The organism is Janibacter cremeus, assembly GCF_029395675.1.
GTDB lineage: Bacteria > Actinomycetota > Actinomycetes > Actinomycetales > Dermatophilaceae > Janibacter > Janibacter cremeus_A.
On the sequence record NZ_CP115184.1, the window covers coordinates 970,641 to 1,026,851 of the forward strand.

Genomic DNA, 56,211 nt, shown 5'->3' on the forward strand with positions numbered 1-56,211 from the left:
CCTGGAGCTTCCAGGGTCAGGACGTGTCCAAGCTGCCCGCGCACCGGGTGGCCCGACGGGGGATGGTCCGCACCTTCCAGCTGACCAAGGCGCTGACCCGGCTGACGGCACGCGAGAACCTCATGCTCGGCGCGACCCACCAGGTGGGGGAGCGATTCGTCCCCGCACTGCTGCGGTTCCCGTGGAGATCGCAGGAAGCCGAGATCGGGACGCGGGCGGACGAGCTCCTGGAGCGTTTCAACCTGGCCCACATGCGGGACGAGTTCGCCGGCACGATGTCCGGCGGCCAGCGAAAGCTGCTGGAGATGGCGCGCGCCCTGATGGTCGAGCCGACGATGATCATGCTCGACGAACCGATGGCCGGCGTGAACCCGGCCCTCACCCAGTCCCTGCTCGGGCACATCCAGACGCTGCGCGACGAGGGGATGACCATCGTCCTCGTCGAGCACGACATGGACGTCGTGATGGGGATCAGCGACTGGGTGACGACGTTCGCCCAGGGACGGCTGATCGCCGAAGGTCGCCCGGACGACATCCGCCGGGACAAGGCCGTCATCGACGCCTACCTCGGGACGCGGCGCAGCCTGCCCCAGCAGGAGAAGGAGACCGGCGATGAATGACAGCGAACCGACCCGCGAGACGGTACTCACCGCGGTCGACCTGGTGGCCGGGTACATCCCGGGGGTCGACATCCTGCGTGGGTGCAACGCCCGGGTGGACAAGGGCGAGCTCGTCGGGATCATCGGCCCCAACGGCGCCGGGAAGTCGACGTTGATCAAGGCCATGTTCGGTCTGGTACCCGTGACCGGTGGCCAGGTCCTGCTGGCCGAGAAGGACATCACGTCCCTGCCGGCGCACGCCATGGTCTCCGAGGGAGTCGGCTACGTCCCGCAGAACAACAACGTCTTCCCGTCGCTGACCGTCGAGGAGAACCTCGAGATGGGGATGTACCTGCGGCCCAAGGAGTTCGGCACCCGCTTCGCCGTGGTCAGCGAGATCTTCCCCCTGCTCTCCGAGCGACGCGGCCAGAAGTGCGGGTCCCTCTCCGGTGGCGAACGTCAGGTGGTGGCGATGGGGCGTGCCCTGATGACCGACCCGGCCGTCCTCCTCCTCGACGAGCCGTCCGCAGGACTCTCGCCGATGATGCAGGACGCCGTCTTCGAGTCGGTCCTGAAGATCAACCGGGCCGGCGTCTCCATCCTCATGGTCGAGCAGAACGCCACCAACTGCCTGGAGATCTCCGACCGCGCCTACGTCCTCGACCAGGGCCAGAATGCCTACACCGGGACGGGCAAGGAGCTCCTGCACGACCCGAAGGTCATCGAGCTCTACCTGGGGACCCTCGCGCGCATCTGACCCCTCACCTGCCACCTCCGACGACGAAGGGCCCGACCGCGCGATGCGGCCGGGCCCTTCGTCGTGGAGCATCTGCCCCGATCACTCCTCTGCGGTGACGTCCTGCACCCGGACGGTCTCGAGGTCGCCCTCGTCGTTGAAGGTGTACACCTCGATCGAGGCCGCGCCCGGCTCACCGTCGTCGGTGAAGTCCAACGGACCGCTGGCACCCTGGTAGTTGATGTCGGTGCCCTCCTCGATCATGCCCTTGCACTCCTCGAAGGTGGAGCACTCCTCACCGTCCTTGGTCACCCCGCCGACCTCCTCCTTGAAGTCGATTGGGTCGGTGCTCTCCGCCTGCTCGGCAGCCAGGGCGATGATGTTGACGCAGTCGAAGACCTGCGGGGCGAACTGCGTCTCCTTCAGGTCGGGCGCGAACTCCTGGAGATCCTTCAGGAAGGCATCGTTGGCCGACGACGCCGGGGCCGTGCCCTTCATGCCCGACAGGACGCTGGGGTCGTTCTCGTTCACCAGCTCCGGCAGCTCCTCGCTGCGCAGACCGTCCGCGCCGTAGAGGCCGACCTCGTCGGTGGTCATGCCCGACTCCACCAGGCCCGAGAGGATCTGCTTGCCCTCCTCGAAGGCGATCAATACGACTGCGTCGGGCTTCGCGCCCGAGGCCTTCTGGACGACGGCGTCGAAGTTGGTCGCCTTCGGGTCGTACATCTCCTTGGTGGCGACCGTCGCGCCCGAGCTCTCGAGCGCCTCCGCAGTGGCATCCACCAGGCCCTTGCCGTAGTCGTCGGCGCGCCCGATCAGGGCGACGTTGCTGTACCCGTCACCGATGATCGTCTCAGCGAGGACCGGGCCCTGCATGGCATCCGACGGAGCGGTGCGGAAGTAGAAACCGTCGTCCTCGTACCCGGTGAACGTCGGTGCGGTGTTGGAGCCGGAGCACTGCACGACCTGGGACCCGGTGATCTTGTCGATGATCGCCAGGGACATGCCCGAGGCCGCGGCTCCGATGATGGCATCGACGTCGGCGTTGAGCACCCGCTCGGCCGACTGGGAGGCGATGGCCGCGGTGTCGGCCTCGTCACCGCTGACGAGGTCGCCGATGTCCTGCCCGAGGACCCCGCCGGCAGCGTTGATCTCGCTGATCGCGTACTTGGTGGCCTCGATCTGGGGCGGTCCCAGGAAGGCGAGCTGCCCGGTCTCGGGGAGCACGTAGCCCAGCTGCAGGGGCTCGCTCGAACCACCGCCACCGCCGCCCGCGTCGTCGCCGCCATCGCCCCCGTCGCCCCCTCCGCCGCAGGCGGAAAGCACCATCAGCGCCGCCGCTGTGACACTGAGCGTCTTCGTGCGCATGCTCACACGCATACGTTCTCCTTAGACAAACTGCCGAGGGTCCGACCGGCATCGTTGTCGGCGTGACCCTTCCCCGGCCATGTGGATGCGGGAACGCTAGCACCGGGCACGGGACAAGTCGGCCCTTCTGAATCACCTGTGACCCGCTCGAGACCTGCGGTGCCGGTCCACGACCTCCGGCCACCGGGCAAGGGACCGGTTTGCCTTCCGGGTGGAGGGGTAGTCGGAGGGGAGACGTCCTGGCAGACGACGAAGGAGGACAACCCATGAACGAGTCCGAGATCAGCACGAGGGCGGCAGCGATGACGACCGGCGAGGACGGCGGATTCCCTGCGCAGCAGCAGGAGCTGCCGGGGTCGAGCGCCCGGATGGAACCGGTCCCGGACCACGGCGAGGAGACGTGGGTCGGCTCCGGTCGCCTGCAGGGGATGCGGGCGCTGATCACCGGCGGGGACTCGGGGATCGGTCGAGCCGTGGCCATCGCCTTCGCCCGGGAGGGCGCTGACGTGGCGCTGTCCTACCTGCCCGAGGAGCAGGAGGACGCGGAGGCCACCGCGGACTGGGTCCGTGATGCCGGGCGGGAGGTCGTCCTGTGCCCGGGTGACCTGCAGTCCCAGCAGGTGTGCGCCGACGTCGTCGCGAGCACCGTGTCGGGGTTGGGCGGGATCGACGTCCTCGTCAACAACGCAGGGGTGCAGATGGCCCGGGACCAGGGGATCGAGGACATCTCCGACGAGCGTCTCGACCGGGTCTTCAAGACCAACCTCTACGCACTCTTCTGGATGACGCGGGCGGCCCTGCCGCACCTCGGTCGAGGGTCGAGCATCATCAACGTCAGCTCCATCCAGGCCTTCGAGCCCTCGCCGTCGTTGTTGGACTACGCATCGACCAAGGCGGCGATCAACAACTTCACCGTCAACCTCGCGGCCGAGGTGGGCGAGCGCGGCATCCGGGTCAACGCCGTCGCTCCCGGGCCCATCTGGACCCCGCTCCAGCCGGCCACCCAGCCCGAGAAGAAGATCAAGGCATTCGGAGCCGACACGCCCCTCGGGCGAGCGGGGCAGCCGGGCGAGCTGGCCGGGGCCTTCGTCTACCTGGCCTCACCGGCGGAGGCGAGCTATGTCTCCGGCACGGTCCTGGGCGTCACCGGCGGCAAGCCCGTCTTCTGAGGCGCTCAGGAGGCGGCGACTGCGTCGCCGGTCGACCGGCGCGCGCGGACGCCCAGGATGGCCGCGCCGCAGACGGCTGCGGTGAAGGAGCCCAGGAGGACCCCGATCTTCACGTGCTCGTCGGCGACGCTGGAGCTGCCGAAGGCGAGCTCACCCACGAGCAGCGAGACGGTGAACCCGACACCGGCGACGAACCCCATCCCGACCATGTCGGGCCAGCTCAGGTCCGAGTCCAGCTGGAAGGCGGGGAGCCGGCTGAGCAGGAAGGTGGTCCCGACGATGCCGATCGGCTTGCCCACGACGAGACCGAGGATGATGCCGATGGTGATCGGGTCCTGCAGCGCCTTGGTCATCCCCGCGATCCCGCCGACCGTGACGCCGGCGGAGAAGAAGGCGAAGACCGGCACGGCCACGAGGGTGGAGAAGATGCCCCACTGGTCCGCCAGGTAGGCAGTGAGCCCGTTGTAGACCGGCTCGCCCTCCTCGGTCGTGTAGCTGAGCACCCGGGCTCGGGCCGTGGCCACGACCGGCACGGTGAAGCCGAGAAGGACTCCCGCCACGGTGGCGTGGATCCCCGAGAGGTGCACCAGGGCCCAGGTGGCGAAGCCCAGGGGCACCAGGAGCCACCAGGCGAGCACCCCGCGCTGGACGAGAACCGTGAAGAGTGCCAGCGGGACGAGTGCGAGCAACAGCCACTGCAGCTGCAGTCCCTGGGCGTAGAAGACGGCGATGATCGTGATCGCGATGAGGTCGTCGACGATCGCCAGGGTGAGCAGGAAGACCCGCAGCGCCGACGGGAGGCCGCGAGCCACCACGGCCAGGACCGCCACGGCGAAGGCGATGTCGGTGGCGGTCGGGATCGCCCAGCCCTGCAGCGCCTCGCCCCCGGCGGACATGGTGATGGCGAAGTAGATCGCTGCCGGGACGATGACGCCACCAGCCGCCGCAGCGATCGGCAGGGCGGCCGTCTTCGGGTCGCGCAGCTTGCCCGCGACGAACTCCTCCTTCAGCTCCAGACCGACGACGAAGAAGAAGATCGCCAGCAGGCCGTCAGCGGCCCACTCCCCGACGGACAGGTCGAGGTGGAGCGCCGACGGGCCGAGGTGGGTGTCCCTCAGGGACTCGTACATCTCGACGGCAGGAGTGTTGGCACACACCAGGGCGAACACCGTCGCCACGAGAAGGAGGCCGCCGCCGAAGGCGTCGCTGCGGGCGTTCTCGCGGACACCGCGCCACAGCTCGTGGGGCGCGAGCCTGCTCGTGGAGGTCGTCTCGGGATCGGTCATGGGGACCCGGCTTTCACGAGGTGCGGACGAGGACGGCGGGCTGCTCCCCGGAGCATGGGGGAGGGCGCTTGGTACACGTCGTCGTGGGGGCGATCACAGGCCGAGTGTACGGGGTGGCCTCCGGCGTGCCCGGGAGCGACGTCGGCTCGGTGCCGGACCGTGTCAGCGGACGGGGACCCGCCGTAGCTGCTCTGCATCCAGCACCGGCAACCGGTACTCGTCACGCAGCATGTCGAGGGCGAGCTCGTGCAGCTCCGGTCGGTGCGATCCGATCGCATCGCGCACCAGGACCACCTCGAGCTGGACGGCGAAGGCGTGGGCGGCCGTCGCCGCGACGCACGTGTGGGTCGACACCCCGACGACCACGAGTGCGTCGAGGCCCAGCCCGGCGACGATCTCGTGCAGATCGGTGCCGATGAAGGCGTCATCGCGGGTCTTGACCACCGTCGTGGCGTCGCCGAGGTCGAGCTCGTGGAGGGTGGCGGTGTGCGCGTCGCCCTCGAAGAGGTAACCCTGCTCGTCCTCGAGCATGTTCAGTGTCCAGGTCGAGCGGTCCCTCCGGTGCTGCGTGACCACGTTGATCACCGGCAGCCCCAGATCACGCGCCCACGCGAGGACGGTCTCGCAGTGGGCGACGATCTGTTGCCGGCGCTCCTTGAGCGCGGCCGCCTCGAAGTAGGCCTCTTGCATGTCGATGACGACGACGCCGGTGCGGTCGGGGCGCCCGCGCCAGGGCGCGGCCCCCCGGGCGTTGTCGTCGTGGGTCGATGTCTGTTGGTCGTTCACGGGGGAGAAGGTACCCAGTGGAGCCCCGCTCATGTGTACCGGCACATCGGTCGGACCGCGGGGACGGGATGACGAAGGGGGCGGGCCGCGCGGCCCCGCCCCCTTCGTCATGTCGTCGTGATCAGTCCTCGGTGAGGGAGAGGGCCGGGTACACGCCGTTCTCGTCGTGGACCTCGCGACCCGTGACCGGTGGGTTGAAGACGCACGCGCAGTGGATCTCCTCCTCGACGGTCACGGTGTGCTTGTCCGCGTCGTCGAGCATGTACATCACGCCCGGCTCGAGGGGGTACGTCTCGCCGGTGTCGCGGTCGGTCAGCGTCCCCTTGCCCTGGTAGACGTACACGGCCTCGACGTGGTTGGCGTACCAGAAGTCGGACGACGTCCCCGCCTTCAGGATCGTGATGTGGAAGCTGAAGCCGACCTTGTCCTTGGCCAGGACCATGCGGCGACTCTGCCAGTTGCCGTGGACGATGTCGTACTCGGTGCCGTCGAGGTCGTTGACGTTGACAACCTTCATCGGGATCTCCTTGTCTCGTAAGTGTGGTGGTGGGAAGGCTCAGGCCGTGGTGCGCTCGGGTGCACCCAGGACCTCGCGGGTCGCGTCCTCGAGCTGGTCCAGGCCTGCGGCCAGCTCGTCCTCGGTGATCGTCAGCGGAGGCATGATCTTGACGACCTCGCTGGACGGGCCGGAGGTCTCGACCAGGAGCTTGCGCGTGAACGCGGCCTTCGCGATCTTCTCCGCGACCTCGACGTCGCGGAAGGCGACGCCGGAGAGCAGGCCGCGGCCACGCAGCTCGCTGCCCTCGGCCAGACCGGCGAGGACCTCGAGACGCGAGCGCAGCTGCTCGCTCCGCGCGGCGATGTTGCGCTCCAGGGTGTCGTCGGCCCAGTAGGTGCGCAGCGCCTTGGCACCGGTGACGAAGGCGGGGTTGTGACCGCGGAAGGTGCCGTTGTGCTCGCCCGGCTCCCAGTCGTCGATCTCCGGCTTCATCAGGGTCAGCGCCATGGGCAGTCCGTACCCGGAGATGGACTTGCTCAGGGTGATGATGTCCGGGTCGAGGCCGAACTCCTCGAAGGAGAAGAACGTGCCGGTGCGGCCGCAGCCGGCCTGGACGTCGTCGACGATCAGCAGGACCTTGTACTCGCGGCACAGCTCCTGCAGCTCCTTGAGCCACTGGCCGCGGGCGGCCTTGAGGCCACCCTCGCCCTGGACGGACTCCACGATGACCGCGGCGGGCAGGTTGGTGCCCGAGCCGCTGTCGGCCCAGATGCGCTTGAGCCAGGCGAAGTCCGAGGTCTCCCCGAGGAGGTAGTCGTCGTAGGGGGCCGACGTCGCGTGGTAGAGGGGGGTCCCCGCGCCGGCGCGCTTGAAGGCGTTCCCGGTCACGGCCAGGGAGCCGAGCGTCATGCCGTGGAAGGCGTTGGTGAAGTGGACGACGTCCTCACGCCCGGTCGCCTTGCGAGCGGTCTTGAGCGCGGTCTCGACGGCATTGGTGCCGGTGGGGCCGGGGAACTGGATCTTGTGCGTCATCCCGCGCGGCGCGAGGATGATCTCGGTGAACGCCTCGAGGAACTCGCGCTTGGCCCGGGTGTACATGTCCATGGAGTGGGTGACCCCGTCCGAGGAGATGTACTCGAGCAGCGCCTCCTTGAGCACGTCGTTGTTGTGCCCGTAGTTGAGGGCGCCCGCACCGGAGAAGAAGTCGGTGTAGCGCTCACCGTCCTCGGTGTACTGGTACGGACCCTTGGCCGTGTCGAACACCACGGGCCAGTTGCGGCAGTAGCTGCGCACCTCCGACTCGCGCGTGGTGAAGATGTCCGTGTTGGCAGCGTTCATGGTTGTCCTTCCGGTGGACGGGTCAGTGGAGAGGTCTGTCGTGGGCTGAGCCGGGTTCAGAACGGTCCGATGCGGTGCAGCACCTCCGGCTCGTGCCCCTCGTCGGGGAAGTGCTCCCGCTCGAACAGGGCGATCTCCTCGTGCTCGGCCCCACGCTTGCGCGCGAACGCACCGAACAGCGCGCGGGAGGCGGCGTTGTCGTCGGTGATCGTCGTCTCGAGCGAGGTCACGCCCGGCACGGTGTCGGCGAGGTGGTCGAGCATCCGTCCGGCCAGGCCGTGGCCACGCTGGTCGGAGTCGACGGCCACCTGCCACACCATGAGGGTGTGGGGGGCGTCGGGACGGATGTAGCCGCTGACGAATCCGACGACCTCCCCATCGCGCTCGGTCACGACGCTCGTCGCGGCGAAGTCCCGCGCCCACAGCAGGTAGGCGTAGGAGGTGTTGAGGTCGAGCGTGCGGGAGTCCTTGGCCACGCGCCACATGGCGCCACCGTCCGCGATGGTCGGTGTGCGCAGGACGAAGGGGGACTCGTCCGGGGGCTGTTGGTCTTGAGCTGCGTCGATGGTCACCTGTTTCAACCTAACGTGACCAGCGCACAGATCAAGTCAGGGTTTCGGTCAGGTAACGAAATGACTTGCGGCTCAACGGAACTCGATAAATCGTGAAAAAGGCCACCTGACCGTGTCCGGGTGCGCCTCATCGGTCCGCGGGCTGCTCGAGTGCCTTCGCCATCCGGCGCACCGCCTCGTCGAGGACCTCCGGCGAGGCGGCGAAGTTCAGGCGGACGTGGCCGCGTCCGGCACCGAAGGGCAGGCCCGAGTTGAACGCGACCCGTCCGTGTCGGAGGAAGTGGGCGGCGGGGTCGTCCCCGAGGTCGAGTGCGCGGCAGTCCAGCCACGCGAGGTAGGTCGCCTCGCCGGGTCGCCACCTGATCTCGGGCAGGTGTTCGGCGAGCAGGTCACCGAGCAGGGACCTGTTCGCGGTGAGGTCGGAGACCAGCTCGGCAAGCCATTCCTGGCCCTCGTCCATGGCCGCGATGTGCGCTCGGACACCGGCATGGCTGGCGGTGTGGGCCAGGTACCGGGGCACACCGCGGACCGCTGCGGAGGCATCCGGCCCGCCGACGACCGCCGCCGCCTTCAGACCGGCGAGGTTCCACCCCTTCGCCGGTGAGATCACGCTGAGCGCCCCGGCTGCCTCCGGGATCGACACGACGGGGGTGAACTGCGCCCCCGGGAGCACCAGCGGCGCATGGACCTCGTCGCTGATGACGGCCACCCCGTGCCGCTCCGCGGCCGTGGCCAGGTCGGTGAGCTCGGCCGCGGTCGGCACGGTGCCGGTGGGGTTGTGCGGGTTCGACAGCAGGACGGCGCCGCGCCCGGGGGAGGAGGCGAATGCCGCCTCCAGCGCCGGTACGTCGTAGCGACCCGCCGCGGTCAGCTCGACCTCGACCTTCCGCCGGCCGGTCGCCGCCACCACCGAGTGGAACGGCGGGTAGACGGGCACCGTGATGTACACGGGGTCGTCGGGGTCGGTGAGGGAGAGGATCGCCGCCCTGACCCCGCTCATGGCATCGGTGACCAGCGCCATCCGGGAGGGATCGACCGGTGCGGACCACCGGGCGTACCAGCGGGCCACCGCTTCGAGGTAGGGGGCCGTGACGGGGTACCCGAGGTCTCCGTCGGTGACGAGCCGCCGGATCTCCGCAGCCACGGGTGGTGCCGGCATGACGTCCATCTCGGCGACCCACAGCGGGAGCACGTCGGGGTCGTGGTGCCGCCACTTGATGCTCGTGCGCCGTCGACAGGTGGTCTCGTCGTGGATCAGGAGATGACGCTGCATGCACCCACTCTTGCACCGTGGGGACCGCCTAGTCTGGGGAGGTGCGCACGACCGGTGCACTCGCGCCCATGACCGTCCAGCAGGGAGAGGAGCCTCTCGTGCGACCCGACGAGCCGCGCCCTCCCGTCGACGAGTCCGAGCTGGACTACGTCGAGACGAAGGGTGCCCACCCCCTCGCCCGCCGCCCCGACGCCTCCATGACCCTGCTGACCTCGATGCTCGAACGGCCGTTGGACCCCGGCTACGCGGCCGCGGCGGAGCGGCGCGAGGCGGCCGGCCTGCCGCGCTCCAGCGGTACCCGCCGCCCGATGCTGATCGCGTGGCTGCTGCTCATCGGCCTGATGATCGGGGTGAGCACGGCCGACCTGCGCGGCGACGACGGTGCACGCGCCGACGCCCGCGCCCGGCTGATCAGCCAGATCGAGGACCGTCAGGAGGCGGTCGAGGAGCGCGACGGCCGGATCCGGGAGCTGCGCGCGGAGATCGCCACCGCCACCGCACTGCTGGACCCCGACCTCGTGGGCGCCCAGCAGGAGGGGGTCAGCGTCGCCAGCGGACTCGTCCCCGTGGCCGGTCCCGGCCTGCGCGTCACGCTCGATGATTCCCCCGACAGCCGCACGAGCGCCGACGGCGACCCGAGGACCGGGATCAACGACGAGGGGCGAGTGCGCTCCAAGGACCTGCAGCTGATCACCAACGGACTGTGGAGCGCGGGTGCGGAGGCGATCGCCGTCAACGGGCAGCGACTGACGTCCAGGACCGCCATCCGCTTCGCCGGCGAGGCCATCCTCGTCAACTTCCGCCCGCTGACCCGTCCGTACACGATCGAGGCCATCGGTGACCCGGAGCAGATGCAGACGAACTTCGCCGAGAGCTCGGCCGGCTCCTACATGACGGGGCTCCGCAGCAACTACGGCATCGAGACCACACTGACCACGCAGGACGAGCTCGAGCTGCCCAGCGCCACCAACGTCCGCACCCGCGCGGCGACGGCCATCCCCTCGGGGGCGACGCCTCCGGTGACCCCCCTGAAGAAGGAGACCCCATGATCCCCGCGTTCGGCCTGCTGGTCGGGATCATCCTCGGCCTCGTCCTGCAGCCCGATGTCCCCGTGTGGATGCAGCCGTACCTGCCCATCGCGGTCATCGCCGCCCTGGACGCGGTCTTCGGCGCCGTCCGTGCCACGCTGGACGGCATCTTCAACGACAAGGTCTTCGTCGTCAGCTTCCTGTCGAACGTCCTGGTGGCCGCCTTCATCGTCTTCTTGGGCGACCAGCTCGGCGTCGGCTCCCAGATGTCGACGGGGGTCGTGGTCATCCTCGGTGTGCGGATCTTCTCCAACGTGGCCTCCATCCGGCGGCACCTCTTCAAGGCATGAGCGACGACATGGACGACAGCAGCGCCCAGGGCCCCGGTGCGACGGGGGAGGAGCCCGGCACGAAGCCCGCCGCAGGCTCCACGCGCAGCAGCAGGGCCTCCTGGCGCCGGATCTACCTGATGGCGCGCCCGCGACTGACGCGAGCCAATGTCTTCGCCCTCCTGCTCGCGTCGCTGCTCGGATTCGCCCTCGCCACCCAGGTGCGACAGACCCAGGCGGAGGGGCTGGAGGACCTGCGTCAGGACGAGCTGGTGCGCATCCTCGACGACGTCACCCAGAACGGCAGTCGCCTGGACGAGGAGATCGCCGAGCTGGAGGAGGCGCGTGACCGGCTCGCCAACAGCGAGGGCAACTCGCCGGAGGCGCTCGCCGCCGCCCGGGAGCGGGCCGAGACCCTTGGCATCCTGGCGGGCACCGAGCGGGCGACCGGGCCGGGGATCACCCTGCGCATCGAGGACCACGGAGGCGAGGTCGACGCGGCAACCCTCCTGGACACCGTGCAGGAGCTGCGTGACGCGGGCGCCGAGGCCATGCAGGTCGGTGACGCGCGGATCATCGCGAGCACGTGGTTCCGGGACAGCGAGGAGGGCGTCGTGGTCGACGGCAGGACCCTCGAGCCGCCGTACACCTTCGTCGTCATCGGTGACCCGCAGACGATGAGCTCGGCCATGGAGATCCCCGGCGGTGTGTCCGAGTCGATCCGCAGCAAGGGCGGCGAGGTGACCGTGCACGAGTTCTCCTCGATCAACGTGGAGGCATTGCACTCCAATTCATCGCCTCGTTACGCTCAGCCCCACCCGGAGCCGACCGACGGCTTGCAGTGAGCCGGGACAACGAAGGAGACAGATGAGCGACGCCACCTACCCCGAGGACCTCCGGTACAGCAGCGACCACGAGTGGGTGGCCACGACCGAGTCCGGTCGGGTGCGTGTGGGGATCACCCACTACGCACAGGATGCGCTCGGCGACGTGGTGTACGTCAGCCTCCCCGAGGTGGGCGACACCGTCGAGGTCGGCGACTCCTGTGGTGAGGTCGAGTCCACCAAGTCCGTCAGCGACCTGTACGCGCCGCTGGCGGGCACGGTCACGGCCGTCAACGAGGCACTGGACGCGACCCCGGAGCTGGTCAACACCGCGCCCTACACCGAGGGCTGGATGTACGAGCTGGAGCTCGCCGAGGGCACCGACACCTCGGGTCTGCTCGACGCCGCTGCCTACCGCGCCGAGATCGACTGACCGCCGTTGTCACCGGCCGGCCCCGACGTGGGGCCGGTCACGTAGTCTTGAGCCACGACACGACAGGAGGGAGCGCTGGATGAGCGGCAACCAGAACGACCAGCCCGCACGACAGGACCCGGCCACCCAGCAGTTCACCGGGATCGGGAGCAGCGCACCTGCCGACCTGCCGGAGTCCGACTACCACCTCAGCCGGGAGGAGCAGGCGACGGTTGACGCGCTCCACGCCGGCACCGCCCTGCTCATCGTCCTGCGCGGCCCCAACTCGGGCGCGCGCTTCCTTCTTGACGACGCCGAGGTCACCACCGGTCGCGGACCGGACCGAGACATCTTCCTCGACGACGTCACGGTCTCGCGCAAGCACGCGGTCTTCTCGCGCGAGGAGAACGGCTACGCGGTGCGCGACGTGGGCTCCCTCAACGGGACCTACGTCAACAAGGAGCGAATCGACCAGGTTGCGCTGCGCACCGGTGACGAGGTGCAGATCGGCAAGTTCCGCCTCGTCTACTACGCCAGCGCCTCGACCAGCTGACGGTGCCCGACGAGCGCATCGGGATCGGCGCCCTCATCGCGCAGCTCGAGGACGATTTCCCCGATGTCACCATCTCCAAGGTCCGCTACCTGGAGGCCGAAGGGCTGATCAACCCATCGCGCACGGCCTCCGGGTACCGGAAGTTCTCCCGGGCGGACGTCGAGCGGCTGCGCTTCGTGCTCACTGCCCAACGGGACCGGTTCTGGCCCCTGAAGGTCATCCGCGAACGACTCGACGCCATGGACCGGGGGCTGAGCGTCGACGACGGCGGCGGTGTGGCTCCTCCCCGCAGCGACCCGCAGGATCCCGTCCGTCTCGATCCGCTCCCGGCCGGGGCACGCCCCCTTCGCCTCACTGCGACGGAGCTGCAGGAGGCCGCCGACATCGACATCGCCACGTTCCGGGAGCTCATCTCGTACGGCCTGCTGCCCAAGAGCAGTGAGTACTACGACGACGCCGATCTCGAGGTGGCCCGCGCCTCGGGCGCCCTGGTGGCCGCCGGGATCGACGTGCGGCACCTGCGTCCCTTCAAGAGTGCGGCCGAGCGGGAGCTCGGGCTGGCCGACCACGTCCTGGGGCACCAGGCACTGCGCGGCAGGGCCGCCGACGCCGAGGAGCTCGATGACGAGAGCGTCACCAGGAGGGTCGTCGAGGACTGCCTCGACCTCCACATGGCGCTCGTGCGCCGGGGACTGCAGACGCGCGGGTGAGTGAGGGATACGGTAGGAGTGTGAAACCGCTCGACGTCCTCGGTGTCCGGGTGGAGATGCCCACCTCCCAGCCGATCGTGCTCCTGCGTGAGCGCGACGGTGGTCGACACGTGCCGATCTGGATCGGCGCGGCGGAGGCCACCGCGATCGCCTACGCGCAGGAGGGGGTGGAGCCGCCTCGTCCCCTGACCCACGACCTGCTCGTCGACGTGATCGCCGCCGTCGGCCGCGAGCTGAGCACGGTGCGGATCGACGCGGTCCTCGAGGGTGTTTTCCACGCCACCCTCGTGCTCGACGACGGGACGGAGATCTCTGCGCGGACCAGCGACGGTGTCGCCCTCGCCCTGCGCACCGGCGCCGAGATCGTCGCCACCGACCAAGTGCTCGACGAGGTGGGGATCGAGTCGACCGATGACGACGAGGACGAGGTGGCCAAGTTCAAGGAGTTCCTGGACGAGGTGTCGCCGGAGGACTTCGAGGAGCCCGGGACCGAGAGCTGAGGCCGGGTCGACGAGGACGGGCGGGCGCGTCCGTCCATCCCGGCGCGACCTGATCGTTACCGACACGCAAGCCCCTCGCCGCGGGGGTGTTTGACGCCCTCCCCGAGCCGCCGTAGCGTCGAAGACAGCACCGGGCCACACCGGTGCAATTCCACCCGGCTCGGTCCGGGACCACGGTGAGGGCAGGAGGGCGTAGTGGACGCCACCAACGACGAGGGCCGGACCCCCGTCCGGACCCAGGGCGTGCTCTTCGACGACGACCTGCCCGAGCTGTCCGAGGACATCGGATACCGCGGTCCCGCCGCGTGCAGTGCCGCGGGGATCACCTACCGACAGCTCGACTACTGGGCCCGCACCGGTCTGGTCGAGCCCTCCGTCCGGGGTGCCGCCGGCTCCGGCAGCCAGCGCCTCTACGGCTTCCGCGACATCCTCGTGCTCAAGGTGGTCAAGCGCCTGCTGGACACCGGCGTCTCCCTCCAGCAGATCCGCGTCGCGATCCAGCACCTGCGTGAGCGCGGTGTCGAGGACCTGGCACAGATCACCCTGATGAGCGACGGCGCGAGCGTCTACGAGTGCACCTCCGCCGACGAGGTCATCGACCTCGTCCAGGGCGGGCAGGGCGTCTTCGGCATCGCGGTCGGCCGGGTCTGGCGCGAGGTCGAGGGCTCGCTGCTGGAGATCCCCAGCGAGCGGATGGACCAGGCGGAGCCGGCGGAGGTGCCGGGGGACGAGCTGTCGGCCCGCCGGCGCGCGAAGCTCGCCTGAGCTCCTCCCGTGTCCCGGTCGCGCTGATAGCCTGACACCGCTGCTCACCCCGCGGGGGAGAGTCCTCGCGCGATGCGCGGGGCGCCGAAGGGGCAAATCTCCCCGGAACCTCTCAGGCGCCAGGACCCCGCGGATCAGGCACCTCTGGAGCGCCACGGCGTGACAGAAGGGGAGGCTGGCTTTGTACCCGCACGCGTCCAAGGGAGCCTCATGAGCGCCACACCACCCCTGTCCGAGTTCGTCGGCCGTCACAACGGCCCCCGAGAGTCCGATGTCCGGGAGATGCTCGGGGCCATCGGCCAGCCGAGCCTCGAGGCCCTGTGCGACGCGGCCGTGCCCGCGGCCATCCGCCAGACGAGCTCCCTCGACATCGAGGCGGCAGCCAGCGAGCTGGCCGTCATCGAGGAGCTGCGGGACCTCGCGGCCAAGAACACCGTGATGACGTCGATGATCGGCCTGGGCTACTACGGCACGATCACGCCAGCAGTCATCCAGCGCAATGTCCTGGAGAACCCCGCCTGGTACACCGCCTACACCCCCTACCAACCGGAGATCAGCCAGGGGCGCCTCGAGGCGCTGCTGAACTTCCAGACGATGGTCGCCGACCTCACCGGCCTGCAGACCTCCGGATCCTCCCTGCTGGACGAGGCGACGGCAGCGGCCGAGGCCATGACCGTCATGCGCCGTTCCAGCAAGGCCGCCAAGGACGCGGTCATGCTCGTCGACGACAACACCTTCCCGCAGACGCGCGCCGTCATCGACACCCGCGCCGTCCCCCTGGGCATCGAGGTCGTCGGCGCTGACCTGACCGGCATCACGACCGCCGCGGAGCTGCGCGCCGCAGCAGGGGACCGCGAGGTCTTCGGCGTGCTCGTCCAGTTCCCGGCCGCGGACGGGACGATCACCGACTGGACGGCCATGGCGAGCGCTGCACACGAGGCGGGGGCGCTCGTGACGGCCGCCGCCGACCTCCTCGCCCTGACCCTCCTCACGGCGCCAGGGGAGTGGGGCGCCGACGTCGCCGTCGGGACGACCCAGCGCTTCGGGGTGCCGATGGCCTTCGGCGGACCGCACGCGGGCTACATGGCCGTTCGGGCGGGTCTCGAGCGCACGCTGCCGGGCCGACTCGTCGGGGTGTCCGTCGACGCCGAGGGGCGCGCCAGCTACCGGCTGGCCCTGCAGACGCGCGAGCAGCACATCCGTCGCGACAAGGCGACGAGCAACATCTGCACCGCACAGGTGCTCTTGGCCGTCATGGCCTCCATGTACGCCGTGTACCACGGTCCGGACGGGCTGCGCGCGATCGCCGAGCGCGTCCACGGGACCGCCGTGGGCCTGGCGGCGACGCTGCGCGCCGGCGGTGTCGAGGTCAACGACGCACCCTGGTTCGACACGCTCCGGGTGAGCGTCCCCGGACGCGCCGACGAGGTCGTCACCGCAGCCGTGGAGGCCGGGGTCAACCTCTGGCGCCACGATGCCGACACCGTCCTGGTGTCCGTGGACGAGACGACGGACCCGAGCGAGGTCGCCGCGGTGGCCGCGGCCTTCGGGGTCCCCGCCGCCGGCGGCGACGCGCACGAGGTCGACTCCTCGCACGCCCCGCAGGTGTCCCCGCAGTGGGCCCCTCAGCTGCTGCGGACGAGCGACTACCTGACCCACCCCGTCTTCCACGAGCACCGCAGCGAGACGCAGATGCTGCGGTACCTGCGTCGCCTGTCCGACCGGGACTTCGCCCTCGACCGCGGGATGATCCCGCTCGGGTCGTGCACGATGAAGCTCAACGCGACGACCGAGATGGCGGCCATCACCTGGCCCGAGTTCGCCGGCCTGCACCCCTTCGCGCCCGACGACCAGACGGTGGGCATCCGCGAGCTCGTCGGCCAGCTCAGCGGATGGCTCAGCGAGGTCACCGGCTACCACTCGGTCTCCTTGCAGCCCAATGCCGGGTCGCAGGGCGAGCTCGCCGGTCTGCTCGCCATCCGTGCCCACCACGCCGCTCAGGGCGAGGAGCAGCGCCGCGTGTGCCTGATCCCCGCCAGCGCGCACGGCACCAACGCCGCCTCCGCGGTCATGGCCGGGATGAAGGTCGTCGTGGTCAAGACCGCCGAGGGCGGCGACATCGACATGGACGACCTGCGGGCCAAGATCGACAAGCACCGCGACGACCTCGCCGCGATCATGGTCACCTACCCGAGCACCCACGGGGTCTTCGAGGACACGATCTCCGAGCTGTGCGGCCTCGTGCACGACGCCGGCGGTCAGGTCTACGTCGACGGGGCCAACCTCAACGCGCTCGTCGGGCTGGCGCAGCCGGGCAAGTTCGGCGCGGACGTCAGCCACCTCAACCTGCACAAGACCTTCTGCATCCCGCACGGCGGCGGGGGGCCCGGTGTCGGTCCGGTCGCGGTGCGGGAGCACCTCGCGCCGTACCTGCCCAACCACCCGCTCGCCCCGGCCGCGGGCCCGCAGACGGGCGTCGGCCCGATCAGTGCCGCCCCGTACGGGTCGGCCGGCATCCTGCCGATCTCCTGGGCGTACGTGCGCCTGATGGGTGGGGCCGGGCTGAGCCGGGCGACCCAGCTGGCGGTGCTCAACGCCAACTACGTCGCGAAGCGGCTGGGGGAGCACTACCCCGTCCTCTACGCCGGCCCGGGCGGGATCGTCGCCCACGAGTGCATCGTGGACCTGCGGGCGATGACCAAGGAGACGGGGGTGACCGTCGACGACGTCGCCAAGCGGCTCATCGACTACGGCTTCCACGCCCCGACCATGAGTTTCCCCGTTGCCGGCACGTTCATGATCGAGCCGACCGAGTCGGAGGACAAGGGCGAGATCGACCGCTTCTGCGACGCGATGATCGCCATCCGCGAGGAGATCGAGACCGTGGCGAAGGGGGAGGACGTCACCACCTCCGTGCTGCGGCGGGCGCCGCACACCGCCGCCTCGCTCGCGCAGGAGTGGGACCGTCCGTACAGCCGTGAGCACGCGGTCTTCCCCGTCGGGGTCGACGCCGCGGACAAGTACTGGCCTCCGGTGGCCCGGATCGATGGGGCCTACGGCGACCGCAACCTCGTGTGCTCCTGTCCGTCGCCGGAGGAGCTGGCGGAGATCGGCTGACTCTGTTGCCCTCGTCCTGTCGCCTGAGCGGACGAAGGGCACGGCGGCCCTTGGCGCGAAGTCCGGACACGTGGGTCGGTGCCGTTCACCGACATCTGTTGGTCCGGACTTCGGCCTGAGCCGGGCCGCCCCGCCCCTTCGTCCGCTCTTGCGCGGGCCGCCCGCGCATCGACGGTCGACCTCATGCGTGTGGTGTCCCGGGTCAGGCCACGTCGGAGGTGCTGGTGCCGAGGACGGAGATGGTCGAGCCGTGCTGGGTCTTGTGGACCTGGATCTGGGTGGGGATGCGGGTGCGCATCTCGGTGACGTGGCTGACGACGCCGACGGTGCGGCCACCGTCGCGCAGGCGGTCGAGGACGTCGAGCACCTGCTCGAGGCTGTCCTGGTCGAGGCTGCCGAAGCCCTCGTCGACGAAGAGGGTGCCGAAGTCCTGGCCACCGGACTCCTCACGGATGGCGTCCGCGAGTCCCAGCGCGAGGGCGAGGGAGGTCGTGAAGGACTCCCCGCCGGAGAGGGTGGAGGTCGGGCGCACCCTGCCCGTCCACAGGTCTCGCACGACCAGCCCGAGACCGCCCCGGCGCCGGCCCCGCGCCCCGGAGTCGTCATGACCGAGCTCATAGCGACCGTCTGCCATGTCCACCAGGCGCCCGTTGGCCAGCTCGACGATGCGCTCGAGTCGGGCGGCCAGCACGAACGTGGACAGCCGCATCCGCTTGTCGTTGTCGGTGCTCGTGCCGGAGACGAGGGTGGCCATGCGCGTGACCACGGCGGCGTGCTCCGCGGCCGGCCCCAGCTCGGCGCACGCGGTGCGGACGTGGTCGCGCAGGGTGGTGAACTGCGTTCGTACCGTCTCGGCGGACGCCTGGCGCCGGGCCGCGGCCTCCGCGGCGACCCGCGACTCCTCGGCAGCGGCCTCGAGCGCGGCGAGGTCGACGGACTCCTCCTGCAGCGCTGCGACGACCTCGTCCTCCTCCAGGACGGCTGCAGCGGCTGCGCGCCGGGCCTCGTGGTCGTCCACGGCACGCTCGAGCTCGGCGAGGTCCGATCGGGTGAGGGCCGCCGCGGTGACGGCCGTGGGCTGCTCGAAGCCGGCCTCCGTGAGGGCGGTGGCGAGCAGGTCCTCGGCCTCGGTCCGGAGGGTCCTCATGCGCTCGAGCTCGGTCCCCGCACCGAGCACGTGATCGACGGCTGCCAGGGCGGCACGGTGTCCGCGTGCCGCGGTCCTGACGGCTGTCGCGCGCGATCGTGCCGTGTGCTGCAGGTCGGGGTCAGTCGAGGCGACCGGCGCACCCGCCTCCGGGGGCGTCTCCTCGCGCCGAGCAGTCGGGGGAGCGCACGGGCACTCGTCGCCGTGCTCCTCGAGCGCCCGAGTCAGTCGTCGGAGGCAGTCCGCGACCTCCTCCTCGAGCCGGGCGTGGCGTGTGCGTGCCTCTGCAAGTGCGGTCACCGCGTCGTCGTGAGCGGCAGCCGCCTGCGTAACCGCTGTCGCGCAGGTCCCGGCAGCGTGCTCGACGGCATCCCGGCGGGCGACGACCTCGGTGAGTGCCGCCTGCTCCTCCTCCAGGGCGGTGAGGTCCCGCGTCAGGTCCTGCTCGACGTCGATCTCGAGCAGGGCGTCGGCGGTGACGATCTCGGTGACCACCCGCACCAGGTCCTCGACCCTGGCCTCGGCGACCTCGAGGTGCGAGGCCGTGGCCTCGTCGCGGGTGCGGGCGTGGTCGAGCTCGGTCTCGGCGCGGGCGACCTCCGCGCGTGCCGCCTCGATCTGCTCCGGTGTGACCTGGTCGGCTGCCGGGGCGGGGGCGGGGTGCTCGGGGGAGCCACAGACTGCGCAGGCCTCGCCGTCGACGAGCTGGGTGGCGAGCTCACCCGCCATGGTGTCCAGGCGTTGCTGGACCAGCTGCTGCACCCGCTCCCGTCGCACCAGGACGTCCTCGTGCGCGCTCTGGCGCCGGTCGGTCGTGGTGCGCAGCTCGTCCCGGAGCGTCACCCGGGACGCCCTCGCCGTGCTCAGCTCGGTCAGCCGGGTGACCAGGGGCGCGAGGTGGGTCAGGCGCTGGGCGGCCTGCTCGACCTGCCCGAGGGCGGCGTCGACCTCCTCGGCCCGGCCACGGGCGGCAGCCAGCTCGGCGGCGGTCGTGCCCACGGCCTGCTCGCGCGTCTCGATCGTCGTCGCCGATCTCGGCAGGTCACGGGCGAGGCGCTCGAGTCGCTGCGACTCGTGCCGTGCGGTCGCGAGGACGTCGTCGTGGGTGGTGAGTACCTCACGCACGTCGGCGAGGTCCTGACCGCCGACATCGGGGAGGGAGGCCAGGGCGATCTCCCTGGCCTCGCGTGCCGTCATGACTGCCTCCCGGGCGCGCTCGGCGGCCCGGACGTGCGGGAGGACACCCGCTGCGTCCCTGGCCCGGGAGAGGCGGTGACGCCGCGCGGCGTGCTCGTCCGCGGTCTCCTCGAGCGTGTCGAGGACGGCCCGTGCCCGGTGACCGCGCCGGCGGCGCTCCTCCTCGCGCCGCCCGGTCTCCAGGGCCGTGCGGGCGACCTTGGCCCTGCTCTGGGCGTCGTCGACGAGCGTCATGACCTCTCCGGCGTGCGCGTCCAGGGCGGCATCGATCGCGTCCACGGCCGTGAGCAGGTCCTCGGGGCCGAGGTGGTCGAGGAACTCGTCACGGTCGACCAGCTCGGACGGCTCGACCAGATCGGACAGCTCGACGTCCGTCTCGGCGAGCAGCTCGGTCAGGCGGCCGGTGTGCCCGTCGAGCGCCGTGCGGGCACTGGACAGGGTGGCCTGGGCCTCCTGCCGCTGGGCGGTGAGATGCTGCTCGACGGCCACGTAGTCGCTGACGTCGAAGAGGCGCTCGAGGACGTCCCGTCGCTCCTCGTCGCTCGCGCGCAGGAAGGCGGCGAAGTCCCCCTGGGGGAGCATGACCACCCGACGGAACTGGTCCACCCCCATCCCGAGGAGGTCGTCGAGGACCCGCGCGGTCTCGTCGATGCGCGAGCTCAGCGACTGCCAGCTGCCGCCCGCGTACTCGTCGAGCTGCACGCGGGCCTGCTCGGTGGTCGTCCCGGTGCCACGCCTCTTGGGACGCTCGTAGGACGGCGAGCGGGTGATGCGCAGACGCCGACCGGCCAGGGTCAGCTCGAGGACGACCGTGGTCACCTCGGACACGGCGGCGTGCTGGCTGCGCAGCGACGTCGTGAGCCGGTCACCGGGGACGTTGGCGTAGAGCGCGAAGCAGATGGCGTCGAGCAGGCTGGTCTTGCCCGACCCCGTCGGCCCGTGGATGAGGTAGAGACCGGAGGCGCCCAACTCCTCGAGATCGAGGTGAACCGTCCCGGCGAAGGGCCCGAATGCGGTCGCGGTGAGGTGGTGCAGCCTCATGCCGCCCCGCGCTCGCGTGCGCGCCCCTCGTCCTCGCGTCGCCCACGTGCGGCCCGTCCGACCTCGAGCGCGTCGCGCAGCAGGCGGGTCTCGGCCTCGTCGGCACCGGCCCCCCGGCGGACGTCCTCGACGAAGTCGCAGCAGACCTCGAGCGGCTCACGTCTGGCGACCTTGGCCGCGTAGCTGCGCGCGGGGAGGGACTCGCCCTGCGGGTCGAAGCGCAGCTGGAGCACGTGGGGGAAGCGGCGGGCGAGCTGCTCCATGGCGCCGACGGGACGGATCGGGTCGATCAGCGTCACCTGGACCCAGGCACCCTCCGCCGCCGTGTGATCGGGGTCGTCGAGGACCTCCCGGAGGGTGCCGCGCACCTGCGCCAGCCGGCGGTGCACGGGGGCCTCCACCCGCTCGACCCGCACCTCGCCGTCGGCGCCGAGGTCGAGCAGCAAGGTGCCCTTGGTGTGGTGGGTCTCGCTGAAGGACATGGCCACGGGCGAGCCGCTGTAGCGCACGGTGTCGGCGACCTGCTGGGTGCCGTGGAGGTGCCCCAGTGCCGCGTAGGCGACGCCGTCGAAGGTGCTCGTCGGCACCATCGCCACGCCACCGGTGCTGATGTCGCGCTCCGACTCGCTCGTGGCGCCGCCACTGGCGAAGCAGTGCGCCATGGCGATCGTCCGCGGGCCCCGCGCGGCGGCATCAGCACGCACCCGGTCCATCGCTGCACCCAGCACGGCCGTGTGGGTCCGCTGGTCGACACCCAGCTCCTCGCTCACCGAGGACGCTGCGGGCTCGAGGTAGGGGATGGGGTAGACCGCGGTGTCACCGACCACGACCGGTGTGCCGATCGAGTCCAGGTCGGAGCGGATGTGCAGCCCGGCGCGGGAGAGCAGGTCCGAGGCGAATCCCAGTCGGATCGCCGAGTCGTGGTTGCCGCTGGAGATGATCACCCGGGCGCCGGCGTCGATGAGGCGAGTCACGGCCTCGGAGAGCAGCGCGACCGCGTCCGGGGGCGGCAGCGCGCGGTCGTAGACGTCGCCGGACACGAGGACCGCGTCCACCGACTCTGCCCGCACCGTCGCGACGAGGTGGTCCACGAACTCCGACTGCGCCGCGAGCAGCCCCACCCCGTGGAAGGCACGACCCAGGTGCCAGTCGGAGGTGTGGAGCAGCTTCATGGTGCCCACGCTAGGAGGGGGCACCGACAATGCTGCGGTGCGACACCCCCTTCGGCAGTCGGACGAGGGCGGCGGATGGGACCGGCCGCCGCATCGGACCACGGCCTGACCCTGTCGGGCGTGGCTTCCCGTGGGTAGATTCGAGCCAGCCGACCCTCGGCGAGAGGTGGAGTCCCATGGGCAAGGAAGTCCAGACCCAGAGCTACACGCGCGAAGAGCGCCAGCGGTACCGGGAGAAGGTGCGCCAGAACCTCGACGTCTTCGAGCGGATGCTCGCCGAGAGCGTCTTCGACGACGCCGTGCCACTCACCGGACTGGAGATCGAGCTCAACCTCGTCGACGAGGACAACCAGCCGGCCTTCGTCAACGACGAGGTGCTCGAGTCGATCGCCGATCCCGACTACCAGACCGAGCTCGCGCAGTTCAACATCGAGCTCAACGTCGCACCGCGGCCGCTGCCGGGGGACTCGGCCCTGGACCTCGAGGCCACCCTGCGCGACTCGCTCAACCGCGCGGACGCGAAGGCCGCCGAGCGCGGCGCGCGCATCGTCCCGATCGGGATCCTCCCCACGATCCGCGAGGAGCACTTCCAGGGGGAGTGGATCAGCGCCAACAACCGCTACACCGCCCTCAACGACTCGATCTTCACCGCCCGCGGCGAGGACGTCGTCCTCGACATCGAGGGCCCGACAGGGGAGCGACTGAGCACGTATGCCGGTTCGATCGCGCCGGAGTCGGCCTGCACCTCGGTGCAGCTGCACCTGCAGGTGGGGCCGGGCCAGTTCGCCGACCACTGGAACGCCGCCCAGGCCATCTCCGCGGCGCAGGTGGCGCTCGCGGCCAACTCGCCGTACTTCTTCGGCAAGCGCCTGCACGCGGAGACGCGGATCGCGTTGTTCTCCCAGGCGACGGACACCCGGCCGATCGAGCTGAAGAACCAGGGCGTACGGCCGAGGGTGTTCTTCGGCGAGCGGTGGATCACCTCGATCTTCGACCTCTTCGAGGAGAACGTGCGCTACTTCCCGGCGCTGCTCGCCGAGGCCACCGACGAGGACCCGGCCGCGGTCCTCGACGAGGGCGGCACACCGCAGCTCGGCGAGCTCAACCTGCACAACGGCACCGTCTACCGGTGGAACCGCCCGATCTACCAACCCACCGAGGGCAAGCCCCACGTGCGCGTGGAGAACCGCGTCCTGCCGGCCGGGCCGACGATCATCGACGTCCTGGCCAATGCGGCCTTCTACTACGGCGTCGTCCGCACGCTCGCGAGCGAGGACCGCCCGGTGTGGACCCGGATGTCCTTCCCCGCCGCCCAGGCCAACTTCGAGGCCGCCGCCCGGGACGGGCTGACCGCCCGCCTGTACTGGCCGGGGCTCGGGCAGCTCACCGCCGACGAGCTGACCGTGCGTCACCTGCTGCCGATGGCGCGCCAGGGGTTGGAGGACTGGGGCGTCTCCTCGAGGGTCATCACGAGGTACCTCGACGTCATCGAGGGGCGGTGCACCTCCGGTGTCAACGGCGCAGTGTGGCAGACGGAGTGCGTCCGTCGCCTCGAGGAGGGCGGCCTCGAGCGCGCCGCCGCCCTCGCCGAGATGGTCGGGCTCTACCGGGACCACATGAGCCGCAACGAGCCGGTCCACACCTGGCCATTACCCTGAGGCCATGGCTGCTGACGAGACGCCCGAGAACGAGTCGACCGGTGGTACCGGTCCCGGTCACCGCAGCGTGGAGCTGACGCGGGAGTCGCTGGGGCGCTACGAGATCCGCAATGCCCGTGGGGGCACGATCACCATCGGCGACGGCAGCACCGACGACTTCACCCCGGTCGAGCTCCTCCTGGCCGCGCTCGCGGGGTGCAGCTCCGTCGACGTCGACCACATCACCTCCCGCCGGGCGGAGCCGGAGAGCTTCGTCGTCGCCGCCGAGGGGGAGAAGACCTCGACGCCGGAGGCCGGGAACCACCTGAAGGACCTCCGGGTCACCTTCCGTCTCGGCTTCCCCGAGGGCGACGCCGGCGACGCGGCCCGCTCGGCCTTCCCCCGCTCCGTCGCCCAGTCCCGCGACCGGCTGTGCTCCGTCTCCCGCACGGTCCAGCTGGGCATGCCGGTGGCCATGACCGCTGAGGACTCGTAGGAGGAGGATGCGCACCGACGTCGACATCGCGGTCATCGGCGGGGGACAGGCGGGGCTGGCGTGCGGGTACCACCTGCGACGAGCCGGTCTGGACCACGTCATCCTCGACGATCAGGAGTCCTCCGGCGGCGCCTGGCGGGCCACGTGGCCCTCACTGCGGCTCTTCTCCTCGACGGCGCACTCCTCGCTGCCCGGGTGGCCGATGCCGCCCCACCCCGACACCTTCCCGCCGGTCGCCCACGCGCTGGACTACCTCGCCGAGTACGAGCGACGCTACGACCTGCCCGTCGAGCGCCCCGTGCGTGTCACGGACGTACGGTCGCTCCACGAGCACCTCGAGGTGGTGACCGACCGTGGGGTCCTGCGCGCGCGGTACGTCGTCAACGCCACCGGCACGTGGGCCGCTCCCTTCGTCCCGCAGGTGGAGGGGGCGCTGGACTTCCGGGGCCGGCAGCTGCACAGCGCGTGGTACCGCGGTCCCCAGTCCTTCGCGGGACAACGCGTCGCCGTCGTCGGCGGGGGAAACTCCGGCGTGCAGATCACCGCGGACCTGGTCGACCACGCGCAGCAGCTCTCCCTGGTCTCGGCCCGGCGACTGCGCTTCCTGCCCGACGACGTCGACGGCCGGCATCTCTTCGCCCAGGCCACCGCCCGCCTCGGGGAGGGCGATGCGGAGGCCGAGTTCGTCGGCAACATCGTCGCGCTGCCGCAGGTGCGGGAGGCCCGGGCGAAGGGGGCGCTGCGCCTGCGTGCGATGTTCGACCGGATGACACCGGAGGGTGCCGTCATCGGCCGTGGGCACCTCGACCTCGATGCCGTGATCTGGTGCACCGGCTTCCGGCCGGCGCTGCGCCACCTCCGCTCCCTGGGGCTGCGCACCGCCAAGGGCATCCCGGACGTGGTGGACAACCGCTCGGTCAAGGATCCACGGGTGTGCTTCGTGGGGTACGGCGACTGGACCGGCCCGGCCTCCGCCACGCTCATCGGCGTCGGGCGGACGGCGAAAGCCCTCGCCGCCGCCCTGGCGGCCGAGCTGTCGGACTGATCCGCTGCACCGTGGGTGCATGAATCCGCCATGACCATGTCATTTGTCCCGCAGCGATCCTAGGGTTGGCTCAGTGTCAGGGTGATGGTGCCGCTCCCGCGGTGGTTGGATCCTGAGCACCGGGTGTCTGGCTCTTAGGGTTGCTGTCGCCTTCGGGCTGATGGTCATGCGTTTTGCCGGCACCCGGTGTGAAGGACCGGCCGGCGTGACTTGATAGGAGCGTGGCATCGCCCCCACTGAGATGTGTCCGCCGACCGGCCCAACCGTCCAGTCACTGATCAGGTGAAGGAGGCAACCACCATGGTTGTTGTTGGAGCCGATGTCCACAAGCGTTCGCACACATTCGTCGCGGTCGACCCGGTCGGCAAGCAGGTCGGACAGATCACCGTCCCGGCCGTCACCGAGGGCCACCGCAAGGCGCTGGCCTGGGCCCGGGAACGGTTCGGGGACGAGATCGTGTGGGCGATCGAGGACTGCCGGCACCTGTCCGCCCGGCTGGAGCGGGACCTGCTCACCGCCGGGCAGCAGGTGGTGCGGGTGCCGCCGAAGATGATGGCCGAGCAGCGTCGGGTGGCGCGCACGCGGGGCAAGTCGGACCCGATTGACGCCTTGGCGGTGGCGCGGGCCTACCTGCGTGAACCCAGCCTTCCTGTGGCTACGCATGATGAGGCGTCCCGGGAGCTGAAGCTGCTGGTCGACCGCCGCGAAACGCTTGTGGCACAACGGACAGCGACGATCAACTCGCTGCTGTGGCGCGTGCACGAGCTGGACCCTGCACACGCGCCCAAGGCCCGCTCGCTGGACCTGGCCAAGCACCAGCAGGCCCTGCGCACCTGGCTGCTCATCCTCGATGGGGTCGTGGCCGAGCTGGCGCTGGAAGAGCTCGACGACGTCATCGCCCTGACGGCCCGGGCCAAGAGCTACGCCAAGCGCATCGCCGACCTGACCGCGCAGGCGGCGCCGACGCTGCTGGCGATGCCCGGGGTCGGGCCCTTGACCGCGGCCAAGCTGATCGGCGAGTCCGCCGGCGCATCACGCTTCCACAGCGAGGCCGCCTTCGCCCGGCACGCCGGCGCCGCGCCGATCCCCGTCTGGTCGGGCAACACCGCCGGACGGGTGCGCATGACCCGCTCGGGCAACCGTCAGCTCAACGCCGCACTGCACCGCATCGCCATCACCCAAGTCCGTCTGCAAGGCTCCTTGGGCAAGGCGTACTACGAGAAGAAGAAGGCCGAAGGAATGTCCAACCGCGAAGCCCTGCGCTGCCTCAAACGACGCCTCGCACGCGTCGTCTTCCACCACCTGACCACCGACCAAGCAACGAACGCGACTGGACTCGCGGCCGCCGCTTGACATAGGAGAAACGCATGGCCACTTTTGTCGAAGTTCACCCGGACGATCCGCAACCGCACAGGGTCGGGAAGGTCGTCGAGCGCCTGCGTGAGGGCGCGCTCGTCGCCTTTCCCACCGACTCGGGCTATGCCCTGGGCGGACGCCTCGACGACCAGGAGATCAAGGACCGCATCCGCGACATCCGCAAGCTCGACGACAAGCACCACTACACGCTGCTGTGCGCGGACTTCGCACAGCTCGGCCAGCTCGTCCACATCGACAACTCGGTCTTCCGGGCGGTCAAGGCGGCCACTCCCGGCCCGTACACCTTCATCCTCCCGGCGACGAAGGAGGTGCCCCGCCGTCTGCTCCACCAGAAGAAGAAGACGGTGGGGGTGCGCATCCCCAGCCACCCGCTGTCGCAGGCCCTGCTCGAGGGCCTCGGCGACCCGATGCTCATCTCGACCCTGCTCCTGCCGGGCGACGACAAGACCCCGACCTTCGGCTGGGACGTCAAGGAGGCCCTCGACCACCAGGTCGACATCGTCATCGACGCCGGTGAGGTGACCACCGAGCCGACCACCGTCGTCGACCTCTCCGGGGACGGTGCCGAGATCGCCCGCCGCGGGGCGGGCGACCCGACCCCCTTCGAGTGAGTCAGCCGGCCCCGCCGAGCACCTGCTCGCGGGCCGCGACGAAGGCGGCGACGCAGGTGCGCACGTCCTCCTCGCTGTGCGCCGCCGAGAGCTGGACCCGGATGCGGGCCGCGCCCTTGGGCACGACCGGGTAGGAGAAGGCGATGACGTACACGCCGTGCTCGAGCATGACCTCTGCGACCTGCCCCGCCTGCCGGGCGCCGTCCTCGCCGGGGAACATGACCGGCGTGATCGGGTGCTCGCCCGGGAGCAGGTCGAAGCCGGCCTCGGTCATCAGCTCCCGGAAGAGCGCGGTGTTGCGCCGCAGGGCAGCACGGGCCTCCTCGGAGGTGCGGGCGATCTCGATGGCCTTGAGCGAGCCGGCGGCCACCACGGGGGCGACGGCGTTGGAGAAGAGGTAGGGCCGGGATCGCTGGCGAAGCAGGGCGACCACCTCCGCCGGTCCGGCGACGTACCCACCGCTGGCACCCCCGAGGGCCTTGCCCAGGGTGCCGGTGAGCAGGTCCACGCGGTCCATCACGCCGCACGCCTCCGGGGTGCCCCGGCCGCCCTCGCCGACGAACCCGACGGCGTGCGAGTCGTCGACGAGCACCATGGCCCCGTACTCGTCCGCGAGGTCGCAGATCTGCTCCAGTGGCGCGAGGTAGCCGTCCATGGAGAAGACCCCGTCGGTGACGATGACGGTGCGGCGCGCCCCCTTCGCCGCCTCCAGCTGGGCCCGCAGGTCGTCCATGTCGGCATTGGCGTAGCGGTAACGGGCCGCCTTGCTCAGCCGGATCCCGTCGATGAGCGAGGCGTGGTTGAGGGCATCGGAGATGATCGCGTCCTCCTCACCGAAGAGCACCTCGAAGACACCGCCGTTGGCGTCGAAGCAGCTGGAGTAGAGGATCGTGTCCTCGGTCCCGAGGAAGTCCGAGAGCGCGGCCTCCAGCCGCGTGTGCAGCTCCTGCGTGCCGCAGATGAAGCGCACGCTCGCCATCCCGAAGCCCCACTCCTGCAGCGACTGCGTCGCCGCGGCGAGCACATCGGGGTGGTCGGCGAGGCCGAGGTAGTTGTTGGCGCAGAAGTTCAGCGCCTGCGTCCTGGCGGTGGTGATGTGCGCCTGCTGCGGGCTGGTCAGCTCACGCTCGTCCTTCCACAGCCCGTCGTCGCGGATCTGCTGCAGGGTCGCGGTCAGCTCGTCCTTGAATCCGTACATCTCAGCTCCAGTCCATGATGACCTTGCCGCACTCTCCCGAGGCGGCGGTGGCGAACGCGTCCTCCCACTGCTGTGCGGGGAAGCGGTGGGTGATGACCGACGAGACGGTCTCCCGCAGGGTGGGGGAGGTCGAGAGCATCGCGCTCATCGTGTACCAGGTGTCGTACATCTCGCGGCCGTAGATCCCCTTGATCGTGACCATGTGGGTGATGACCTTCGACCAGTCGATCGGGTAGGGGTCCTTCGGCAGGCCGAGCATGGCGATGCGGCCCCCGTGGTTGAGGTTGTCGAGCATGTCGGCCACGGCCGGGGGAGCGCCCGACATCTCCAGCCCGACGTCGAAGCCCTCCTTCATGCCCAGCTCCCGCATGGCCTGCGCGAGGTTCGAGGACGCGGCGTTGACGAGGAGGTCGGCTCCCGCGCCCTTGGCCAGCGTCAGGCGGTGGTCGGACAGGTCGGTGACCGCGATGTACCGGGCGCCCACGTGCCGGGCGATGGCAGCGGCCATGACGCCGATCGGTCCGGCTCCGGTGATGACAACGTCCTCGCCGGCCAGCGGGAAGGACAGGGTGGTGTGGACGGCGTTGCCGAGGGGGTCGAAGATCGCGCCGAGGTTCGGATCGATGTCGTCGGTGTGCACCCAGGCGTTGGAGGCCGGGATGACGACGTAGTCGGCGAAGGCGCCGTCACGGTTGACGCCGATGCCGACGGTGTTGATGCACAGGTGGCGACGGCCGGCGCGGCAGTTGCGGCACGAGCCGCACACGAGGTGGCCCTCCCCGGAGACACGGTCACCGACGGCGACGCCCGTCACCGTCGCACCGACCTCGACGACCTCGCCGTAGAACTCGTGACCGATGACCTGCGGAGTCGTCGGCACGGCACCCGCCGCCCACTCGTCCCAGCCGTGCAGGTGGAGGTCGGTCCCGCACAGACCGGCGCGCAGGACGCGGATCTTCACCTCGTCGGGGCCGGGGGTGGGTTCGGGGACGTCGACCAGCTCGAGGCCGGGGCCGGGTCGGGGTTTGACCAGTGCTCGCATTGTTCTCCTGTCGTGGAACGGGGGTGACCGTCGTCACGACACTAGCGAGCGCCGTCCTGAGGTGCGACGAAGAGGGTCCCACGGTGTGGTCACCGTCGCGTCAGCAGAACCATGACCTCGTGGTGGCGGGTCTGGGGGAACATGTCGAACATCCGGGCGCGCTCGACCCGGTACCCGGGCAGGTCGGCCAGGTCACGGGCCAGGGTCGTGGCATTGCAGCTGGAGTAGATGACGTGCGCGGGTGCCGCCGCCTCGAGCGCCGCGCACAGCTGCGCCCCGATGCCACGGCGCGGCGGGTTGACGACGACCAGCTCCGCGGCGACGTCCTCGAGGGCACCGGCGTCGCCGACGCGGAAGTCGGCGGCCACTCCCAGATCGGCAGCCGCGGCACGGGCGCTCGCCACGGCATCGGGCGCGACCTCGACCCCCTCGACGCGGCGCGAGCCCGCCCCCTTCGCCATCGCGGCGTTGAGCGCGAAGCCGCCGACGCCGCAGTACAGGTCGAGGACGCGTGCCGGGTCCGTCTCGGCCACCCAGTCGCGGGCCTGGCGGTAGAGGCCGGCCGCGACGACGCTGTTGGTCTGGAAGAAGCTGCGCGGTCGCAGCCCGAAGGTGATGTCGTCCAACCGCATGGCCAAGGAGTCCTCCTCGGTGAGCACGATCTCCTCCTCGCCCTCGAGGACGGCCTTGTGCTCGGGCTGGATGTTGGCGGAGACCACGCGCAGGCCCGGGACCGCGGCCCGCAGGGACGACAGCCCCTGCCGGATGCGCGGCAGCTGTCCGGGGGAGCGCAGCACGAAGCGCGCCATCAGCTCCCCGTCCGGGCTGGCCGTGACGAGCAGGTGCTTCAGCTCGCCGGAGCGGACCGCCACGTCGAAGGGCACCAGGCCCAGCCCGGCCACGGTCGCGGTCAGGCCCGGCAGCGCCTGCGCGAGGGCGGGTTCGTAGAGCCCGCAGTCCCGCAGGTCCACGCCACGGAACTGCGCATCGAGGATGCCGAAGGTCGGGTCCTGCCTGCTGCCGCCCACGGCCAGCTTCGCCTTGTTGCGGAAGCCCGACTCCGGCCCCACGAAGGGGGGCTGCCACACCTCGGGGGGCGCGAACGACCCCAGCCGCACCACGAGCTCGTCGGCGAGGTCGCGCACCTGCTCGCTGTAGGGCGTGCCCATGAGGGCGCACGATCCGCACGACCCGCGGTCGAAATGAGGGCACTGCACGGTGTCAGAGGCTACCGGCGGGGTAGTGATGGTGCGTCGCTCTCCCGCCACACGGGCCTGAAGGCGGATACCGTCGAAGTGTCCGGCCCACACAAGGAGCTCATCATGGATTTCCTCAACAACACGGACTGGGGGTCACTGCTCGGCACCGTCCTCGCAGCGATCGCCATCCTGGTGGTCACATGGATCGTCGCCCTGGTCGTGAAGAAGCTGTTCACCAAGCTCGCGACCAAGGTGCCCGCCCTGCAGAAGGCCGGCGCCGACGGCACCAGCATCGGTGCGACCCTTGGTTCCATCGCCTCCCTCCTGGTCTGGATGTTCGGCCTCGTCGCCCTGCTCCAGCTCCTCGGCCTGAGCGCTGCGCTCGCGCCGATCCAGTCGCTGCTCGACGGTGTCCTCGGCTTCCTGCCGAACCTCATCGGCGCGATCGTCGTCTTCGTCGTCGGCGCACTCCTGGCGAAGGTCGTGCGCCAGCTCGTCGAGACGGCGCTGGGCGCGGTCCCGTTCGAGAAGTGGTTCAGCACCGCGGAGTCGAAGGCCAGCAGCATCCCCGGCAGCCCGACCGCACGCCCTGAGGGCGCCACCCCGCCCCCGCCGAACGCCCGGCCCGCGGAGGACGGCGTCGCCGAGTCCATCCCGAAGGTCGTCGGCATCGTCCTCTACGCGCTGATCATGATCGTCGTGGCGATCGCCGCCCTGCAGATCCTGGGCATCAGGTCCATCTCGCAGCCGGCGGAGCAGATGCTGCAGACGATCTTCGACGCGATCCCGAACATCATCGCGGCCGGCATCATGCTCGCCCTGGGCGTGTTCATCGCCCGCTTCGCCGGCGACCTGCTCCGTCAGCTCCTGGACGGCATCGGTGTCGACCGTCAGCTGGCGTCCGTGGACGTCCTGCCGGAGGGCACCAGGGTCGTCCCGACCATCGCCAAGATCGTCCAGATCGGCATCGTGCTGTTCTTCGCCGTCATGGCGGCCCAGCTGCTGAACTTCCCGCAGATCACGAACTTCCTCAGCGAGGTCATCGAGCTCGGCGGCAGGGTCATCTTCGGTGCGGCGATCATCGCGGCCGGCTTCTTCATCGCCAACCTGCTGGCGAGGATGCTCTCCGGTGTCGGCGCGACGATCGTCAAGTACGCCACGATCGTGCTCTTCGTCGCCATGGGCCTGAAGTACATGGGCATCGCCGACTCGATCATCGAGCTCGGCTTCGGCGCCCTCGTCGTCGGTGGCGCCGCGGCCGCGGCGCTGGCCTTCGGGCTGGGTGGTCGCGACCAGGCCGCCCGTCAGCTCGAGCGGCTCTCGGCCAAGGCCGAGGCGCGCTCGCACGAGGATCGTCACCAGCTGTGACCAACCACCGCAGCTGACGAAGGGGGCGGGCGCCGGGACACCGGCACCCCGCCCCCTTCATCGTCCACCTACCCCCGCTCGAGGATCTCGCTCGCGCGCTCGCGCATCTCGACCTTGCGGACCTTGCCCGTGACGGTCATCGGGAACTGGTCGGTGACGTGCACGTACCGGGGGATCTTGTAGTGGGCGAGCCTGCCGGTGGCGAACTCACGCACCTCCTCCGCGGTGAGGGACTGCGTCCCGGGCGAGAGGACGACCCACGCCATGAGCTCCTCGCCGTACCTGTCGTCGGGGACCCCGATGACCTGCACGTCGGCGATCGCCGGGTGGGTGTAGAGGAACTCCTCGACCTCGCGCGGGTAGATGTTCTCCCCGCCGCGGATGACGAGGTCCTTGATCCGGCCGACGATGGTCACGTAGCCGTGCTCGTCCATGGTCGCCACATCGCCCGTGTGCATCCACCGGGCCGCGTCGACGGCCTCGGCGGTCTTGTCCGGCTGGTCCCAGTAGCCGAGCATGACGCTGTAGCCGCGCGTGCACAGCTCACCGGCCTCGCCGCGGGGGAGTGGGACACCGGTCACCGGGTCGACGATCTTGGTCTCGATGTGTGGCATCGAGCGGCCGACGGTCTCGGTGCGTCGGGTCAGGTCGTCGTCCATCCGGGTCATCGTCGAGACCGGGGAGGTCTCGGTCATGCCGTAGCTGATGGCGACCTCGGACATGTTCATCTCGGCGACGACACGCCTCATGACCTCGACGGGGCACGTGGACCCGGCCATGATCCCGGTGCGCAGGCTGCTCAGGTCGTGGTCGGCGAAGTCGGGCAGGTCCAGCTCGGCGATGAACATCGTCGGGACGCCGTAGAGCGAGGTGCACTGCTCCCGGGCGACGGCCTCGAGGGTGGCGACCGGGTCGAAGGAGGGGGCCGGGATGACCATGCAGGCGCCGTGGGAGGTGGCTGCGAGGTTGCCCATGACCATGCCGAAGCAGTGGTAGAAGGGCACCGGGATGCAGATGCGGTCCTGCTCCGTGTAACCGATCATCTCGCCGACGAAGTACCCGTTGTTCAGGATGTTGTGGTGGCTCAGGGTCGCGCCCTTGGGGAAACCGGTCGTGCCGGAGGTGTACTGGATGTTGATCGGGTCGTCGGGGCCCAGGCCCCTGCCGCGCTCGGCCAGCTCCTCGTCGGTGACCCGGCTGCCAGCGGCCACCAGGTCGTCCCAGGACGACTCACCGATGTAAACCACGTCGGTCAGGGACGGCAGGTCCGGGCGCACCTCCTCGACCATCGACCGGTAGTCGGAGGTCTTGTGCGTGGTGGCGCTGACGAGCATCCGCATGCCCGACTGCTTGGCCACGTAGGTCAGCTCGTGCGAGCGGTACGCCGGGTTGACGTTGACCAGGATCGCCCCGATGCGGGCCGTGGCGTACTGCAGCAGCGTCCACTCCGGGCAGTTGGGCGACCAGATGCCGACGCGGTCACCGGCCGCGATCCCCGTGGCCATCAGCCCCTTGGCGAGCGCGTCGGTGTCGGCGAGCAGCTGGTCGTAGGTCCAGCGACGACCGCTCGGGACGTCGACGAGCGCCTCCCGGGCGCCGTGGGTGGCCGTGGTGCGCTCGAGATTGGCCCCGATGGTGTCGCCGAGCAGGGGCTCGTCGCAGATCCCCGAGGTGTACGAGGGCTGGGCGGGTTCGGTCACGTCGACTCCTCCGTGGTCGTGACGGTGCGATGTGCCCACCCTGCCACCCGCCGTGCGGCTCCGGGGTCGTCCACACCGCGCCCGATCGTACGAGGGCCGGGCCGTGACCACGTCGGTCACGGCCCGGCCCCTGCGGGCGGGTGCGTCAGACCTGCTCGGTCAGCGTCCCGGCGACGGTCCAGCGCTCGAAGTGGTCCAGCACGTCGTGGCAGATCTCCTCACCGCTGTAGGTGAAGACGTCGTACCCCCCGCCGCTGGGGAGGGCGACCTCGAGCCGCGTGGTGCGGTCGTCGGCCTCGAGCATGCGGGCCCCGTAGCTGGGTGCGGGCACCCGGCGGGCGCGGACGGACCAGACGAAGGGGGTGGCCCCCTCGCCGATGACCAGCTGGGCCGAGCCCGGCGTGTCCGGCGTCCCGTCGGTCACGGCGACGTGGGCGACGTGGCCCTCGGCCTCCATGGCCGTGGCGACCTCGTTCAGCGCCGGGACCACCACCGTCGCGAGACGTTCGTTCGCGCGCTTGAGGGAGACGGTGCCGAAGCTGTGCGACAACCGCTGCCGCCAGGATGTCCGGTGGCTGGTCTCCTGGCCGGCCAGGTGCGTGGCCAGCGACAACCGGGCAGCGTCGAACTGGGCCCGCTCGGCCTCGAGAGCCTTGTGCAGGCCGACCATGACCAGGATCATCACGACCGCGAACGGCAGCCCCATGATGATCGTCGCGTACTGCAGGGCGACGATCCCGCCGACGACGAGCATCGCGATGGTCAGGACGCCGGTCGCGACCGCCCACACGATGCGCAACCACGCCCGGGCATCGGTCTCGCTGTCGGGCAGGTCGGAGGTCAGGTTCGCCATGACGAGCGCCCCGGAGTCGGCCGACGTCACGTAGAAGAGCAGTCCGACGAAGGTGGCCAGACCCACGAGGAAGAAGGCGCCCGGGTACTGCTGCAGCAGGGTGTAGAAGCCCTCCTCGGGCTGGTTCATCGCGAGGTCGCCGAAGGCGGCGTCGCCGTCGGCGATCTGCTTGACGGCGGAGTTGCCGAAGATCGAGACCCACATGACGATGTAGCTGAAGGGGATCGTCAGGGTGCCGAACATGAACTGCCCGATCGTGCGGCCCTTGGAGATGCGCGCGAGGAACATCCCGACGAAGGATGCCCAGGCGACCCACCAGGCCCAGAAGAAGAGGGTCCACAGGTTCATCCACTCGGCCGGGTGGTCGAAGGCCATCGTGTCCAGGGTCATCCCGGGGAACATCGAGACGAAGTCCCCGACGTTCATCGTGATGGCTCGCAGGAGGAAGGTCGTGTTGCCGGTCACGAGGATCCACAGCGCGAGCAGGATGGCCAGGATGACGTTGAGCTGGCTGAGGATGCGGATGCCGCGGTCGACGCCCGTGGTGGCGGAGACCGTCGCGACGGCGACCGCGAGCACGACGAGGCCCACCTGCGCGGGGATGCCCTGCGGGACGTCGAACAGTACGCCGAGGCCGACGTTGAGCATGACGACGCCGATGCCCAACGAGGTGGCGACACCGAAGATCGTGCCGAGGATCGTGGCGATGTCGACGGTGTCACCGATCGGTCCGCGGATGCGCTTGCCGAAGATCGGGTACAGCGCGGAGCGCACGGCCAGGGGCAACTTCTTGCGGTGCGCGAAGTAGCCGAGGGCGACGCCCATGAGTGCGTACATGCCCCAGCCGGTGATGCCGTAGTGGAAGAGGGTCCACACGGTCGCCTCACGCGCGGCCTCCACCGTGCCACCCTCGCCCTGCGGGGGTGCGAGGAACTGGCTGGCGGGCTCGGCGACGGCGAAGAACATCACGTCGGTGCCGATACCGGCGGCGAAGAGCATGGCGGCCCAGGCGAAGGTGGAGAACTCCGGGCGGTCGTCCTCGTCGCCCAGGCGGACGCGGGCGTACCGGACGCCGACGTAGACGACGAAGACCAGGATGACCGTCGCCAGGGCGATGTAGAACCACCCGAACCAGTCACCGATCCGGGTGACGAGGGTGCCGAGGGTGCTCTCGGCGGAGCCGGGGGCGACGAGCGCCCAGACGGCGATCAGGCCGATGAACGCCCCGGAGACCGCGAGCACGGTCGTCTTGACGCGGGGTGCGCTCGGGCGGTCCGCACTCAGCTCGGGGTCGATCGAGGTGTCGGTCGCGCTCACTGCTCATCTCCCTTCGTCGACGCGCTCTGCATGGCGTCCAGGGCGCTCGGCAGGTGGTCCCGGGAGTTCCACGCGTGGTTGCGCGGGTCGCCCTCGGGGTAGAGCGGCATCCCCTCGTTCGCGCGATACACCGGCGGATGCTCGGCGGCGAGGGGGGTGTTCCCGGCGATGAGGTCGGCGGCCTTCTCCGCCACCATCATCACCGGCGCGTAGATGTTGCCGTTGGTGATGGTCGGGAAGACGGAGGCGTCCACGACGCGCAGCCCCTCCGTGCCGTGCACCTTCATCGTCGTGGGGTCGACCACTGCCATCTCGTCGGTCCCCATCTTGGCGCTGCACGAGGGGTGCAGTGCCGTCTCGGCGTCCTGCGCGACCCAGTCGATGATCTCCTGGTCGGTCTCGACGCCCGGGCCGGGGGAGATCTCGCCCCCGTCGAAGGGGGCGAAGGCCGGCTGGTCGAGGATGTGCCGAGCGGCGCGCACGACCTCGACCCACTCCCGGCGGTCGCGCTCGGTCGAGAGGTAGTTGAAGAGGATGCCCGGCTTGGTGAACGGGTCGTCGTTCTTGATCCGCACGTGGCCGCGCACGTCGGAGTTCATCGGGCCGATGTGCACCTGGTACCCGTGCTTGCCGCCCGCGGCGGTGCCGTCGTAACGCACGGCGATGGGCAGGAAGTGGAACATCAGGTTCGGGTACGCGACGTCGTCGTTGGTGCGGATGAAGCCACCGCCCTCGAAGTGGTTCGAGGCGCCGACCCCGCGGTTGAGGAAGAGCCACTCGGCACCGATGTACGGCGCCTTCCACTTCTTCAACCACGGCGCGATGGAGACCGGCTGCAGGCTCTCGTGCTGCAGGTAGACCTCGAGGTGGTCCTGGAGGTTCTCGCCGACTCCGGGCAGGTCGATGTGCGGCGTGACACCCGCGGCGCGCAGGGTCTCCGGGTCACCGACGCCGGACAGCTGCAGCAGCTGGGGGGTGTTGAAGGCGCCGCCGCAGAGGATGACCTCGCCGGCGTCCACGGAGTGGTGGCGCTTACCGGCGCGCACGAAGTCGACGCCGGTGACGCGATTGCCCTGCCAGCGCAGCGTGGTGACGGTCGCGAGGGTGGTGATGTCGAGGTTCTTGCGGTCACGGATGGGACGCAGGTAGGCCCGGGAGGCCGACATCCGGCTGCCCTTGGACACATTGCGGTCGAAGGGGGCGAAGCCCTCCTGGCGGTAGCCGTTGACGTCGTCCGTGCGGGCGAACCCGGCCTGCTCCGTCGCCTCGAAGAAGGCCTGGAAGAGCGGGCTGGAGGCGGGTCCGCGCTCGAGGGTGAGCGGACCGGCGCCGCCACGCCAGGCGTCGGCGCCGGCGGTCGTGGTCTCCATCCGCTTGAAGTAGGGCAGGCAGTGGGCGTAGTCCCAGTGCTCCATGCCGTCGAAGGTGGCCCACTTGTCGAAGTCACCCGCGTTGCCGCGCTGGAAGATCATGCCGTTGATGCTCGAGCTGCCACCGAGGACCTTGCCGCGGGCGTGCTTGACGCGGCGACCGCCCATGTGCGGCTCGGGGTCGCTCTCGTAGGCCCAGTCGTACAACGGGTTTCCCGCCGGGAACATCAGTGCGGCCGGCATGTGGATCAGCGGGTCGGCGATGAAGTCCGCCCGCCCTGCCTCGAGCACGAGCACGCTCGTGCTCTCGTCCGAGCTGAGCCGGTTGGCCAGCGCGGAGCCGGCCGAGCCTCCTCCGACGATGACGTAGTCATAGCGCTGTTTCATGGGGTCCTTCCGTCGTGCGTGTGGCGAACGCGATGGCGTGTGGTCGGTACTTCTCGGGCCCGGTCAGGCCTGCTCGTCGCCGAACCACCCAGTGGTGGCCGGTCGACTGTTGTGCCAGATGTGCTTGCTCTCCTGGTACTCGTGCAGGCCGGCCAGGCCGAGCTCGCGCCCGATGCCGGACTGCTTCATGCCGCCCCACTCGGCGGCCGGGACGTAGGGGTGGAAGTCGTTGATCCAGATCGTCCCGTGGCGCAGGCGGCGCGAGACCCGCTCGGCACGGCCGGCGTTCTCCGTCCACACGGCGCCGGCGAGACCGTAGATCGTGTCGTTGGCCAGGGAGACGGCGGCCTCCTCGCGGGCCTCGGGGGACTCGCCGGTGAAGGTCTCCACCGTGAGCACCGGACCAAAGGACTCGTCCTGCACGCAGGACATGTCGGCGGTGCACTCGTCGAGGATCGTCGGGGGGTAGTAGCTTCCGGCCGCGAGGTCGCCTCCGGGGCGCTCGCCGCCGCAGCGCAGGACCGCTCCCTCGGCCACGGCCGCCTCGACGTACGCCTCGACCTTGCGGCGGTGGTCCTCGCTGATGAGCGGTCCGGTCTCGGCGTCCTCGTCGAAGGGTCCGCCCATCCGGATGGTCCCCGCCCGCCGCACGAGCTCGTCGACGACCCGGTCGTGCACGGAGTCCTCGACGATCAGTCGTGACCCGGCAGAGCAGACCTGGCCCGAGTCGAGGAAGATCGCCGTGAGGGCGTTGTCGATCGCGGCATCCATGTCCGCGTCGGCGAAGATGATGTTCGGGTTCTTGCCGCCGAGCTCGAGGGCGATGTTCTTCACCGTGCCGGCTGCCGCGGCCATGATCGTGCGGCCGGTCTCGAGACCACCGGTGAACGACACGAGGTCGACCTCGGGGGCGCTGGTCATCGTCGCGCCGACGGTCGACCCCGGGCCCAGCACGAGGTTGGCGACGCCGTCGGGCAGGCCCTCCTCGACGAGCGTGCGCACGAGCCAGATGGCGGTCTGCGGGGTGAGCTCGCTCGGCTTGAGGACGAAGGTGTTGCCCGCGGCCAGGGCCGGCGCGACCTTCCACGCCGTCTGCAGCAGCGGGAAGTTCCACGGCGTGATCATCGCGCAGACGCCGACGGGCTCGTGGACGATCCGCGAGGAGACGTCCGGGGTGCCCGGGTCGACGACGCGGCCGGCCTCGGCCTGCGCCAGTGCGGCGAAGTGGCGGAAGACCGCGACGATGTCCTGCATGTCCATGCGCGACTCGACGAAGCGCTTGCCGGTGTCCTGCGACTCGAGGCGGGCGACGTCGTCGAGCTCGCGCTCCAGCCGGTCGGCGAGGCGGTGCAGCAGGGCGGCGCGCTCGGGCGCCGGGGTGTTCGGCCACGGGCCGTTGTCGAAGGCCGCCCGTGCGGCCCGGACGGCGTCCTGGGCGTCGGCCACGCCCCCTTCGTCCACGGTCACGACCACGGATCCGTCAGCGGGACAGGTGATCTCTCGGGTCTCACCGGAAACGGCGGTGCGCCATTCGCCGGCGATGTGCAGCGTCGTCATGGGACTCCTTCGGTCGACTCGGGGTCGCGTCGACAGTAACGCACGTTTCACCAGTAACCGAAACGCGCGTTACGGTTAGGGTGTGACCATGACCAGCCACGTCCGCAAGCGTCCGGCTCGGGAGCGCCTGCTCGCCGCCGCCGACGAGCTGATGTTCGTCGACGGTGTCGTGCTGACCCCGGTCGACGTGATCCTCAAGCGGGCCCACGCCTCGGCCGCGACGCTGTACTCGAACTTCGGCAACAAGGACGGTCTGATCGCCGCCGCGCTCGAGCGCCGGCTCGCGGACTGGACGCAGGCGTGGGACGCGGCCATCGCGGCGGCCGACTCGCCGACCGGTCGGCTGTTCGCGATCTTCCCGGCGCTGCGCCACTACCAGCGCGAGCGGCTCGAGGAGCGTTGGTGCGCCTTCAGCGGGACCGCTGCGGCGATGGATCGCCCACCCGAGGGGGTCGCCGAGATGCTCGAGGCCGAGGACGAGCTCCTCCACGCCCGGTTGCGCGCATTCGCGGGGGAGGTGGCCGGCGAGGAGCGCGCCCAGGAGCTGGCCGACCAGGTGGCCGTCGCCTATCTCGGCACCCTCACCGGGATGCTGCGCGGCGACCAGGAGACGGCGATCGCTCGTGGAGAGCGCGTCGCCCGAACTCTCGTGGCGTCGGTGGTGGGGGAGGGGCGGCCGGATCTGCTTGGATCGGAGGAGTAGACCCGCCCCCGTCCCCGGAGTGCCGATGACCACCACCGCCGACAGCCACGATCTCATCCGCGTCGAGGGCGCCCGGGAGAACAACCTCAAGGACATCAGTGTCGACCTCCCGAAGCGCCGGCTGACCGTCTTCACCGGGGTGTCCGGGTCGGGCAAGAGCTCGCTCGTCTTCGGCACGATCGCAGCCGAGTCGCGTCGCCTCATCGACGAGACGTACAGCGCCTTCCTGCAGGGATTCATGCCCTCGCTCGCCCGGCCCGAGGTCGACCACCTCGAGGGGCTGACCACGGCGATCATCGTCGACCAGGAGCGCATGGGTGCCAACCCGCGCTCGACGGTGGGCACCGCGACGGACGCCAACGCGATGCTGCGCATCCTCTTCTCGCGCCTGGGCGAGCCCCACGTCGGGCCACCGACCGCCTTCTCCTTCAACGTCCCCACCCGCAGGGCGAGCGGGATGATGTCGACGGAGAAGGCCGGGGGGCGTGTGGAGAAGAAGGCGGTCAGGCAGGCGGTCTACCTCGGGGGCATGTGCCCGCGCTGCGAGGGCATGGGACAGGTGAGCGACATCGACCGCACCGCCCTCTACGACGAGACCAAGTCACTGCGCGAGGGCGCGCTCACGGTCCCGGGCTACTCGATGGACGGTTGGTACGGGCGCCTGTTCGAGGGCATGGGTCTGCCGATGGACAAGCCCATCGCCGACTTCACCACGAAGCAGCTCGAGACGATGCTCTGGTCCGAGCCGACGAAGATCAAGGTCGAGGGGGTCAACCTCACCTTCGAGGGCATCATCCCGAAGATCCAGAAGTCGATGCTCTCCAAGGACCCGGAGGCGATGCAGACGCACGTGCGCCGTTTCGTCGAGCGGGCGGTGACCTTCCAGACCTGCCCGGAGTGCGAGGGGACGCGGCTGACCCCCGAGGCCCGGTCGTCGACGATCAACGGCAAGAGCATCGCCGATCTGTGCCGGATGCAGATCAACGACCTGGCCGCGTGGGTGCGTGATCTCGACGAGCCCGGTTTCGAGCCGCTGCTCAAGGGCCTGCGCCACCTGCTCGACTCCTTCACCGAGATCGGTCTGGGGTACCTCTCGCTCGATCGTCCCGCCGGGACCCTGTCCGGGGGCGAGGCGCAGCGGACCAAGATGATCCGCCACCTCGGCTCCTCGCTGACCGATGTCACCTACGTCTTCGACGAGCCGACGATCGGGCTGCACCCGCACGACATCGACCGGATGAACGACCTGCTCCTACGTCTGCGGGACAAGGGCAACACCGTCCTCGTCGTCGAGCACAAGCCGGAGACGATCGCCGTCGCCGACCACGCCGTCGACCTCGGTCCACTGGCCGGGGCGAAGGGGGGAGAGGTGGTCTTCGAGGGGACGGTCGAGGAGCTGCGCTCCAGCGACACGCTCACCGGCCGCCACCTCGACGACCGGGCGCGGCTGAAGGGGACGGTGCGCGAGCCCACGGGCGCGCTCGAGATCCGTGGTGCCGACACCCACAACCTGCAGGACGTCGACGTCGACATCCCGCTCGGTGTCCTCGTGGTCGTCACCGGCGTCGCGGGCTCGGGCAAGAGCTCGCTCGTCCACGGCTCGCTCGACCACCGCGACGACATCGTCATCGTCGACCAGGCCGCGATCAAGGGCTCGCGTCGCAGCAACCCCGCGACCTACACCGGTCTCCTCGACCCGGTGCGCAAGGCCTTTGCCAAGGCCAACGACGTCAAGCCCGCGCTCTTCAGCTCCAACTCCGAGGGAGCCTGTCCCACGTGCAACGGCGCCGGCGTGATCTTCACCGAGCTGGGGGTCATGGCCACGGTGGAGTCGCCGTGCGAGGACTGCGAGGGACGGCGCTTCCAGGACGCGGTCCTCGAGTTCGAGCTGGCCGGGAAGAACATCGCCGACGTGCTCGAGATGTCGATGGACGAGGCCGCGGCCTTCTTCGCCAAGGACGGCCCGACGAGCCTGCCCGCCGCCCACAGGATCCTCACCCGCCTCGTCGACGTGGGCCTGGGCTACCTGACGCTCGGACAGCCGCTCACCGCGCTCTCCGGCGGTGAGCGCCAGCGCCTCAAGCTCGCCGTGCAGATGGGGGAGAAGGGGGGCGTGTACGTCCTCGACGAGCCGACCACCGGCCTGCACCTCGCCGACGTGGAGAACCTGCTCGGTCTGCTCGACCGGCTCGTCGACTCCGGCAAGTCCGTCGTCGTCATCGAGCACCACCAGGCGGTCATGGCCCACGCGGACTGGATCATCGACCTGGGGCCGGGCGCCGGCCACGAGGGCGGTCGGGTCGTGTTCGAGGGCACGCCGCGCCAGATCGTCGAGGGCCGCTCGACGCTCACCGCAGAGCACCTGGCCGACTACGTCGGCGGCTGAGCATGCTCACCTCTTCTGCGTCATCGACACCTCGGCCTGAGCCGCCGGCGCAGCCGCGTCACGAGGCGACCAGGACTGCCAGACAGTCCAGGTCCTTGGTCATCGCCGACCTCATCGCCCTGACCATCATCGGGGCAGCCACCTTGGAAAAGCCCCGCGGCTCGCCCTGGTTGCGAAGCGTCATCAGGGTTCCACCGTCCGAAGGCTCCCACGTGTAGGTGGTCTCCATCGGGAACGGACCGTCCGCGGTGCGCATGACCATTCGCCGACCGGGCTCGAGCTCCACGATCTCGTAGGTGTAGGCGAGCCGACGGCCGAGGAACTGCGCCTGGAAGTCCATCCGGGACCCCACTCGTGCCGGGGGAGTGGTCCGCCACCTCACGGCGTGGATGTTGGCATACCACTCGGGCGCCCGGGCGGGGTCGCCCGCCACGGCGGCCACGTCCTCGACCGCAGCCGGGATGTGGGCACTGACCGCGACATCAACTCTCATGCGCTGATTCTGGCCCGTCGTGACACGCATCCGGGGTCAGTGGGGAGACACGGCCTGATGGACCGGGTAGTTTTGGGACGGAAGGGTGTGATCCAGTTGACATTCGAGATCCGTGACCTCGACGACGGCGTCCGGAGTCGACTGTCGGAACTCGCGAGCAGGCACGGCCGCACGATGGAGGCCGAGGCAGCCGAGATCCTCACGGCGGCGACGCGCGGCGAGCTCCGCGACGGCCCGTCCGTGATGGGGCTCTACACCTCGGCGCGGCGCATCGTCTCCAAGGAGGCACTGGCCCCGCCGACGCAGGTCGACTTCACGCCCGACGGATTCTGATCCGCCGGAGAGACGGCACGGCCAGCGGACTGCTGATCGTGAACCGTGGGGCGGCGAAGCACCACGAACTGGGCGAGCACGTCAAGGCGGCCCACCACGCCCACGTCGCGCGTGGGCACTTCCTCAACGCGCAGGGCTACGCCCACGACGCAGCCAAGGCACACGCAGAGCAGTTCTCGGCGGAGGTCATGAACGAGCACCCGGTCTCGGGCGCCGGCTCCTGAGGAACCGACCCCGAGCCGGGGCTCCTGGTCAGGCAAACCTCTTGATCCGCGCCAGCATTGGCACGCTGGGGAACCGCGCATCGTCGACGAACCCGAGCAACATCTTGAGATAGGCGGGCTCTTCCTTCTCCGTCAGCAGCTCCTCGATCATGTCCAACTGCGTGTTGGAGGGATAGGTCGAATCCTGCACGTGCGCCATCAGGGACTTGAGAAGCTCGACTCGTACGTCGAAGCCCTGTGAGTCCTGGTCGGTGCTGCTCCTGGCCATGTCAGCCTCTCTTCGTTTCGCCGATAATCCACATTATGTCAAAACTGGGTGGTCTCACCCCACTCGCAGAGTCTCCCCCGAATCACCCCGTCTGTCTCCCCCCAGCACCCGTCAGTCGTCCCGGGCCTGGTCGGTCTTCCTGCGATTCGCCTTCTTGATCGCCTCGATGAGCTCGTCCTTGTCCATGTCGGACCGGCCCTCGATGTCCAGCTCCTGGGCGATGTCGTACAGGTGTTCCTTCGTGGCGTTCGCGTCGACGCCCTCGGCGGTCTCCCTGTCGGTGTCGCGCCCGCCCGCGGCCTGCTCGTCAGAGGGTCCCTTGTGGTCCTTGGGCTCCCAGTGGTCACCGACCTTCTCGTGGGTGTGCTTCAGAGCCGCGTAGGCCGTCTGGTGGGCGCGCTGCCCGTCGCCGTACTCCTCGACCGCCGAGTCGTGGGCCTTGGCGAAGGTCTCCTTGGCCTTCTCGTCCGACCGCTGGATGGTGCTGGGCAGCTCGTCCTCGATGACCTTGCCGTTCTTCGTCATGGGCATGACTACTCTCCCTTCGTCCGGTACGCACTCCTCCCCTACCCGTGACGAGAGTTTCTACGCACCCCCTCCGGCACGGCGTGCGAAGGCGGTAGCGTCGCCACCGTGGCGCGCTACTACATCGGCACCTCCGGGTGGCGCTATGCGGGCTGGCGCGGGGACTTCTACCCCACAGGTCTCCCCCAGCGCCGTGAGCTCCCCCACGCCGCCGAGCAGCTCCCTTCGCTGGAGATCAACGGCTCGTTCTACTCGCTGCAGCGCCCGACCTCGTACGCCAGGTGGCGGGACGAGACCCCCGACGACTTCTGCTTCGCGGTCAAGGGAGGCCGCTTCATCACGCACATGAAGCGGTTGCGGGATGTCGAGTCGCCGCTGGCCAACTTCTTCGCCTCCGGGGTGCTCGGGCTGGGCGAGAAGCTCGGCCCGATCCTGTGGCAGCTGCCCGAGCGGCTCGCCTACGACGAGGCGCTGCTGACCACCTTCTTCGACCTCCTCCCGCGCACCATCGGGCAGACGGTCGACCTCGCGGCGCGCCACGACGGCAAGCTGCGGGAGGATCGGGTGCTCGGCCGGCCCGCCCCGCACGTCCCCATCGACCAACCGGTCCGCCACGCACTCGAGCCGAGGCACCCGAGCTTCGACTCCCCCGAGGCCCGGGAGCTGATGCGTCGCCATGGCATCTGCATGGTCGTCGCGGACAGCGCCGGTCGATGGCCACGGATGGGCGACTCGACCGCCGACTTCCACTACGTGCGCCTGCACGGCGACACGGAGCTGTACACCAGCGGCTACTCCTCCGAGGCCCTCGATACGTGGGCGGACCGGTGCCGCACGTGGGCGGCCGAGGGAGCCGACGTCCACGTCTACTTCGACAACGACGCCAAGGGCCACGCCCCGCACGACGCAGTGGCCCTGCTGGAGCGGTTGCGTGCGTCGCCCTGAGCGGAACGGTCCGCCACCGGGCCCGTCGGGGTGTCCTACCTTGTCGGTGTGACCGAGACGCAGATCAGGACCGTGGCCGTCGTGGGCGCGGGCGCCATGGGAGCCATGTACGCCGCGCACTTCGTCGAAGGGGGCATGGAGACCGCACTCGTCGCATCCGGCGACCGGGCCGCCAGGCTGCGTCGCGACCCGATCGACGTCAACGGTGAACCACTGCGGGCACGGATCGTCGAGCCGGGGGTGGACGACTTCCGTGCCGACCTCGTCGTCGTCGCTGTGAAGCACCACGACCTGGCCGCCGCGCTCGACGACGTCGCCCCCTTCGTCGGACCCGGGACCACCTTCGTCTCCGTGCTCAACGGGCTCGACAGCGAGATGACGATCGCCGAGCGGTTCGGCAGCGACGGGGTCCTGCTGTGCATCGCCCTCGGTATGGCGGCCGGACGCGAGGGATCCGAAGTCACCTACCTCTCCCCCGGCCACCTCGTGATCGGGACGACACCCGGGCTGGCCGCCACCGAGCGGGTGCACGCGGTGGGTGCCGCCCTCGACGCTGCTGGTCTCGAGTGGCAGACCCCCGCGGACATGCGCCACGAGATGTGGTGGAAGTTCATGGTCAACACCGCCATCAACCAGGCCTCGGCGGTCCTGCGCAGGCCGTACGCGGCATTCATCGACGAGGGTCCGGCCCGCTCCCTCATGCTCGCCCTGGCCCACGAGGTCATCGCGGTATCCGGGGCGGAGGGAGTGGGCCTCGGTGACGCCGACCTGGCCCGCTGGGACAGCGTCCTGAGGGGACTCCCCGGTGACGGGCAGACGTCGATGCTCCAGGACGTGGTGGCCGGTCGTCGCACCGAGGTCGCCCTCTTCGCCGACCGGGTGGTCGCGCTCGGTCAGCAGCACGGCATCCCGACCCCGTACAACCAGATGACCTCCTGGATCCTCGCGGCCCGCTGACCTGACCTCAGCGTCGGTCGCGCACGAGCCGGCGCACCTCGACCTCGTACCGGCTGGCCGGACCACCGGGGGTGCGGAAGAACCGTCGACGCAGGGCCCCCTCGACCCGCGCTCGGTCACCGTCGACGAAGCGCGCCGCAGCCCGTCGTGCGACCGCCGTCCAGCAGGCGCAATCGATGGTGTCGACCGGACCGCCGGCGTCCCTGGTGACGACGAGCCGGAGCGTCACCAGCTCGTCACCGCTCGGCAGCTCCCGCGTGGTGGGCGCACCGCTGATCCGTCCGGTCAGCTCGATGTGGTTGATCTCGTCGACGTCGTGGATCGTCGTGCCTCGGGCCATGCCACTCCCCCGCTCTCGGTTGCTCGTCAATCTCCAGAATCGTTGTCCCGCAACGCGTGCGGGAAGCAGTTCGACAAGCTGTGGATGCCGGCGCGATGAGCTGTACGGCTGTGGACGCCCGGCCCAACTGGCGAGACACGAATTGACCGGCGAGCGGTTGGGGGCTTCTACTGGGAGCACCCATCCAGAGCGGCCGAGAGATCTGGCTCGACGACGCCGCAGCAACCACCCTCCGGGGCAGGTGCTCACGCCAGGATCGATGGAGGATCGATGCACCACTCCGTGTCCGCTGTGACCACTCCACTGCGCCCTGCCCTCGAGCAGGAGTTCTTCAGCCGCCGCATCGTCGACCTCATGCGTCGGGGCGTCAGCGCCTGTCGCGCCATCTGACGACGGCCGCCGCCGCTCCCCCCGAGCCTTCTCGCCCGGGGCGAGGAGCCCCCTTCGTCATGACGTGGCCCGGCCACGCGCGATCACGCCTGCACTCACCCACACCTCCTGAGGAGGAACCATGAGCACTCCCCTCGTCGACGTCCTCGAACCACTCGACCTGCGTGATGTCTTCCGTGGCGCCGCCGCGAGCACCTGGGTCGTCACCGGCAGCTCGAGCGCCGGACACGTCGGCTTCACCGCCATCTCGATCGTCTCGGTCTCGGTCGACCCACCGCTCGTCAGCTTCAACATCTCCAAGACGTCGAGCTCCCTGGCGACCATCAGCCGGTCCCGCAGGGCTGCGCTCCACCTCTTGTCGGACGAGCAGCATTCCGTCGCAAGCAGGTTCGCCGGCCACCGGGACCGCCGCTTCGTCGAGGACGGCACCTGGTCCGTGGACGAGGGAGGTCTCCCACTCATCCACGGAGGCGCAGCGCGCCTCGTCACCGAGATCGTCGACCTCGTCGACGTGGGCGACAGCTTCATCGCCGTCGCGCGAGTCGACACCGCCGACATCACCGGACGCCCGCCACTCGTGCACCACGCCGGTGGCTACCACCCCCTGACCGCCCTCACCACGACCCCGAACGGAGCCTGACCGTGGCCTTCCCCGACCCCCTGAACTTCGCCTACTGGGTGCCCAACGTCTCCGGCGGCCTCGTCGTCTCCGACATCGAGCAGCGCACCGACCACTCCCCCGAGTACAACCGCGACGTCGCCCGTACCGCCGAGCAGGTCGGCTTCGACTACGCCCTGACCCAGGTGCGCTACCTCGCGTCCTACGGCGCCGATGCCCAGCACGAGTCGGTGTCCTTCTCACTCGACCTCCTCGCCGCGACGGAGCGGCTGAAGGTCATCGCCGCCGTGCACCCCGGTCAGTGGCCGGCGCACATCCTCGCCAAGCTCGCCGCCACGGCGCAGACCACGAGCGGGAACCGACTGGCGCTCAACGTCGTCTCCGGCTGGTTCAAGAAGGAGTACACCGAGCTCGGTCTCGACTGGCTCGACCACGAGGAGCGTTATCGCCGCGCGGAGGAGTTCATCGAGGTCCTGCGGGGGCTGTGGGACCAGGAGGGCTTCACCTACCGCGGTGACTTCTACCGCACGCGGGACGTCACCTTCCGGCCACAGCCGCAGACCGATCCCGAGATCTTCCAGGGCGGCAACTCCACCTCGGCCCAGGCCATGGCCGGCCGGCTGTCCGACTGGTACCTCATGAACGGCCAGACGATCGAGGGCGCAGCCGAGCAGGTCGCGGCCGTGCGCGAGCAGGCCGCCAAGCACGGGCGACGGGTCCGCTTCGGGCTCAACGGGTTCGCAGTCGTCCGTGACACCGAGGCAGAGGCCGTGGCCGTCGTGGACGAGATCATCGCCAGGGCCGACGTCGACAAGGTCAACGACTTCGGCGAGGCCGTGAAGCAGGCGGGCAGTGCCACGGCCGACAAGAAGGGCATGTGGGCCGACAGCGAGTTCAAGGACCTCGTCCAGTACAACGACGGGTTCCGCACCGGCCTCATCGGCACTCCCGAGCAGGTTGCCGAGCGGATCATCGAGTACAAGAAGGTCGGCATCGACCTCGTCCTCACGGGGTTCCTCCACGTCCGGGAGGACGTCGAGAGGTTCGGCAGACAGGTCATCCCGATCGTGCGCGAGCTCGAGACGGACCTGACCGAGGAGCTGCGCTCCACCGATGAGCTCGTCGGAGCGTCCCGATGAGCGACGCGAGGGCGCTGCCCACGGCGGAGGAGCTGAGGGCCCTGCAGAAGCCGCTGAAGCAGCTCTACCGGGACGAGCCGGAGCAGGCACTCGTGACCAGCTCGGCCTCCGTGCACCTCGCCGACGACGGCATCGCGGCCGTCATCGACGGAGCCGGTGGGCGTTCCCGTGCGGGGTTGCACCCGGTGGCCGGTGGTGACGGCAGCGAGGCCTGCTCCGCGGACATCCTGCTCGAGGCACTCGCCGCCTGCGCGGGGGTGACCCTGCGCTCCGTGGCCACCGCGATGCGCGTGACCCTGCGCTCGGGCACGATCCGGGCAATCGGCACCTGGGACGGGCGCGGCACCCTCGGCGTCGACAGGGAGGCACCGGTCGGCCTCACCGGCGTGCGCCTCGAGTTCGCGCTCGACACGGACGCCGACGAGGCGACGACCGCGAAGCTGCTCGACCTCACCGAGCAGTACTGCGTCATCGCCCAGACACTGCACGCGCCGCCGCCTCTCGAGGTCGTGCTGGTCCGGGAGTGACATCATTGGCGGGATGAGCGAGCTCCGCGTCCCTCCCGGGCCGGGGATCCCCGACGGCGTGGTGGTCCCCGGCGCCGAGCTGTCCGAGCAGTTCAGCCGTGCCGGGGGCCCCGGCGGCCAGGGCGTCAACACGACCGACTCCCGGGTCCAGCTCTCCCTGGACGTGGGCACGACGAGCGCGTTGACCGCTCGCCAAAGCGACCGCGCCCTGGCACGCCTGTCCGGTCGCCTCGTCGGCACGGTGCTGACCATCGATGCCGCAGAGCACCGTTCCCAGCGACGCAACCGCGCCGCGGCCCGCGAGCGGATGGCAGACCTTCTCCGGGAGGCACTGGCCCCTCCTCCCCCACCGCGCCGGCCCACCAAGCGCACCCGCGGGTCCCAGCGACGCCGACTCGACGCCAAGCGGCGGCGCTCGGACCTGAAGAAGCAGCGAGGGCGCCCCGGTCAGGAGTAGGCCAGTGACAACGCCCGCGCAGCGCAGGAGGATGGAGGCATGAGGATCGCCGTCGCCGGAGGAACGGGCGTCGTCGGGCGCCACGTCGTCTGGACGGTGCGTGGCCGTGGCCACGACGCGGTCGTCCTGGCCCGCTCCACGGGAACCGACCTGCATGCCGGCGTCGGCATCGATGAGCGGCTGACCGGGGTGGAGGCCGTCATCGACGCCACCTCCGTGCAGACCGTCTCGGCACGCGCATCCGTCGACTTCTTCCGCACCGTGACCCAGCACCTCGTCACCGCCGGTCGTCGTTGCGGCATCCGCCACCACGTGGCGGTGTCGATCATCGGCGCCCGGGAGGCCCCCTTCGGCTACTACGCCGGCAAGCAGGCCCAGGAGGACCTCGTCCTCGCCCAGCCCAACGGCACCGTCGTGCGCGCGGCCCAGTTCCACGACTTCGCGCAGCAGGTGATGGCCCGGACCAGGATCGGGCCGGTCTTCGCCATCCCCGTCATGCGCTCCCAGCCGGTCGCGACCGCCGAGGTAGCCGGCCTGCTCGTTGACGTGGCGGAGCAGGCACCGCAGGGGGACGGTCCCGAGATCGCCGGTCCGCAGGAGTTGCGGGTGGCGGACATGGCCCGGCGGGTGCTGCAGCATGAAGGGAGTCGCGCCCGCGTCATCGAGGTCCCCTTCCCCGGTTCCTTCGGTCGAGCGATGCGGGACGGCACGCTGGTGGCGCGTCCCGGGACACGACTGGGCCGACAGACCTTCGACGAGTGGTTGGGGCAGCAGGCACGCTGACCCGGGCGATAGGTTGCCGACATGGATGCCGACGCCAGTACCTCCACCCGCATCGCCGTGCTCATCGACTGCGACAACGTCTCCAGCAAGCACACCTCCGCCGTGCTGGAGGAGCTGGCCAAGTACGGCACGCCCACGGTCAAGCGGGCCTACGGGGACTGGACCACCACCCAGCTCGGGGGGTGGAAGGGCGAGCTGCAGCGCAACGCGATCCAGCCCGTGCAGCAGTTCGCGTACACCGTGGGGAAGAACTCGACCGACTCCGCGTTGATCATCGACGCGATGGACCTGCTGTGGCAGGGCCACGTGGAAGCCTTCGCCCTCGTCTCCTCCGACTCCGACTTCACCCGTCTGGCCACCCGTCTGCGCGAGTCCGGGAAACGCGTGTACGGACTCGGGATGCGCAAGACGCCAGAGTCCCTTCGCCGTGCCGTCGACCAGTTCATCTACCTCGAGCTGCTGCAGGACCAGTCCCGCGACGAGGCCGACGGCGAGGACGAAGGGACCTCCACGACCCCCAGCGGTGACCACGAGGCCCCGGGGACGGCGATCAACCTCCAGTCGGCGCTGACCAAGGCGATCAACGCCACGTCGGGGGACGACGGCTGGAGCACCCTGGGGACGCTCGGACAGCACCTCTCCCGCGCGCACGCGGACTTCGACCCCCGCGCCTTCGGCCACCAGAAGCTGTCCACCCTCGTCGAGGAGCAGCCGTACCTCGAGACGAGCAGCAAGGCGTCCACGATCCGGGTGAGGCTGCGGACACGCAGGAGCGGCAACGGCAAGTCCGCGAAGGCGTCCACGTCGGGGAAGACCCCTACCGGGAAGAGCGCCGCGAAGAAGACGACGGCGAGGAAGAGCGCCCCCGGGACCTCGACGAAGGCCTGACCGGTGCGCGCTGGTCACCCCCTTCCGCAGTAGGAGATGCCGCTCTAGACTACTCGCTGGTTCACTGCCCTCGAGGAGACTCCATGCCCCAGCTCCGGCGACGTCCGAACGGCACCGTTCGGACAGTGGTCGCCCTGTGCCTGTCCGCAGGCATTGCATTCGCACCCCCTGCTGCGGCGATTCCGACCGACGACCCGCCCCCCACCACGGCGTGGAGCGCCGACGGCGATCCCGGCGAGGGCGACCACGCAGCGCCGCTGAGCGAGGAGGGCCTCGATGAGCAGGTTGCCGAGGCGGAGCGCCTCGCCGCGAAGCTGGCCGAGGACAACAAGGAGATCGCCGAGGCGGTCGCGGGCCTGAAGGAGTACTCGGAGCGCGTCAACACCCTGCTGCAGCGCCAGGCGGAGGCCCGCGAGAAGTACGAGCAGGCCAAGCGTGACGTGGACGAGGCGCAGCAGCAGCTCGAGCAGTTCCAGCAGCGGCTCGCCGACGGCGAGGCAGATCTGCGGGACTGGGCCTTCGACACCTACACGCAGTCGGGTGGCTACAGCGACACGTGGACGCTCATCGAGTCGCTCACGCAGAAGTCGGGCGGCAACAGCGCCGGCGATCTGAGGTTCCTCACCGACGAACGGATCCGCGCCGTCGACGTGGTTCAGCAGGAGACCGACATCCAGGCCGCGCTGACCGAGAAGAAGGAATCGGCCGTCAGGGCGGCCTCCCAGGCCAAGAACGAGGCCACCCGGGCCAAGGAGGACGCCGACGAGGTTCTCGCGGAGCGCAAGACCTCCCTGGACGCCCTGCGGGAGAAGCACGCCGAGGACCTGGCGGAGGCCGGTCCCGTCATCACCGCGCTCATCGGCCTGCCCGACGAGGCCGCACAGGGCGCCAGCGACGAGCTGGCCGAGACGCTCCAGGACCTGGGGCAGGACGTCTCGGAGTTCGAGGACGCCGAGCCCTGCTCCACGAACACGCAGACCTACGCCAACGGCCAGATCCCGCCGGACGCGCTGTGCCCACTCCTCGGGGCCCCGGGCGAGTCACTGCGGCCCGGTGCCGCCGCCGCCTTCAACGCGATGAGCCTGGCCTACCAGCGCGACACCGGACACCTGCTGTGCGTCACCGACAGCTACCGCTCGTACGCGAACCAGGTGGTCACCAAGGCCTCTCGCGGTGGCTGGGCCGCGGCCCCCGGCACGAGCAACCACGGCGTCGGTGTGGCCCTCGACCTGTGCGGTGGCGTCAACAGCTTCGGCCACCCTGCGCACCTGTGGATGCAGCAGAACGCCCCGCTGTACGGCTGGTTCCACCCCTCGTGGGCGGCCGCCGGTGGCGCCCTCCCGGAGCCGTGGCACTGGGAGTTCTCGGGCTGAGCCGTTCGGTCAGTCGTTGCCCGTCCCCGGTCCGGCCGGAGCCTTCACCGGCAGCAGCACGACCAGGCCCGCCAGGAGCACCAACGCGATGCCCAGGATGCCCCAGTACTGCGTGTTGTCCTGACCGGTGATCACCGCGCCCAGCCAGATGAAGAGTCCGAAGGCGGCCGGCGAGAGGAACGAGACGACGCGGCCTGTCGTGGCGTACAGGCCGAAGATCTCGCCGCTGTGGCCGTCCGGGATCACCCGGGCGAGGAAGCTGCGCGAGGCGGCCTGGGCCGGCCCGACGAAGGCCGTCATCGCCAGCCCGAGGGTCCAGAAGACGGTCGTCCCGCCGTCGTGGAGGAGGAACACACCCATCCCCAGGACGACCAGGGCGGTCAGGGAGATGACGATGACCTGCTTGGGACCCAACCGGTCGTCGAGGAGGCCGAAGGCCATGGTGCTCACCCCGGCGAGGATGTTGGCCGCGGCGCCGAAGATGATGACGTCGCCGGCGGAGAGGCCGAAGGTGCCGGCCGCCAGGACCGCCCCGAAGGCGAAGACGCCGGCGAGCCCGTCCCGGAAGAGCGCCGAGGCCCCGAGGAAGTAGACCGTGTGCCTCGAGCTGGCCCACAGCCCTCGGAGCGACCCCCACACGAGCTTGTAGGAGTCGATGATCCCGATGCGGGGCACCCGCTCGCGAGGTGTGTCCTTGAGCACCGTGAAGGTCGGGATGGTGAAGAGCAGGATCCACAGCCCGCAGACGAGCATCGAGACCCGGATGTCCATGGCCCCGTCGTCGGTGACGCCGAAGAGCCCGACCTCCGGCTGGATGAGGACGAAGAAGATGAGGAGCAGGACGAGGATCCCGCCGAGGTACCCCATCCCCCAGCCGAAACCGGACACCCGGCCGACGTTGCGCGGTGAGGCGACCTGCTCGATCGAGGCGTTGTAGTTCACGCCGGCGATCTCCGAGATGATCGACCCCGCGCCCAGGAGCACCAGTCCGAGGACCAGGAACGACGGGTCGGGCTCGACGAGGAAGAGCGAGGCCGACAGCGCGGCCAGGACCCAGGTCTGGATCCGTAGGTTGCGCACGGTGCGGCCCGAGCGATCCGAGTTCTGCCCCAGCACGGGCGCCAGCACGGCCACGAGCAGCCCGGAGAGCGCCGTCGCGACCGCCAGCGCCGTCGAGGTGGTGTTGGTGCTCCCGAAGCTCTCGCTCGTGAGGTAGACGGAGAAGACGAAGGTGGTGATGACCGTGTTGAACGGCTGCGCTCCCCAGTCCCACATCGCCCAGGCGACGATGCGTCCCTTGCCCCCGTGGTCCTTGGCGCGCAGGGCTGTCCGGGGCTCGGCTGCCCGAGGTGTCGAGGCGGTCACGACCCGAGAGTAACCCGGGACGGTCGGTCGATGTGCGTCGCAGCGGTGGTTCGCGCTATCCTGTGGGGTCGCTCCATCGGCCAGCCAGGACTGGCCGCAGCCCGGACCGTTCCGGGTCGGGAGGAGACGGACCTCACCACCGCAATGACGCGTCGTGTGGAACATCCGGTGCCCACCGGGCGTTGACACACACGTGAAGGTCCGCGCTGCAGGGGCGTGTGAACATCGCGAGAGACACCAGGAGACTTGCAAACATGGCAGAGCGCACGCTGCGCGGCACGCGCATGGTCAGCTTCAGCATGGAGACGACGGACAACGTCGTCCCGAGTGACCGTCAGATCACGGCCTACGTCTGTGAGGACGGCCACCGCACCGAGCTGCCGTTCTCCGTCGAGGCCGACATCCCGGGCACCTGGGAGTGCCGCTGCGGCAAGCTCGGCAAGCTGGTCGACGGTCCGGAGCCGGAGATGAAGCCCGCCAAGCACGTCCGCACCCACTGGGACATGCTGCTCGAGCGCCGCTCCGTCCCCGAGCTCGAGGAGCTCCTCGAGGAGCGTCTGGCGCTGCTGCGCGCCAAGCGTGGCGAGAAGCCGCGCAAGCGCAGCGCCTGATCTCCCCCACCCCATGACGAAGGGGGCTGCCCGCCAGCACGGTGGGCAGCCCCCTTCGCTCGTCCCGGGACCTACTCGTCGTCGATGATCTCGCCCTCGACGACGTCCTCGTCCCCCGTGCGCCGCGTGCGGCGGACGCGCACCTCTCCCCCGACGCCGGCGGCCAGCAGTCGCCGGGCGACGACGACCTCGAGGCCGATGCGGGCGACGGGGCGGGTGAAGGGCAGGATGGCGAGCAGGCCGACGACACCGGTGACGAGCCCGGGTACCAGGAGCAGCGCTCCCCCGGAGACGACGAGGACGGCATCGGCGATCTCGCGACTGGGCATCGTGCCCGAGCGCAGGGCCTGCTCCAGCGCCCGCCAGGTCCGCCGTCCCTCCCGGCGCACGAGGAGGGCACCGAGGGTGGAGAAGGTGAGCACGGCGACGATGGTCGGGAAGACGCCGACGAGCCGGGCGGCACCGACGAAGACCGCGATCTCGAGGATCACGACGAGGACGATGACGAGGGGGATCCAGCGGACCCTGCGTCGGCGGGGGCGGCGGTGGCCGGGTGGGAGGGTCACAGTCGGTGCCACCTCGGCTCGCGCTCCAGGAGTGAGCGGATCTGCGCCAGCCGGTGCCGTGCGCCCCAGATGGTGATCCGCGAGATCGACTCGCGCACGACGTCACCGTCCATCTTGGAGTCACCGATCTCCCGCTCAACGAAGGTGATCGGCACCTCGACGACGGTCAGGCCGGCCCGGACGGTGCGCACCGTCAGGTCGGTCTGGAAGCAGTAGCCCGCGCTCTCGACGTCGTCGAGCCCGATGGTGCGCAGGGTCTCGGCCCGGTACACGCGGTACCCCGCCGTCGCGTCGTTGACGGGCATCCCGAGGACGGCCTTGATGTAGACATTGCCGGCCACGCTGATCGCCTTGCGCTGCACCGGCCAGTTGACGACCGCGCCGCCGGGGACGTACCGCGAGCCGATGACCAGGTCGGCGTCCGCCGCCGCCTCGAGCATGACCGGCAGGTGCTCCGGGCGGTGCGATCCGTCCGCGTCCATCTCGACGATCGCGTCGTAGTCACGCTCCAGGGCCCAGCGGAACCCGGCGAGGTAGGCCGCGCCGAGCCCCTCCTTGGTCGCCCGGTGCAGGACGGCAACGTGCTCGTCGGCGGCGGCCAGCTCGTCGGCCACCACGCCGGTGCCGTCGGGCGAGTTGTCGTCGAGGACCAGCACATCCGCCTCGGGGACGACCCGGCGCACCCGCTCGACGATGACGGGCAGGTTCTCGCGCTCGTTGTACGTGGGCACGAGGACGGCG

General features: G+C 70.1%; 55 protein-coding genes and 2 riboswitches (2 of these 57 running past the window's edge). Of the genes, 32 read left to right on the plus strand and 23 right to left on the minus strand.

The genetic code is table 11. The features are described 5' to 3' along the window. Together O9K63_RS04460 and O9K63_RS04465 are read left to right on the plus strand one after the other, a co-directional pair. Positions 1 to 620: the 3' portion of an ABC transporter ATP-binding protein gene (locus tag O9K63_RS04460; RefSeq protein ID WP_277240922.1), read on the plus strand. The gene continues 247 nt to the left of window position 1, outside the view; the window shows 620 of its 867 coding nt (coding positions 248-867); its start codon lies beyond the left edge, outside the window; its stop codon occupies positions 618 to 620. After that, positions 613 to 1,356: an ABC transporter ATP-binding protein gene (locus tag O9K63_RS04465; RefSeq protein ID WP_277240924.1), complete on the plus strand. Its 744-nt coding sequence runs from the start codon at positions 613 to 615 to the stop codon at positions 1,354 to 1,356. Before O9K63_RS04460 ends, O9K63_RS04465 begins: the two co-directional genes overlap by 8 nt. Before the next feature lie 81 nt (positions 1,357 to 1,437). On the opposite strand, the gene O9K63_RS04470 is transcribed toward O9K63_RS04465, so the two are convergent. Next, complete coding sequence (locus tag O9K63_RS04470) at positions 1,438 to 2,703, minus strand: ABC transporter substrate-binding protein (RefSeq protein WP_277242258.1); 1,266 nt, start codon at positions 2,701 to 2,703, stop codon at positions 1,438 to 1,440. A 266-nt stretch (positions 2,704 to 2,969) separates the two neighbouring features. Between O9K63_RS04470 and O9K63_RS04475 the strand changes: the two genes are divergently transcribed. Beyond that, positions 2,970 to 3,872, plus strand: a complete 903-nt coding sequence (locus tag O9K63_RS04475) for an SDR family oxidoreductase (RefSeq protein WP_277240926.1) — start codon at positions 2,970 to 2,972, stop codon at positions 3,870 to 3,872. A gap of 5 nt (positions 3,873 to 3,877) precedes the next feature. On the opposite strand, the gene nhaA is transcribed toward O9K63_RS04475, so the two are convergent. From nhaA to O9K63_RS04505, 6 genes are all read right to left on the minus strand, one after another. Further along, positions 3,878 to 5,158 (minus strand): Na+/H+ antiporter NhaA, encoded by a 1,281-nt coding sequence (nhaA, locus tag O9K63_RS04480; protein WP_277240928.1) that lies wholly within the window; start codon positions 5,156 to 5,158, stop codon positions 3,878 to 3,880. Positions 5,159 to 5,320: 162 nt separating this feature from the next. After that, a complete protein-coding gene (locus O9K63_RS04485; protein WP_277240930.1) occupies positions 5,321 to 5,944 on the minus strand; it encodes a cysteine hydrolase family protein in 624 nt (207 codons plus the stop codon). A 121-nt stretch (positions 5,945 to 6,065) separates the two neighbouring features. Continuing rightward, positions 6,066 to 6,461 (minus strand): ectoine synthase, encoded by a 396-nt coding sequence (locus tag O9K63_RS04490; protein ID WP_277240932.1) that lies wholly within the window; start codon positions 6,459 to 6,461, stop codon positions 6,066 to 6,068. Positions 6,462 to 6,500: 39 nt separating this feature from the next. Next, on the minus strand, positions 6,501 to 7,781 hold the full coding sequence (gene ectB / locus O9K63_RS04495; RefSeq protein WP_277240934.1) for a diaminobutyrate--2-oxoglutarate transaminase: 1,281 nt from the start codon (positions 7,779 to 7,781) through the stop codon (positions 6,501 to 6,503). Positions 7,782 to 7,837: 56 nt separating this feature from the next. Continuing rightward, a complete protein-coding gene (ectA, locus tag O9K63_RS04500) occupies positions 7,838 to 8,353 on the minus strand; it encodes a diaminobutyrate acetyltransferase (RefSeq protein WP_277240936.1) in 516 nt (171 codons plus the stop codon). A gap of 127 nt (positions 8,354 to 8,480) precedes the next feature. Continuing rightward, complete coding sequence (locus tag O9K63_RS04505) at positions 8,481 to 9,626, minus strand: MalY/PatB family protein (protein WP_277240938.1); 1,146 nt, start codon at positions 9,624 to 9,626, stop codon at positions 8,481 to 8,483. Between the two features lie 68 nt (positions 9,627 to 9,694). On the opposite strand from O9K63_RS04505, the gene O9K63_RS04510 reads away from it, so the two are divergent. The 9 genes from O9K63_RS04510 to gcvP all read left to right on the plus strand — a co-directional run bounded on the left by O9K63_RS04510 (position 9,695) and on the right by gcvP (position 17,864). After that, a complete protein-coding gene (locus O9K63_RS04510) occupies positions 9,695 to 10,675 on the plus strand; it encodes a DUF881 domain-containing protein (protein WP_277240939.1) in 981 nt (326 codons plus the stop codon). After that, the gene (locus O9K63_RS04515) at positions 10,672 to 11,004 is read left to right on the plus strand and encodes a small basic family protein (protein ID WP_277240941.1); all 333 of its coding nucleotides are present in this window, start codon (positions 10,672 to 10,674) and stop codon (positions 11,002 to 11,004) included. The genes O9K63_RS04510 and O9K63_RS04515 overlap by 4 nt, the downstream gene beginning before the upstream one ends. Continuing rightward, positions 11,001 to 11,828, plus strand: a complete 828-nt coding sequence (locus O9K63_RS04520; RefSeq protein ID WP_277240943.1) for a DUF881 domain-containing protein — start codon at positions 11,001 to 11,003, stop codon at positions 11,826 to 11,828. The genes O9K63_RS04515 and O9K63_RS04520 overlap by 4 nt, the downstream gene beginning before the upstream one ends. A 22-nt stretch (positions 11,829 to 11,850) precedes the next feature. Continuing rightward, on the plus strand, positions 11,851 to 12,240 hold the full coding sequence (gene gcvH, locus O9K63_RS04525) for a glycine cleavage system protein GcvH (protein ID WP_277240945.1): 390 nt from the start codon (positions 11,851 to 11,853) through the stop codon (positions 12,238 to 12,240). A gap of 79 nt (positions 12,241 to 12,319) precedes the next feature. Then, positions 12,320 to 12,772: an FHA domain-containing protein gene (locus tag O9K63_RS04530; RefSeq protein ID WP_277240947.1), complete on the plus strand. Its 453-nt coding sequence runs from the start codon at positions 12,320 to 12,322 to the stop codon at positions 12,770 to 12,772. Positions 12,773 to 12,774: 2 nt separating this feature from the next. Beyond that, entirely contained in the window at positions 12,775 to 13,482 is a 708-nt protein-coding gene (gene ftsR, locus O9K63_RS04535) for a transcriptional regulator FtsR (protein WP_277240949.1), read from the plus strand. Between the two features lie 20 nt (positions 13,483 to 13,502). Beyond that, positions 13,503 to 13,982: a bifunctional nuclease family protein gene (locus tag O9K63_RS04540; protein ID WP_277240951.1), complete on the plus strand. Its 480-nt coding sequence runs from the start codon at positions 13,503 to 13,505 to the stop codon at positions 13,980 to 13,982. A 195-nt stretch (positions 13,983 to 14,177) separates the two neighbouring features. Then, positions 14,178 to 14,747, plus strand: a complete 570-nt coding sequence (locus O9K63_RS04545) for a MerR family transcriptional regulator (protein ID WP_277240953.1) — start codon at positions 14,178 to 14,180, stop codon at positions 14,745 to 14,747. A 44-nt stretch (positions 14,748 to 14,791) separates the two neighbouring features. Next, positions 14,792 to 14,885: riboswitch (glycine riboswitch) on the plus strand. A 72-nt stretch (positions 14,886 to 14,957) separates the two neighbouring features. Beyond that, on the plus strand, positions 14,958 to 17,864 hold the full coding sequence (gcvP, locus tag O9K63_RS04550; protein WP_277240955.1) for an aminomethyl-transferring glycine dehydrogenase: 2,907 nt from the start codon (positions 14,958 to 14,960) through the stop codon (positions 17,862 to 17,864). A gap of 202 nt (positions 17,865 to 18,066) precedes the next feature. On the opposite strand, the gene O9K63_RS04555 is transcribed toward gcvP, so the two are convergent. Then, positions 18,067 to 21,249 carry an AAA family ATPase gene (locus O9K63_RS04555; protein ID WP_277240957.1) on the minus strand — a complete coding sequence of 1,061 codons (3,183 nt, stop codon included), beginning with the start codon at positions 21,247 to 21,249 and terminating at the stop codon, positions 18,067 to 18,069. Next, complete coding sequence (locus O9K63_RS04560) at positions 21,246 to 22,421, minus strand: exonuclease SbcCD subunit D (protein ID WP_277240959.1); 1,176 nt, start codon at positions 22,419 to 22,421, stop codon at positions 21,246 to 21,248. Before O9K63_RS04560 ends, O9K63_RS04555 begins: the two co-directional genes overlap by 4 nt. A 176-nt stretch (positions 22,422 to 22,597) precedes the next feature. Between O9K63_RS04560 and O9K63_RS04565 the strand changes: the two genes are divergently transcribed. From O9K63_RS04565 to O9K63_RS04585, 5 genes are all read left to right on the plus strand, one after another. Beyond that, positions 22,598 to 24,079, plus strand: a complete 1,482-nt coding sequence (locus O9K63_RS04565) for a glutamate--cysteine ligase (protein WP_277240961.1) — start codon at positions 22,598 to 22,600, stop codon at positions 24,077 to 24,079. Between the two features lie 4 nt (positions 24,080 to 24,083). After that, positions 24,084 to 24,554, plus strand: a complete 471-nt coding sequence (locus tag O9K63_RS04570; protein WP_277240963.1) for an OsmC family protein — start codon at positions 24,084 to 24,086, stop codon at positions 24,552 to 24,554. 7 nt (positions 24,555 to 24,561) lie between these two features. Further along, positions 24,562 to 25,599, plus strand: coding sequence for an ArsO family NAD(P)H-dependent flavin-containing monooxygenase (locus tag O9K63_RS04575; protein ID WP_277240966.1), 1,038 nt, complete (start codon positions 24,562 to 24,564; stop codon positions 25,597 to 25,599). 282 nt (positions 25,600 to 25,881) lie between these two features. Further along, complete coding sequence (locus O9K63_RS04580) at positions 25,882 to 26,952, plus strand: IS110 family transposase (RefSeq protein ID WP_277240968.1); 1,071 nt, start codon at positions 25,882 to 25,884, stop codon at positions 26,950 to 26,952. Between the two features lie 14 nt (positions 26,953 to 26,966). Continuing rightward, complete coding sequence (locus O9K63_RS04585) at positions 26,967 to 27,587, plus strand: L-threonylcarbamoyladenylate synthase (protein WP_277240971.1); 621 nt, start codon at positions 26,967 to 26,969, stop codon at positions 27,585 to 27,587. 1 nt (position 27,588) lies between these two features. Here the strand turns inward: O9K63_RS04585 and O9K63_RS04590 are convergent, their stop codons facing one another. From O9K63_RS04590 to O9K63_RS04600, 3 genes are all read right to left on the minus strand, one after another. Continuing rightward, positions 27,589 to 28,785 carry a glycine C-acetyltransferase gene (locus tag O9K63_RS04590; protein WP_277240973.1) on the minus strand — a complete coding sequence of 399 codons (1,197 nt, stop codon included), beginning with the start codon at positions 28,783 to 28,785 and terminating at the stop codon, positions 27,589 to 27,591. 1 nt (position 28,786) lies between these two features. Next, a complete protein-coding gene (gene tdh, locus O9K63_RS04595; protein ID WP_277240975.1) occupies positions 28,787 to 29,827 on the minus strand; it encodes an L-threonine 3-dehydrogenase in 1,041 nt (346 codons plus the stop codon). Positions 29,828 to 29,916: 89 nt separating this feature from the next. Beyond that, positions 29,917 to 30,996, minus strand: a complete 1,080-nt coding sequence (locus O9K63_RS04600) for a methyltransferase (protein ID WP_346771040.1) — start codon at positions 30,994 to 30,996, stop codon at positions 29,917 to 29,919. A 153-nt stretch (positions 30,997 to 31,149) separates the two neighbouring features. Between O9K63_RS04600 and O9K63_RS04605 the strand changes: the two genes are divergently transcribed. Beyond that, positions 31,150 to 32,394 carry a mechanosensitive ion channel gene (locus O9K63_RS04605; protein WP_277240978.1) on the plus strand — a complete coding sequence of 415 codons (1,245 nt, stop codon included), beginning with the start codon at positions 31,150 to 31,152 and terminating at the stop codon, positions 32,392 to 32,394. A 68-nt stretch (positions 32,395 to 32,462) separates the two neighbouring features. On the opposite strand, the gene O9K63_RS04610 is transcribed toward O9K63_RS04605, so the two are convergent. The 4 genes from O9K63_RS04610 to O9K63_RS04625 form a co-directional block, all read right to left on the minus strand. Next, complete coding sequence (locus O9K63_RS04610; protein WP_277240980.1) at positions 32,463 to 34,094, minus strand: AMP-binding protein; 1,632 nt, start codon at positions 34,092 to 34,094, stop codon at positions 32,463 to 32,465. A gap of 145 nt (positions 34,095 to 34,239) precedes the next feature. After that, positions 34,240 to 36,264, minus strand: a complete 2,025-nt coding sequence (gene betT, locus O9K63_RS04615; protein WP_277240982.1) for a choline BCCT transporter BetT — start codon at positions 36,262 to 36,264, stop codon at positions 34,240 to 34,242. Continuing rightward, positions 36,261 to 38,021, minus strand: coding sequence for a choline dehydrogenase (betA, locus tag O9K63_RS04620; RefSeq protein ID WP_277240984.1), 1,761 nt, complete (start codon positions 38,019 to 38,021; stop codon positions 36,261 to 36,263). The genes betT and betA overlap by 4 nt, the downstream gene beginning before the upstream one ends. A 63-nt stretch (positions 38,022 to 38,084) precedes the next feature. After that, entirely contained in the window at positions 38,085 to 39,578 is a 1,494-nt protein-coding gene (locus O9K63_RS04625; protein ID WP_277240986.1) for an aldehyde dehydrogenase family protein, read from the minus strand. A gap of 88 nt (positions 39,579 to 39,666) precedes the next feature. Here O9K63_RS04625 and O9K63_RS04630 point away from each other — a divergent pair, with 88 nt between their 5' ends. Both O9K63_RS04630 and O9K63_RS04635 read left to right on the plus strand, forming a co-directional pair. Next, the gene (locus O9K63_RS04630; protein WP_277240988.1) at positions 39,667 to 40,281 is read left to right on the plus strand and encodes a TetR/AcrR family transcriptional regulator; all 615 of its coding nucleotides are present in this window, start codon (positions 39,667 to 39,669) and stop codon (positions 40,279 to 40,281) included. A gap of 25 nt (positions 40,282 to 40,306) precedes the next feature. Continuing rightward, positions 40,307 to 42,667 (plus strand): excinuclease ABC subunit UvrA, encoded by a 2,361-nt coding sequence (locus O9K63_RS04635; protein ID WP_277240990.1) that lies wholly within the window; start codon positions 40,307 to 40,309, stop codon positions 42,665 to 42,667. 58 nt (positions 42,668 to 42,725) lie between these two features. Here O9K63_RS04635 and O9K63_RS04640 read toward each other — a convergent pair whose 3' ends face one another. After that, positions 42,726 to 43,160, minus strand: coding sequence for an SRPBCC family protein (locus O9K63_RS04640; protein WP_277240992.1), 435 nt, complete (start codon positions 43,158 to 43,160; stop codon positions 42,726 to 42,728). 96 nt (positions 43,161 to 43,256) lie between these two features. Between O9K63_RS04640 and O9K63_RS04645 the strand changes: the two genes are divergently transcribed. Beyond that, positions 43,257 to 43,493: a FitA-like ribbon-helix-helix domain-containing protein gene (locus tag O9K63_RS04645; RefSeq protein WP_277240993.1), complete on the plus strand. Its 237-nt coding sequence runs from the start codon at positions 43,257 to 43,259 to the stop codon at positions 43,491 to 43,493. Positions 43,494 to 43,531: 38 nt separating this feature from the next. Then, positions 43,532 to 43,717, plus strand: coding sequence for a hypothetical protein (locus O9K63_RS04650; RefSeq protein WP_277240994.1), 186 nt, complete (start codon positions 43,532 to 43,534; stop codon positions 43,715 to 43,717). 28 nt (positions 43,718 to 43,745) lie between these two features. Here O9K63_RS04650 and O9K63_RS04655 read toward each other — a convergent pair whose 3' ends face one another. Beyond that, on the minus strand, positions 43,746 to 43,985 hold the full coding sequence (locus tag O9K63_RS04655) for a hypothetical protein (RefSeq protein WP_277240995.1): 240 nt from the start codon (positions 43,983 to 43,985) through the stop codon (positions 43,746 to 43,748). Positions 43,986 to 44,096: 111 nt separating this feature from the next. Beyond that, positions 44,097 to 44,516, minus strand: a complete 420-nt coding sequence (locus O9K63_RS04660; protein WP_277240997.1) for a ChaB family protein — start codon at positions 44,514 to 44,516, stop codon at positions 44,097 to 44,099. A 102-nt stretch (positions 44,517 to 44,618) separates the two neighbouring features. Here O9K63_RS04660 and O9K63_RS04665 point away from each other — a divergent pair, with 102 nt between their 5' ends. Further along, the gene (locus O9K63_RS04665; protein ID WP_277240999.1) at positions 44,619 to 45,455 is read left to right on the plus strand and encodes a DUF72 domain-containing protein; all 837 of its coding nucleotides are present in this window, start codon (positions 44,619 to 44,621) and stop codon (positions 45,453 to 45,455) included. A 48-nt stretch (positions 45,456 to 45,503) separates the two neighbouring features. Further along, positions 45,504 to 46,412 carry a ketopantoate reductase family protein gene (locus O9K63_RS04670; RefSeq protein ID WP_277241001.1) on the plus strand — a complete coding sequence of 303 codons (909 nt, stop codon included), beginning with the start codon at positions 45,504 to 45,506 and terminating at the stop codon, positions 46,410 to 46,412. Positions 46,413 to 46,419: 7 nt separating this feature from the next. On the opposite strand, the gene O9K63_RS04675 is transcribed toward O9K63_RS04670, so the two are convergent. Next, on the minus strand, positions 46,420 to 46,752 hold the full coding sequence (locus tag O9K63_RS04675) for a single-stranded DNA-binding protein (protein ID WP_277241003.1): 333 nt from the start codon (positions 46,750 to 46,752) through the stop codon (positions 46,420 to 46,422). 177 nt (positions 46,753 to 46,929) lie between these two features. Further along, a riboswitch (SAM riboswitch) is annotated at positions 46,930 to 47,018 on the plus strand. Positions 47,019 to 47,263: 245 nt separating this feature from the next. Between O9K63_RS04675 and O9K63_RS04680 the strand changes: the two genes are divergently transcribed. The 7 genes from O9K63_RS04680 (at position 47,264) to O9K63_RS04710 (ending at position 52,928) form a co-directional block, all read left to right on the plus strand. Beyond that, a complete protein-coding gene (locus O9K63_RS04680) occupies positions 47,264 to 47,782 on the plus strand; it encodes a flavin reductase family protein (protein ID WP_277241005.1) in 519 nt (172 codons plus the stop codon). Between the two features lie 2 nt (positions 47,783 to 47,784). Then, entirely contained in the window at positions 47,785 to 48,900 is a 1,116-nt protein-coding gene (gene sfnG, locus O9K63_RS04685) for a dimethylsulfone monooxygenase SfnG (RefSeq protein WP_277241007.1), read from the plus strand. Next, positions 48,897 to 49,427 (plus strand): OsmC family protein, encoded by a 531-nt coding sequence (locus O9K63_RS04690; RefSeq protein ID WP_277241008.1) that lies wholly within the window; start codon positions 48,897 to 48,899, stop codon positions 49,425 to 49,427. Before sfnG ends, O9K63_RS04690 begins: the two co-directional genes overlap by 4 nt. A gap of 13 nt (positions 49,428 to 49,440) precedes the next feature. After that, entirely contained in the window at positions 49,441 to 49,884 is a 444-nt protein-coding gene (gene arfB / locus O9K63_RS04695) for an alternative ribosome rescue aminoacyl-tRNA hydrolase ArfB (protein WP_277241010.1), read from the plus strand. Between the two features lie 39 nt (positions 49,885 to 49,923). Then, positions 49,924 to 50,667: an SDR family oxidoreductase gene (locus O9K63_RS04700; RefSeq protein ID WP_277241012.1), complete on the plus strand. Its 744-nt coding sequence runs from the start codon at positions 49,924 to 49,926 to the stop codon at positions 50,665 to 50,667. Positions 50,668 to 50,688: 21 nt separating this feature from the next. Beyond that, positions 50,689 to 51,555 carry an NYN domain-containing protein gene (locus O9K63_RS04705; protein WP_277241015.1) on the plus strand — a complete coding sequence of 289 codons (867 nt, stop codon included), beginning with the start codon at positions 50,689 to 50,691 and terminating at the stop codon, positions 51,553 to 51,555. Positions 51,556 to 51,638: 83 nt separating this feature from the next. After that, positions 51,639 to 52,928 (plus strand): D-alanyl-D-alanine carboxypeptidase family protein, encoded by a 1,290-nt coding sequence (locus O9K63_RS04710; protein ID WP_277241017.1) that lies wholly within the window; start codon positions 51,639 to 51,641, stop codon positions 52,926 to 52,928. Between the two features lie 9 nt (positions 52,929 to 52,937). On the opposite strand, the gene O9K63_RS04715 is transcribed toward O9K63_RS04710, so the two are convergent. After that, positions 52,938 to 54,293, minus strand: coding sequence for an MFS transporter (locus O9K63_RS04715; RefSeq protein WP_277241019.1), 1,356 nt, complete (start codon positions 54,291 to 54,293; stop codon positions 52,938 to 52,940). 254 nt (positions 54,294 to 54,547) lie between these two features. Here O9K63_RS04715 and O9K63_RS04720 point away from each other — a divergent pair, with 254 nt between their 5' ends. Further along, positions 54,548 to 54,904 (plus strand): RNA polymerase-binding protein RbpA, encoded by a 357-nt coding sequence (locus tag O9K63_RS04720; protein WP_277241021.1) that lies wholly within the window; start codon positions 54,548 to 54,550, stop codon positions 54,902 to 54,904. Positions 54,905 to 54,975: 71 nt separating this feature from the next. On the opposite strand, the gene O9K63_RS04725 is transcribed toward O9K63_RS04720, so the two are convergent. Then, the gene (locus O9K63_RS04725; protein ID WP_277241022.1) at positions 54,976 to 55,470 is read right to left on the minus strand and encodes an FxsA family protein; all 495 of its coding nucleotides are present in this window, start codon (positions 55,468 to 55,470) and stop codon (positions 54,976 to 54,978) included. Next, positions 55,467 to 56,211, minus strand: the 3' portion of a protein-coding gene (locus O9K63_RS04730; protein ID WP_277241024.1) for a polyprenol monophosphomannose synthase. Its footprint extends 56 nt past the window's final position; the window shows 745 of its 801 coding nt (coding positions 57-801); its start codon lies beyond the right edge, outside the window; its stop codon occupies positions 55,467 to 55,469. Before O9K63_RS04730 ends, O9K63_RS04725 begins: the two co-directional genes overlap by 4 nt.

Excerpts from the sequence above, each read along its gene's own strand:
- O9K63_RS04520 (WP_277240943.1), top strand. The coding sequence starts at position 11,001 with ATGAGCGACGACATGGACGACAGCAGCGCCCAGGGCCCCGGTGCGACG.
- ectB (WP_277240934.1), bottom strand. The coding sequence starts at position 7,781 with ATGAACGCTGCCAACACGGACATCTTCACCACGCGCGAGTCGGAGGTG.
- O9K63_RS04565 (WP_277240961.1), top strand. The coding sequence starts at position 22,598 with ATGGGCAAGGAAGTCCAGACCCAGAGCTACACGCGCGAAGAGCGCCAG.
- O9K63_RS04555 (WP_277240957.1), bottom strand. The coding sequence starts at position 21,249 with ATGAGGCTGCACCACCTCACCGCGACCGCATTCGGGCCCTTCGCCGGG.
- O9K63_RS04700 (WP_277241012.1), top strand. The coding sequence starts at position 49,924 with ATGAGGATCGCCGTCGCCGGAGGAACGGGCGTCGTCGGGCGCCACGTC.
- O9K63_RS04710 (WP_277241017.1), top strand. The coding sequence starts at position 51,639 with ATGCCCCAGCTCCGGCGACGTCCGAACGGCACCGTTCGGACAGTGGTC.
- O9K63_RS04530 (WP_277240947.1), top strand. The coding sequence starts at position 12,320 with ATGAGCGGCAACCAGAACGACCAGCCCGCACGACAGGACCCGGCCACC.
- O9K63_RS04680 (WP_277241005.1), top strand. The coding sequence starts at position 47,264 with ATGAGCACTCCCCTCGTCGACGTCCTCGAACCACTCGACCTGCGTGAT.
- O9K63_RS04490 (WP_277240932.1), bottom strand. The coding sequence starts at position 6,461 with ATGAAGGTTGTCAACGTCAACGACCTCGACGGCACCGAGTACGACATC.
- O9K63_RS04605 (WP_277240978.1), top strand. The coding sequence starts at position 31,150 with ATGGATTTCCTCAACAACACGGACTGGGGGTCACTGCTCGGCACCGTC.
- O9K63_RS04660 (WP_277240997.1), bottom strand. The coding sequence starts at position 44,516 with ATGCCCATGACGAAGAACGGCAAGGTCATCGAGGACGAGCTGCCCAGC.
- O9K63_RS04515 (WP_277240941.1), top strand. The coding sequence starts at position 10,672 with ATGATCCCCGCGTTCGGCCTGCTGGTCGGGATCATCCTCGGCCTCGTC.
- O9K63_RS04625 (WP_277240986.1), bottom strand. The coding sequence starts at position 39,578 with ATGACGACGCTGCACATCGCCGGCGAATGGCGCACCGCCGTTTCCGGT.
- tdh (WP_277240975.1), bottom strand. The coding sequence starts at position 29,827 with ATGCGAGCACTGGTCAAACCCCGACCCGGCCCCGGCCTCGAGCTGGTC.
- O9K63_RS04640 (WP_277240992.1), bottom strand. The coding sequence starts at position 43,160 with ATGAGAGTTGATGTCGCGGTCAGTGCCCACATCCCGGCTGCGGTCGAG.
- O9K63_RS04475 (WP_277240926.1), top strand. The coding sequence starts at position 2,970 with ATGAACGAGTCCGAGATCAGCACGAGGGCGGCAGCGATGACGACCGGC.
- O9K63_RS04560 (WP_277240959.1), bottom strand. The coding sequence starts at position 22,421 with ATGAAGCTGCTCCACACCTCCGACTGGCACCTGGGTCGTGCCTTCCAC.
- O9K63_RS04690 (WP_277241008.1), top strand. The coding sequence starts at position 48,897 with ATGAGCGACGCGAGGGCGCTGCCCACGGCGGAGGAGCTGAGGGCCCTG.
- nhaA (WP_277240928.1), bottom strand. The coding sequence starts at position 5,158 with ATGACCGATCCCGAGACGACCTCCACGAGCAGGCTCGCGCCCCACGAG.
- O9K63_RS04655 (WP_277240995.1), bottom strand. The coding sequence starts at position 43,985 with ATGGCCAGGAGCAGCACCGACCAGGACTCACAGGGCTTCGACGTACGA.
- O9K63_RS04465 (WP_277240924.1), top strand. The coding sequence starts at position 613 with ATGAATGACAGCGAACCGACCCGCGAGACGGTACTCACCGCGGTCGAC.
- O9K63_RS04505 (WP_277240938.1), bottom strand. The coding sequence starts at position 9,626 with ATGCAGCGTCATCTCCTGATCCACGACGAGACCACCTGTCGACGGCGC.
- O9K63_RS04570 (WP_277240963.1), top strand. The coding sequence starts at position 24,084 with ATGGCTGCTGACGAGACGCCCGAGAACGAGTCGACCGGTGGTACCGGT.
- O9K63_RS04600 (WP_346771040.1), bottom strand. The coding sequence starts at position 30,996 with ATGGGCACGCCCTACAGCGAGCAGGTGCGCGACCTCGCCGACGAGCTC.
- O9K63_RS04510 (WP_277240939.1), top strand. The coding sequence starts at position 9,695 with ATGACCGTCCAGCAGGGAGAGGAGCCTCTCGTGCGACCCGACGAGCCG.
- O9K63_RS04590 (WP_277240973.1), bottom strand. The coding sequence starts at position 28,785 with ATGTACGGATTCAAGGACGAGCTGACCGCGACCCTGCAGCAGATCCGC.
- O9K63_RS04585 (WP_277240971.1), top strand. The coding sequence starts at position 26,967 with ATGGCCACTTTTGTCGAAGTTCACCCGGACGATCCGCAACCGCACAGG.
- O9K63_RS04675 (WP_277241003.1), bottom strand. The coding sequence starts at position 46,752 with ATGGCCCGAGGCACGACGATCCACGACGTCGACGAGATCAACCACATC.
- O9K63_RS04635 (WP_277240990.1), top strand. The coding sequence starts at position 40,307 with ATGACCACCACCGCCGACAGCCACGATCTCATCCGCGTCGAGGGCGCC.
- gcvP (WP_277240955.1), top strand. The coding sequence starts at position 14,958 with ATGAGCGCCACACCACCCCTGTCCGAGTTCGTCGGCCGTCACAACGGC.
- O9K63_RS04575 (WP_277240966.1), top strand. The coding sequence starts at position 24,562 with ATGCGCACCGACGTCGACATCGCGGTCATCGGCGGGGGACAGGCGGGG.
- gcvH (WP_277240945.1), top strand. The coding sequence starts at position 11,851 with ATGAGCGACGCCACCTACCCCGAGGACCTCCGGTACAGCAGCGACCAC.
- arfB (WP_277241010.1), top strand. The coding sequence starts at position 49,441 with ATGAGCGAGCTCCGCGTCCCTCCCGGGCCGGGGATCCCCGACGGCGTG.
- O9K63_RS04630 (WP_277240988.1), top strand. The coding sequence starts at position 39,667 with ATGACCAGCCACGTCCGCAAGCGTCCGGCTCGGGAGCGCCTGCTCGCC.
- O9K63_RS04470 (WP_277242258.1), bottom strand. The coding sequence starts at position 2,703 with ATGCGCACGAAGACGCTCAGTGTCACAGCGGCGGCGCTGATGGTGCTT.
- O9K63_RS04720 (WP_277241021.1), top strand. The coding sequence starts at position 54,548 with ATGGCAGAGCGCACGCTGCGCGGCACGCGCATGGTCAGCTTCAGCATG.
- betA (WP_277240984.1), bottom strand. The coding sequence starts at position 38,021 with ATGAAACAGCGCTATGACTACGTCATCGTCGGAGGAGGCTCGGCCGGC.
- O9K63_RS04705 (WP_277241015.1), top strand. The coding sequence starts at position 50,689 with ATGGATGCCGACGCCAGTACCTCCACCCGCATCGCCGTGCTCATCGAC.